The organism is Streptomyces sp. SP18CS02 (assembly GCF_036322365.1).
In the GTDB taxonomy this organism is placed as follows: Bacteria; Actinomycetota; Actinomycetes; order Streptomycetales; family Streptomycetaceae; genus Streptomyces.
Map to the genome: position 1 here is coordinate 169,154 of NZ_JAQYXC010000295.1, position 55,220 is coordinate 224,373.

The following is a 55,220-nucleotide window of genomic DNA, read 5'->3' on the forward strand; positions in this document are numbered from 1 at the left end:
CGACGAACCGGCCACCTCCCGCGGCTGAACCGGCCCGGTACCGGCCCCCGGTACCGGCCGCCGCCGCTCCCGGCGGACACCGCGCCGCTCACCGGGCGTCCGCGGCCGCAGGGCCGTCACGACGGCCGCGCGCCGGTCTCTGCCCCGCCGCCTCGTCCCGCGCCCCGTCGCGGCGTCCTCGCTCCGTCCCGTCATCGCGGCAGGCGGCGCATCAGCGGGCGCGGTGCGTGCCTCAGCGCCGACATGACCACCCGCAGGGCTCCCGGCACCCAGACCGTCTCCGAGCGGCGTCGCAGCCCCCGTTCGATCGCCTCGGCCACCGCCTCCGCGGTCGTGGCCAGCGGCGCCGGTTCCAGGCCCGCCGTCATCCTGGTGCGGACGAAACCGGGCCTGACGACCATCACATGGACGCCCGTGCCGTGCAGGGCGTCACCCAGCCCCTGGGCGAAGGCGTCGAGGCCGGCCTTGCTGGAGCCGTAGATGAAGTTCGCCCGGCGGACGCGCTCACCGGCGACCGACGACAGCACGACCAGTGAGCCGTGGCCCTGTGACCTGAGGGCGTTCGCGCAGGTCAGGCCCGATGAGACAGCGCCGGTGTAGTTGGTCTGGGCGACCTGGACGGCGGCGAGCGGGGTGGCCTCGTCATGCGCCTGGTCGCCCAGCACGCCGAACGCGAGCAGCACCATGTCGATGTCGCCCTCGGCGAAGAGCTTGGTCAGCGTCTCCTCGTGCGAGGCGGTGTCCAGCGCGTCGAACGGGACGGTGCGCACGTCCGCGCCGAGCTCGCGCAGGGACGCGGCGGCGTCCTCCAGGGCGGGCGAGGGCCGGCCGGCCAGCCACACGTCGCGGGTGCGGCGCGCGATCAGCCGCCGGGCGGTGGCCAGGCCGATCGCGGACGTGCCGCCGAGGACGAGCAGGGACTGCGGGGTGCCGAAGGCGTCCTTCATGGCGTCGTACCACTCCTTACGGGGTCACAGGCCCAGCCGGCGGGCGAGGTCCGAGGTGAAGACCGAGCGGGGGTCCAGCTCGGCGCGCAGGGCCAGGAAGTCGGGCAGCCGGGGGTACATCGCGCGCAGCGCCTCCGGACGCAGCCGCGCGTCCTTGGCGAGGTAGACCCGGCCGCCCGCCGCCGCGACCTCGGCGTCGAGCTCGTCGAGGAAGGCGCCGAGCCCCGGCAGCCCGGCCGGGACGTCCAGCGCCAGGGTCCAGCCGGGCATCGGGAACGACAGCCAGCCCGGGTCGCCCTCGCCGAACCGTTTGAGCACGGCCAGGAACGAGGGGCAGCCCCGGCGCGAGATGCGGCGCACCACCCGGCGCAGCACGTCCTCCTGGCCGTACCCGACGACGAACTGGTACTGGACGAAGCCGCCGCGGCCGTAGACCCGGTTCCAGCGCGGGACACCGTCCAGGGGGTGGAAGAAGGCCGGGATCCGCTGGAGCTGCCCGGTGCGCCGGCGTGGCGCCCTCCGGTACCAGAACTCGTTGAAGAGCCCGACCGATGCACGGCCGAGCAGGCCCTCGGGCAGGTGCCGGGGGGCCCCGGGCAGCCTTCCGCCCGGGCGGAGGACGAGGGGCGCGCGGCGGGCCCGCGCCGGGAGGGCGTCGAGGGGGGCGTGATCGCCGCGGGTGAGGACGGCGCGGCCGGTGGCGGCGCCGCGCGCGAGCAGGTCGATCCAGGCGACGGAGTAGCGGTAGTGGTGGTCGGTCGCGGTCAGGCGGCCCATCAGGTCGTCGAGGTCGCGGGCGCGTTCGGTGTCCACGGCCATCAGGGACGTCTCGACGGGCAGCAGCGCGAGCTCGGCGGAGAGGATCACCCCGGTGAGGCCCATCCCGCCGGTGGTGGCGTCGAAGAGCTCCGTGCCGGGCAGGACGGTGCGGACGGTGCCGTCGGCGGTCAGCAGGTCGAAGGCGCGCACATGGCGGCCGAAGGAGCCCGAGACGTGGTGGTTCTTGCCGTGGATGTCGGCGCCCACGGCTCCGCCGACGGTGACGTACCGGGTCCCGGGGGTGACCGGTACGAACCAGCCGAGCGGGAGGAGCACCTCCATCAGGCGGTGGAGGCTGACACCGGCGTCGCAGACCACCGTGCCGGTCTCGGCGTCCACCGAGCGGATCCGGTCGAGGCCGGTCATGTCGAGCACCGTGCCGCCCGCGTTCTGCGCCGCGTCGCCGTAGGCCCGGCCGAGACCGCGCGCGATGCCGCCACGGGCACCGCAGTCCCGGACGGCGGCGGCGGCCTCCCCGGGACTGCGGGGGCGCAGGACACGGGCGGCGGTGGGAGCGGTCCGGCCCCAGCCGGTGAGGGTGACGGCGGCGGCGCTTCCCGCCGCGGCCCCGGAAGCGGCCGCGGCGGCGGTCTCGGCAGACATGGACGTGACGGTATAGGCGGATTCATGGCATTCGATGGCTATGGCAAGGGACTCGCCGAAATGGGTGATTGAACGAGTGTCATGAAAGATTGCCGCGCCGCCCGCCGCGCGGCGGGCGAGAGTCGCCCCTGGTGCACAGGGTCCGGTGCACGGAGAACCCCTGGTGCACGGAGGAAAGGGGCTGGCGGATGCGGTACGTCGACCGCGCGGGCGCCGACCACCGGCTGCTGGCCGCCCTGCGCGGCTGCGGTCACCGGCCGGGAGTGGCCGCGGCCGCCCGGGCACTGTCGTTCAGCGGCGAACACGCCGCCCTGTGGATCGCGGCGGGCCTCCTGGGCGCGGCGGCGGACCGGGAGCGGCGCGGGGAGTGGCTGCGGGGCACGGCACTGACCGGTGCCGCCCATCTGGCGAGCATGGGCGTGAAGCGGGTGGTGCGGCGGCCACGGCCGGCCGGCCCGCCCGAGCCGCTGGTCCGCACCGCCGGACGGCACTCCTTCCCGAGCTCCCACGCCACCTCGGCCGCCGCCGCCGCGGTGGCCTACGGGGCGCTGTACCCGGCCGTCCGGCGGCTGGCCGCCCCGACGGCCGCCGCGATGTGCCTCTCCCGCCTGGTGGCGGGCGTCCACCATCCGACGGACGTCGTGGCCGGAGCGCTGCTGGGCGCCCTGACGGCGGGGGCGGGCGCCCGGTGGCAGCGCAGGGGCGGTGCCCGCCCATGACAGACACCCCGCACCGCCCCTACGACCCCGCCCGCCCCGGCGAGCGCGGGGCCGTGCTGGTCGACCGGCCCGCCCACGACGCGCCGGGCGGAGCCACCGCCGCGCCGGCGGCCGGGACCGGGGCCGTACCCGCGAACGAGCCCGGGAGCGAGGCGGGACCCGCGGCCGAGCGCGTCACCGCGACCGGGCCCGGGAACAGGACCGGGACGGCCGCCGCCCCGGGAGCCGGGACCCGGGCCGAGACCGGGACCGGGACGGCCACCGGCCCGCGGGCCGGGCTGGGCGCGGGGCTGCTGCGGACGGCGCGCCCCCGGCAGTGGGTCAAGAACCTGCTGGTCGTCGCCGCGCCCGCCGCCGCGGGGGAGCTCGCGGCCCGGCGTACCGTGCTCCAGCTGGCCGTCGTCTTCGTGCTGTTCACCGTGGCCGCCTCGGCCGTCTACCTGGTCAACGACGCCCGGGACGCCGACGCCGACCGCGCCCACCCCGCCAAGTGCCGCCGCCCGGTGGCCGCCGGGGACGTACCGGTGCCGGTGGCCTACGGTCTCGGCGGCGTCCTCGCGATGGCCTCCGTCGCCGGCGCGACCGTGCTGTGCAACGTCATGACCGCCGGGCTGCTCGGCGCGTACCTCGTCATACAGCTCGCCTACTGCCTGCGCCTCAAGCACGTCCTCGTCGTCGACCTCGCCGTCGTCACGACCGGCTTCCTGATGCGCGCCATGATCGGCGGGGTCGCCCTCGGCATCCCGCTCTCCCGCTGGTTCCTCATCACGACCGGCTTCGGCGCGCTGTTCATGGTCTCCGCCAAGCGCTACTCGGAGGCCGTCCAGATGGCCGGCAGCGAGGGCGCCACCCGTGCCCTGCTCACCGAGTACAGCACCGGATACCTGCGTTTCGTCTGGCAACTCGCCGCCGGGGTCGCCGTGCTCGGCTACTGCCTGTGGGCCCTGGAGAGCGGCGGCACCGCCAACGGCTCCCTGCTGCCCTGGCGCCAGCTCTCCGTGATCGCCTTCATCCTCGCCGTCCTGCGCTACGCCGTCTTCGCCGACCGCGGCACCGCCGGGGCCCCCGAGGACGTGGTCCTGCGCGACCGCCCCCTGGCCGTCATCGGGATCGTCTGGACGGCGATGTACGCGATGGCGGTGGCGGACCTGTGAACGGAACCACGCGGGACGTCCCGGGAGCCACCGGGACCGCGACGGTCACGACCGCCGCGCCCGCGGCGCCGGCCGACGCGCGGCGGCGGACCCGGGCCGTCCCCGAGGGCACCGGCACCGCCCGCGCGCCCGCGCCGGTCCCGGTCAGGGCGGAGGTCCTGGGCTTCCTCACGGCCGGGGCCGCCGCCTACGTCACCGATCTCGTCCTCTTCCTCTGGCTGCGCGGCCCCCTCGGCCAGGGACCGCTCACCGCCAAGGCCCTCGCCTTCCTCGCCGCCTGCACCGTCGCCTACCTCGGCAACGCCCTGGGCACCTACCGGCGCGGCGGGGTCGGCGTGCGGGAGTACGGCGTCTTCTTCCTGGTCAACGTCGCCGGAGCGGCCGTGCAGATGGCCTGCCTGGGGATCTCGCACTACGGCCTGGGGCTGACCTCCACCCGCGCGGACACCGTCGCGGGGCTGGGCGTCGGCATGGTCCTGGCGACCTGTCTGCGCTTCTGGGGGACACGCACGCTGGTCTTCGCCGGACGGGGTAGGGGCACGGCATGGACTGGCTGACCAAGATCCCTGTGATCGGCCCGTGGGCGACCCGCCTCATGCGGACGCACGCATGGCGCTCGTACGAGACCCTCGATCGCGTCCACTGGACCCGGCTGGCCGCCGCGATCACCTTCATCAGTTTCCTCGCGCTGTTCCCGCTGATCACGGTCGCCGCCGCCGTCGGCGCGGCCCTGCTCAGCGACGAACAGCTCCGCGAGATCGAGACCCGGCTGACCGATCAGGTCCCCGGCATCTCGGACCAGCTCGACATCGGCGCCCTCGTCGCCAACGCCGGCACGGTCGGTCTCGTGGCGGGCGCGTTGCTCCTGTTCACCGGCATCGGCTGGATCGGCTCGATGCGCGAATGCCTGCGCGCGGTGTGGGAGCTCGACGACACCGACGAGGGCAACCCGGTCGTCCGCAAGGGCAAGGACGCGGTCGTCCTGCTGGGCCTCGGAGCCGTCGGGCTCGCCTCGCTCGCGGCCTCCACCTTCGGCTCCACCGCCGTCGGCTGGAGCGCCGAGCGGCTCGGCGTCCCGGACGGCGGCGTCGGGGGCGTCCTGCTCCAGGCGGGGGCGGTCCTGGTCGCCGTCGCCGCCGACTTCCTGATCCTGCTGTACGTCCTGACCCTGCTGCCCGCCGTGCATCCGCCGCGCCGCCGTCTGATCGTCGCGGCCCTGATCGGGGCGGTCGGCTTCGAACTGCTGAAGCTGCTGCTCGGCGGCTACATGCGGGACGTGGCGGCGAAGTCCATGTACGGCGCCTTCGGGGTGCCCGTCGCACTGCTGCTCTGGATCAACTTCACGGCGAAGCTGATGCTGTTCTGCTCGGCCTGGACGGCGACCGGCCATGAACGGCGGCAGCCCGGGGCCGACGACGCGCAGACCGCGCAGGACCCGCGGCACCCGGAGACCGCGCAGACCGCGTGCCACGGGCGGAAGGCCGACGGGTCCGGGGCCGCCCGCCCCGAGGCGTACTGACCCGCGCGGGCCGGCCACCCGTCGGCCGGCGTGCACGACCCCGCGGGCGGACGCGACCTAGGGCCGGGGCTGACGGCGGCGGCGCACCAGCTCCGGCAGCGGCCAGCGCCGGTTGACCAGGAACACGGCGGCCGCCAGAGCCACCAGCGACCCGCCGACCACGGCCAGCGCGGTCCCGATGCCGGTCGAACCGTGCCCGGTGACCGCCGCTTTCGCGGCCCCGGTCCCCGTCCCGGTGCCGGTGCCGTCGTCGTTCACCGCCTCGGTGTCACCGTCCGTCCCGGTCCGCGCGGACTTCGGCGGAACCAGCTCGCCCACCGGCCTGACCTTGCCGACGGCCGCGAAGCCCCAGTCGAGCAGCCGCGCCGTCTCCTTGTAGACGGCGTGGCTCTCCTTCGCCGACGGGTTCATCACGGTGACCAGGAGCACCTTGCCGTTGCGCTCGGCGACCCCGGTGAAGGTGGACCCGGCGTGTGTGGTGTTGCCGTTCTTGACCCCCGCCATGCCCTTGTAGGGGGGGATGCCGTAATCCCCGGTCAGCAGCCGGTTGGTGTTCTGGATCTCGAACATCTCGCGCTTCTTGCCGGCCTTCTGCTCCCCGGGGAACTTCGCGCGCGCGGTCGCGCAGTACTCCCTGAAGTCCTTGTTCTGCATTCCGCTGCGGGCGATGAGCGTGAGGTCGTACGCGGAGGAGACCTGGCCCTCGGCGTCGTAGCCGTCCGGTGAGACGACGTGCGTGTCGAGCGCCTGGAGCTCGTCGGCGCGCGCGTTCATGTCGCCGACGGTCTTGGCGATCCCGCCGTTCATCGCGGACAGGACGTGCACCGCGTCGTTCCCGGAGCGCAGGAACACGCCCAGCCACAGGTCGTGAACGGTGTAGCTCTGCTTCTCCTTTATGCCGACGAGGCTGGAACCCTGGCCGACGCCGGCGAGTTCGGCCTGGGTGACCAGGTGCGACCGGGTCTTGGGCAACCTGGGCAGCAACGTGTCCGCGAAGAGCATCTTCAGCGTGGAAGCGGGAGGCAGCCGCCAGTGGGCGTTGTGGGAGGCCAGCACATGGCCGGTCTCGGCGTCCGCGACGATCCAGGAACGCCCGGTCACCTCCTTGGGGAGGACCGGCACCCCCTTGCCGAGGTTCACCTGGGTGCCCGGCTTGCCGAGCCGCGATCCACCGACCGTGGACATGACCGCGGGCGGCTTCGGCTGGGTGTCCTCCTCCTTCTCCTTCTTGTCTGCCTGCGGGAGAGGGCTCGCCGACGCCGGGGCAGTGGTGAGAACGGGCAGCAACGCAGCAGCAGCGACCAGCAATGCGGTCTTTTTCAGAGCAGACACGGTCGAGAACGTACAGGGCAGGTCGCCGTATGCCGACACCACACCCCGACCCCGCCTGAGACGCGCCGCTATGGGCGGTGATACTGAGTCCATGAAGCTCAGCCGTTCCGCCTCCTGGTTCCTGCTCGCTTTCGGGGTGTGGAGCTGGTTCATCTGGATCACTTTCGTCAAGAACCTGTGGAACGACGGGAGCGGTCTCGCTTTTGACGACGCGGGTGACCCGACTGCGTACTTCTGGGTCCATCTGCTGCTCGCCATCACGTCCTTTCTCCTGGGGACGGCGGTGGGCGTGATCGGGTTGCGTGGCGTGCGCGCATTGCGCCGCGAGCGCGAATAGCTGACCGCGTAAGCGGATCGACCGCGAAAGCGGATTGGGGAGTACGGGCTCGTGCTGGTCGTCCTGCTGGTGTTCGTCGTGATGGTCGCCCTGCTCGCCGGGGTGCACTGGTATGTCTGGCTGCGTCTGGTGCGGGATGTGACGGTCCCCGGCGGGACGGCACGGCGGGCGGGGACGGTGGCCGCCGTCGTCCTGCCGCTGCTGTCGGTCGGCGCGCTGACGTCCGGGCGGGCCGGGGCGCCGTTCGGGGTGCAGCAGGTGCTGGCCTGGCCGGGGTTCCTCTGGCTGGCGCTGCTGTTGTACGTGGTGCTGGCCCTGGTGGCCGGCGAGGCGGTGCGCCCGCTGCTGCGGCGCCGGCTGGAGCGCCGGGCGGGCGCGCAGGCCGCCCCGGCCGTCGTGTCCTCCGCCGCCACCACGACGGCGGCCGCCGCTCCGGCCCCCGCCGTGCTCGCCGGTGCGCCCTCGGACGCCCCGGGCCCGGACGTGCCTGCTCCGCCCGCCACGCCCGCGACGGCGCCCGCCGCGCTCGCGGACGCGGACGCGCGTGCCGAGGCGGACGCGTCCGCCGCCTCCGCACCCTCCGCCCCGCCCGTCACCCCCGACGGCCCGGCCGCGCCGTCCCCCGCTGTCTCCCGCCGGCTGTTCGTGTCACGGGTCGTCGGCGGCGCCGCCGCGGCCGCCGCCGTGGGGACCGTCGGCTACGGCACGTACGGCGTCCTGCGCGGGCCCCGGATCAAGCGGGTCACCGTGCCGCTGGCCAAGCTGGCGCGCGGCGGGCACGGGTTCCGGATCGCGGTCGTGAGCGACGTCCACCTCGGGCCCATCCTCGGACGGGCCCACACCCAGCGGATCGTGGACGCCGTCAACTCCACCCAGCCCGACCTGGTCGCCGTCGTCGGTGACCTGGTCGACGGCAGCGTCGCCGACCTCGGACCGGCGGCGGAGCCGCTGGCCGAGCTCCGCGCCCGGCACGGTTCGTTCTTCGTGACGGGCAACCACGAGTACTTCTCCGGTGCCGACGCATGGGTCGACCACGTCCGCGAGCTGGGCCTCCGTCCTCTGCGCAACGAGCGGGTCGAGATCGCCGGCTTCGACCTGGCGGGCGTCGACGACATCGCGGGCGAGAGCGAGGGCGCGGGTGCCGACTTCACGAGAGCCCTCGGCGACCGGGACCGGGCCCGTGCCGCCGTGCTCCTGGCCCACCAGCCGATCGTCGTCCACGACGCCGTACGGCACGGCGTCGACCTCCAGCTCTCCGGGCACACCCACGGCGGCCAGCTGTGGCCCGGCAACCTCGTCGCCGAACTCGCCAACCCGACCGTGGCGGGCCTCGAACAGTACGGGGACACCCAGCTGTACGTCTCCCGGGGCGCGGGCGCCTGGGGCCCGCCGGTGCGCGTGGGCGCGCCGTCGGACATCACCGTCGTCGAACTGGCCTCACGCGACGCGTGACACGGGAGCGCCGCGATCCGGCCGTACGGCTCAGCCGGATCCGGTGCTCCTGGCCCCGGCCGCCCCGGCGAGCGCGCCGGGCATGAACTCTTCCAGCACCTCGTGCACCTGACGCACCATCGGCCTCAGCACCCGGAACCGGGAGAGCGCGATCGCCCGGGCGGCGATCGGCGCGGTGCGCTCCACCAGCCGGCGGCTGCGTTCGGCGCCTTCGCTCCGGTCGTACACCCAGAAGAGCACGAGCCCCATCTGCATCAGCCACATCAGGTGCGGAAGCCGTTCGGTGAGCTCGGGCGCGGTCCTGGTGTCGGAGCCGAAGAGCACCCGCCGGTGGATGGAGATGGCCGCCTCGCGCGCCGCGACGGAGTCGGACGAGAAGGGGCTGAGCGGGCTCTGCGGGTCCGCCGCGTTCTTGAAGAGCTGGGAGGCGAAGCGGTGGTACGGCTCCGCCACGTCCAGCCAGGTCAGCAGGGTGTCCCGGATGCGTACCGCCAGGTCGGTGTCGCCCTCCAGGACGGACTGGACCGCCGCCGCGTGCTCGGCGGCGATCCGGTCGTAGAAACCCTGGACCAGGTGCTCCTTGGAGGCGAAGTAGTAGTAGGCGTTGCCGACCGAGACACCCGCCTCCTGAGCGATGGCCCGCATCGTCGTCTTGTCGTAACCGCGCTCCTGGAAGAGCCGGAGCGCGGTTTCGAGGATGAGGGCGCGGGTCTGTTCGCTCTTGGGGGCCTTGGCGGGTCCCTCCGCCTTTACGTCCTTCACGGTGTCCGAGCCTAGCCGGGACGGCCGGGCGCTTCGCACCGGCCGTCCTCGCAGACCGGGCCGCCGCCGGAGATCGCCTCCCGCCACTTCGCGGCGGCGAGCACGGTGGCGCGGGCGAAGGGCATTCCGGCCGGGGTGGCCAGCCGGTGGGCCGTGGGCCGGTACTCGGCCAGCGCCCACAGGCAGACGATCCAGGCCGCGGTCGAGCGGTAGACCTGCCCCGCGTCCCCGATGACGGTGATCTCGCGGAGGGTGCCGTCGTGGTCGAGCCCGGGGAACCGGCGCCTGGCCTCCGGGGAGGCGGCGGGCACCGCGTCGAGCGGTACGAGCTGCCGCTGCCTCGTGAGCCAGTTCCGCAGGTGGACGCAGATCGGGCACCCGGCGTCGTACAGGACGGTCAGCCGCCTCACGGGGGCCCGGGCCGCGAGGGGCTCCGAAGGCCGGGCCGCCGGGCCCGCGGGGATGGTCACGGCCGTCTCACGCGCCGGACGCGGGCGCGGTCCAGGGGCCGTTGCCGGGCCCGCCCGTCCAGCCCTGCGGTGGGACCGGAGGCACCTGCTCGCGGTCCATCGCACCGCGCCGGCGGATTCTGTTCAGTACGTAGACGTTGCCCAGGTGCATCACGCCGAGGACGAGCAGGACGACCCCGAGCTTGACCGAGAGCGCCTCGAAGAGCTGCCTGGCGTCGACGACCGCCTCGTCCTGGCTCAGATAGAGCGCCACGAAACCGAAGTTGACGAGGTAGAAGCCGACGACGAGAAGGTGGTTCACCGCTTCGGCGAGCTTCTCGTTCCCCTTCAGCACGTCGGCGAGGAAGATCCGTCCGTTCCGGCTGAGCGTGCGGGCCACCCAGATGGTGAGCGCCACGCTGATCAGCAGGTAGACGACATACGCGATGACAGTGAGGTCCATCCCCCACCCTCCCTTGAACGCGTTCAAAAGCTGGTGGACCTGACTGTAGACCTGTCTTTGAACATGTTCAAGAAGCTCGGGCCCCGTGGCGGCCTCACCCGGTGCGGGCGGTGGCCGCGCCGGGGGACCGCCGGGCGTCGCCGGTGCCCTCGGGTCCGGCAGCGGGGGGCACCGGCCGGGCGGTGAGCCGCCGCACCCCCGGCACCAGGGCCGTCCCCAGGCAGAGCGCGCCCACCACCGCCCCGGCCGCCGCGAGCGGCACCTCGGGGCCCCAGAGGGCGGCGGCGGAAGGTGCGAGCGCGTAGCCGAGCGGCATGGCGGCGAGCGAGACCAGCCAGTCGTAGGAGGTGACGCGGGCGAGCACATGGGCGGGTATCGCCTGCTGGACCGTGGTGCTCCAGACCGGGGAGAGGAATCCCAGGCCCGCCTGCGCCAGTCCGTACGCGGCGACGGTCAGCGGCATCGGCGCGCAGGCGGCGAGCAGCCCGAGCGGCAGGGCGTACGTCGCGAGCCCCAGGTTCGCCGTCAGGACCGGGCGGGAGGGGCGGGCCCGCCCGGCAAGCAGGGAGCCCAGGAGCAGGCCCACCGCGCCGGCCTGGAGGAAGAGCAGCCAGTGGGCCTCCCCGCCCGTGCGGGCCAGGACGACCGCCGGGGCCAGGGTCATCAGGACGGCGGCAGCGCCGTTCCACGCGGCGTGGGCGATCAGGCTGGTCCAGTACCAGTCCCGGCCGCGCACCTCCCGCCACCCCTCCGCCAGGTCGGCGCGGAGCGAACGGCGGGGGAGCGGCACCCGCCGCACCCGTACGGCCGCGAGCAGCGCGGCGCTCGCGAGGAAGGTGGCGCCGTCCAGGACGAACACCCAGCCCGGACCCACCGTCAGGATCAGGGCGCCCGCCAGGAGCGGGCCGCCCAGCCGGGTGGCGCTCGTCGCGACGCCCGTCACCGCGTTGGCGCGGGCCCGGCCGTCCGCCGCCACGGTCCCCGCGATCAGCGGCGAGAGCGTCGGCATGGCGAACGCCCCGGCCGCGCCGCCGACCGCCGAGGCGACCGCGATCACCCGCAGCGAGGGGGTGCCCCCGAGCAGCTGGACGCCGACGGCGAGCTGTGCGGCCGCGCGGACGAGGTCGGTGGTGAGGGCGACGGTGCGGGCGTCGAACCGGTCGCCCAGGACGCCGCCCAGCGGCAGCAGGAGCAGCTTGGGCACCATCGCGCAGGCGAGGACCAGTGCCAGGGCGGAGGTGGAGCCGGTGGCCGCCAGGACGGCGAGCGTGAGCGCGGCCGGGACGACGGCGTCACCGAGCAGCGACAGAAGGCGCCCGGCGAAGAACAGGCGGAAGGAGCGCGTGCGCAGCGGGTGCGGTGCGGAGGGCATGGTGATGAATGTATTTCGGTAGCGAATAATTCGTCAACGAAATACTTGTCGGTCCCGAAGGGCCGTCCCGCGCCCCGCGTACGATCGGGCGCATGGAGCCGACCGACCGCGACTGGACCGACGAGCACGTGGCGCGCTGGCAGCCCGTGCTGCCGGGCCTCGACCCCGAGATCGAGGGCGCGGTCACCCGGATGAAGAAGTTCTCCGTCCATCTGCGGCGCGTCCGGGAACAGTCGCTCGTCGACTTCGACCTGGAACGCCACGAGTTCGACACCCTGCACAAGATCGCGGGGCGGGGCGGCAGCGCGGCGCCCTCGGACCTCGCCGCCGACCTGGATCTCGCCCCCGCCTCCGTCACGGGGCGCCTCGACGCCCTGGAACGCCGGGGTCTCGTGCGCCGTACGCCCTCCACCAGCGACCGGCGCAGGGTCGTCGTCGAGCTCACGGACGAGGGCCGCACCATCTGGCTGGGCGCGATGGACGTGGTCGGGCACGAGGAGTACCGGCTGCTGGGAGTGCTCAGCGGGGAGGAGCGCACGCACCTCAACGACATGCTGCGACGCGTCATGCTGGTCGCGGAGGGCCAGGGCGCCGAGGAGCCCTGGCGCAACTGACCGGCACGCGGCACGCCGGCCCGACGCCCCCGACCGGACCTCCCACCGCTCACCGGGGCCCGCGCGGCCTCGCCGCCGGCCCGGGACGCGACCGGCACCGACCGCGGCCGGCCGCGCCGGACCGCGACACCGGCCGCGACCGACCGGGACACCGGCCGTGACCGGGCGGGCCGGCCGGCGCCCGCCGAGGCGGGCTCCACGGCCCGGCCCGAGCTGGTCCGGCCCCGCTGCTCCGAACGAGGGGCCCCGCCTCAGGGCGGGTGCGGACAGCGGCGTCCGGCCGGGGGGCGGGCCGGGCGGGGCCCCGCGGACACGGCCTACTCCTCCGTGACCGAGATGGCCTGCACCGGGCAGGCCCGGCCCGCCTCGCGGACCAGCGGACTGCCGCCGCCGTCCTCACGGCCGGGGAGCAGTTCGCTGAAACCGTCGTCGTCCTGCGTGAACACGTCCGGTGCCGTCAGCGCGCACTGCCCAGCGCCGATGCAGACGTCCTTCTTGATCGAAACGCGCATGTTCCACCTCACCAGGCCACGGGGAGTTCCAGCATGCCCTGGATCGTGTCCCCCGGCTTGAAGGGGATGTCCTCGGCGGGCGCCGCCAGCCGGAGGTCAGGCAGCCGCCCGAACAGCGTCCCCAGGGCGATCTCCATCTCCGCCCGGGCCAGGTTCTGCCCCAGGCACTGGTGGATGCCGTAGCCGAACGCCAGATGGTGGCGGACCGGGCGGCTCCAGTCGAGCGTGTCCGGATCCGGGTAGACGTCGCCGTCCCGGTTGATGACCGAGGTCGAGAAGATGACCCCGTCACCGGCCCGGATCGTCGTCCCCGCCACGTCGATGTCCTCGGTGGCCACCCGGAGCATCCCGTCGGCGATCGACAGGAACCGCAGCAACTCCTCGATGGCCGCGGGCAGCAGTGCCGGGTCGGCCCGCAGCTCGGCCAGCTTCTCCGGATGCCGCAGCAGGGTGAAGGTGCCCAGCGAGATCATGTTGGCGGTGGTCTCGTGGCCGGCGATCAGCAGGATGGTGGCCAGCGCGACCACCTCCTCCTTGTCGTAACGGCCCTTCGCCGACTGCCGGGCGATGAGCTCGTCGAGCAGTCCCTCGCCGGGGTCCGCGTGCTTGCGGTCGACGAGGTCCCCGATGTACCGGTCCAGCTCCTCCCGGGCCTCCAGCGCGTCCTGGGGCCGGGGGCCGCGCAGTATCCGCCGTGAACGGTCCTCGAAGAACTCGTGGTCGGCGTAGGGGACGCCGAGCAGTTCGCAGATCACGATGGACGGCACCGGCAGCGCGAACGCGGTGACCAGCTCGCCGGGCGGCCCCTGCTCGATCATCGCGTCCAGCAGACCGTCCACCGTCCGCTGGATCCGCGGGCGCAGGTTCGCGATGTGCTTGACGCTGAAGCTGGGGATCACCATCCGCCGCTGGACGTTGTGCTCCGGATCGTCGACACCGAGCAGGGCGGACCGGCGGTTGGCGCGCAGGGCGATGAAGCGTTCCGACGGAACGGGGAAGGACTTGTGGGTGCTGTCGGTGGACAGCCGCTGGTCGGAGAGGAGATCGCGGGCCACGGCGTGCCCGGTGACGAACCACACCGGGCGTCCGTCGTACAGCGTGACCCGGGCGAGCGGCCGCTTCCCGCGCAGCGGATCGTAGGCGGGGGCCGGATGGTAGGGACAGGTCCGGTCCTGGGGAAAGGCAACGGTTTCCGTCATGTGGGGGCCTCGCTAGCGGTGAACGACGATACCGATCTCCACTACATGCCCCAGGCACCCACCTGGTCTACGCGCAGTTCGGCCAAACCGCCCCAACGGTCGACGCGGGCGGCGCCCCGCCGCCCCGCCACCGGGCGCCTGGTCCCGGGGTCCTTCGTCCGGATCCTGCCGGGCTCACCTGCCCCGGTCCCGCGCCTCGCCGCGTCGTCGTCGGTCGCCAGGGGCCCGTGGCCCTCCGGGCGCGGGAGGTGCCCCCAGTGCCGTGACTCGCTTCTCCGCCGTGCGATCGCACGCACCGGACGGCGTCCCCGCCCTCCGGGCGGACCGACGCTCTCCGGACGCTGTTCAGATGCTCAGCGAACGCGCGTAGTTGATCTGCCCCATCACCATGTGGAAGGACTCGGGGCCGGTGGCCGGAATCATCGTCGAGTGGTGCCGGCCGCCACTGGTGACGGTCACCTGGATGAAGCCGGTCGTCGTCTTCTCCTTCATCAGGAGGAACAGCAGACCCAGGAAGCAGAGGACGAAGAAGACGACGGCCAGCACGATGGCGTGGGTCGGGATCTTCTCCTCCGTACGCGACATGTCGGTGGCGTTCCACACCGCGCCCTTGAGCGGCATCGGACCGGCCGGGGTGATGATCGAGTCCTGCAGCACGGTGATGTCACCGATCGACACCAGCGGGGCGCCCGTGTGCCCCATGGGCGCCGGATAGGCGCCCGGCAGGGTCGGCTGCTGCGGATAGCCGTATCCGTCGGCCGGCGGCGGGTACCCGTATCCCGGTGCCCCGGGAGGCTGGGTGGGCCCCCACTTGTACTCCCCGTCCGCGTACGGATTCGGCTCGCTCATCTCTCCCCGTTTCTCTCCGGCAGGGCGAAGGCCCGTCCCTGTACGGGTGAGCGTACAGAAACGGGCCTTCGGACGATGCGTCAGGCGCCGACGCGTCAGGAGCCCACCGGGGGGCGCCCGCCGGCGCGGAGCGTCAGAACCGGCGCGTGATCAGCGCCCGCTTGACCTCCTGGATCGCCTTGGTGACCTCGATGCCGCGCGGGCAGGCGTCCGTGCAGTTGAACGTGGTGCGGCAACGCCACACGCCGTCCTTGTCGTTGAGGATCTCCAGGCGCTGCTCCCCGGCCTCGTCGCGCGAGTCGAAGATGAAGCGGTGGGCGTTGACGATCGCGGCCGGGCCGAAGTACTGCCCGTCGTTCCAGAACACCGGGCAGGACGACGTGCACGCCGCGCACAGGATGCACTTGGTGGTGTCGTCGAACCGCTCGCGGTCCTCGGCGGACTGCAGACGCTCTCGCGTCGGCTCGTTGCCCTTGGTGATGAGGAAGGGCATCACGTCGCGGTACGCCTGGAAGAACGGCTCCATGTCCACGACCAGGTCCTTGAGGACCGTCAGGCCCTTGATGGCCTCGACCGTGATCGGCTTGTCCGGGTTGATGTCCTTGATCAGCGTCTTGCAGGCGAGCCTGTTCTTGCCGTTGATCCGCATCGCGTCGGAGCCGCAGATGCCGTGCGCGCAGGAGCGCCGGAAGGTGAGCGAGCCGTCGACGTCCCACTTGATCTTGTGGAGGGCGTCGAGCACGCGCTCCTTGGGGTCGATCTCGATCTGGAAGTCCTCCCAGACCGCCGCGTCCGAGAGCTCGGGGTTGAAGCGGCGGATCCGGAGGGTGACCGTGATGTACGGGGAGGCGGGGGACGAAGGGGAGGGGGACTCGGCCTTGTCCAGTACGGGGGTAGCCATCAGTACTTACGCTCCATCGGCTGGTAGCGGGTCTGGACGACCGGCTTGTAGTCGAGACGGATCGACTCGGCGCCGTCGTCGCCCACCTCGCGGTACGCCATGGTGTGGCGCATGAAGTTGACGTCGTCGCGGTTCGGGAAGTCCTCGCGGTAGTGACCGCCGCGGGACTCCTTGCGGGCCAGCGCCGAAACGGCCATGACCTCGGCCAGGTCGAGCAGGTTGCCCAGCTCGATGGCCTCCAGCAGGTCCGTGTTGAACCGCTTGCCCTTGTCCTGGATGGACACGTTGAGGTACCGCTCGCGCAGCTCCGCGATCTTCTCGACCGCGGTCTTGATCGTCTGCTCGGTGCGGAACACCATCACGTTGGCGTCCATCGTCTCCTGGAGCTCCTTGCGGAGCACCGCGACCCGCTCCGAGCCGGTGGAGTTGCGCAGGCGCTCGACCTGCTCCTGGACGAACAGCGCCGGGTTCTCCGGCAGCTCGACGTAGTCGGCCTTCGCCGAGTACTCGGCGGCGGCGATGCCCGCGCGCTTGCCGAACACGTTGATGTCCAGCAGCGAGTTGGTGCCCAGCCGGTTGGCGCCGTGCACCGACACACAGGCGACCTCACCGGCGGCGTACAGGCCCGGGACGACCGTCGTGTTGTCGCTGAGGACCTCACCCTCGACGTTCGTCGGGATGCCGCCCATGGCGTAGTGCGCGGTCGGCTGGATCGGGATCGGGTCCGTGTAGGGCTCGATGCCGAGGTACGTACGCGCGAACTCGGTGATGTCCGGGAGCTTGGCGTCCAGCTGCTCCGGCGGGAGGTGCGTCAGGTCCAGGTAGACGTGGTCGCCCTCGGGGCCGCAGCCGCGGCCCTCGCGGATCTCCGTGTAGATGGACCGCGAGACGACGTCACGGGAGGCGAGGTCCTTCATGACCGGCGCGTACTTCTCCATGAAGCGCTCGCCGTCCTTGTTGCGGAGGATGCCGCCCTCACCGCGGGCGCCCTCCGTCAGCAGGATGCCCATGCGCCAGATGCCCGTCGGGTGGAACTGGAAGAACTCCATGTCCTCCAGCGGCAGGCCCCGGCGGTAGCAGGCGGCCTGGCCGTCACCGGTCAGGGTGTGCGCGTTGGAGGTCACCTTGAAGAACTTGCCGGTGCCGCCGGACGCGTAGATCACGGCCTTGGCCTGGAAGACGTGGATCTCGCCGGTGGCCAGCTCGTAGGCGACCACACCGGCCGACTTCTTGACGCCGTCGACCTCGGTGATCAGCTGGTCCAGGACGTAGAACTCGTTGAAGAACTCCACGCCCTCCTTGACGCAGTTCTGGTACAGCGTCTGGAGGATCATGTGACCGGTGCGGTCCGCGGCGTAGCAGGACCGGCGGACCGGGGCCTCGCCGTGGTTGCGGGAGTGGCCGCCGAAGCGGCGCTGGTCGATGGTGCCGTCCGGGGTCCGGTTGAACGGCAGGCCCATCTTCTCCAGGTCGAGGACGGCGTCGATGGCCTCCTTCGCCAGGATCTCGGCGGCGTCCTGGTCGACCAGGTAGTCACCGCCCTTGACCGTGTCGAAGGTGTGCCACTCCCAGTTGTCCTCCTCCACGTTGGCCAGCGCCGCGGCCATGCCGCCCTGCGCGGCGCCCGTGTGGGAGCGGGTCGGGTAGAGCTTCGTCAGCACGGCGGTACGGCTGCGCTTGGTCGACTCGATGGCCGCGCGCATACCGGCGCCACCGGCGCCGACGATGACGGTGTCGTACTTGTGGATCTTCATTGGTCTCGTCAGCCCCGGCTTTAGCGGATGTTCGGGTCGAAGGTGAAGATCACCAGCGTGCCCAGGAGGATGGTGAACACCGTGGCGGTGTACAGCAGGCCCTTGAGCCACAGACGCGTGTTCGGGCGCTCCGCGTAGTCGTTGATGACCGTACGGAGACCGTTCGCGCCGTGCAGCATGGCCAGCCACAGCATCAGCAGGTCCCAGACCTGCCAGAACGGGGACGCCCAGCGGCCCGCCACGAAGGCGAAGCCGATCTTGGAGACGCCGCCGTCCAGCACGAGCTGGATCAGCAGGTGGCCGATGACGAGGACGACCAGGACGACGCCGGACAGCCGCATGAAGAGCCACGCGGCCATCTCGAAGTTGCCGCGGGTCGACTTGGGGGTCTTCTTGGTGCGCTTGCGAGGCGCCTCGATGTACGGGGCCGGGTTGTCGACGTCGTAGAGGCCCGTGGGCTCTCCCTCGACGGGGCCGACGGCGGCGGAAGTGGTGTCAGCGGACATGTCTGGCGTCAGCTCCCGAACAGTTCACGTACGGCGTGGCCGAGGACGGGGTAGAGCGCCCCCACCATCAGCACGAACCAGATGGCCATGACGGTCCACAGCATCTGCTTCTGGTAGCGCGGGCCCTTGGACCAGAAGTCCACGGCGATCACGCGAAGGCCGTTGAGCGCGTGGAAGAGGATTGCGGCGACGAGGCCGTACTCCAGCAGCGCGACGAGTGGCGTCTTGTACGTGGCGACGACATCGTCATAGGCCTCGGGGGAGACACGGACGAGAGCGGTGTCCAGCACGTGTACGAACAGGAAGAAGAAGATGAGGACGCCGGTGACTCGATGAGCCACCCACGACCACATGCCTTCCCGGCCGCGGTACAGCGTTCCAGCCGGCACGGAAAAACCCTCCGGGAGCGGGGTTGGGGGTCGGCCGGCTTCTCTGTCGGTCTGACCCGGCCGGGTACGGTCCACCGGCCCCGGTCATCGTAGCGACGAGATGTCGGTTCGCTCGCGCGGGGTCAGCCAGTGTGATCAAACAGGCAATCAAACGAGCACGGACGGGCTATCCGGATGGCCCGATTCCGCCACGAGCCGGGACAGCCGGGCCCGGGCGAGTCGGCGCAGCTCATCGGCGGCGACGGCGCGTTCCTCGTCCCGTTCGTTGCCCAGCCTGGAGCGGATGCCGGCCAGCACGTGGTCGAGGTGTTCCTCGGGCCGGAATCCGTCCAGGCTGATGACGAACGCATGGCCGAAGCTGCTCTCGTACGCGGCGTGGGCGGCCCGCAGGGCGGTGAGGGCGGCGGCCGGCGCGCCGGGGTGGGGCCCGGCGGGGATCTCGTCGGCGAGTGCCTCGTCGAGGTCGGCCCGCGACAGGTCGTAGCTGGCCTCGTCGGCGGCGGCGAGCAGCGCCTCCAGGGTCGGGTACGGGCGGTGCGCCGCGATCCGGTGGGCCCAGCGGCGGCTGCCGCAGCAGGCGAGCAGGGCCGCTTCCGCCGTACCCCCGCCGACGGTGTTGAACCGGTGCAGACCCCGGTCCTCCAGGGCGTGGGCGCCGGGAGGCCGACCGGATATGGCTCCCGCGGGGGCCGGGAGCGCCGGCGTTCGCTTCGGGGCGCCGGCGGTGGATTCGCTGGACAGCGTGGGCCTCCTCGAACGGGACAGGGGAGGAAAACGAGACGGTGGAGCAGTGGAGCAGTGGAGTGACGACGGTGACGGAACGGGGCGGCGGAGCAGCGGGGGACGTGGGAAAGGTGTGAGAGAAGGGACACAATGTTACCGAGGGTGAGCACGAGCTGTCCGAGAGATGCGCGAACTTCACCCGGAAGGGAGAGTTTCAGTACAGGCGATGGACGAATCCGGCTCACGGAGGAGGCACGCGCGTGAAGCGGTATGCGAAGAAGGGGCCCCTGTCCGGCCCGCGGTCCCGGGCCTGCCGCCGGCCCCGGCACGAACCGTACGAACCTCTGCACAGGCTCATGCGCCGGCCGGCGGCCGCGGCGGTGGTGCTCTCGGTGGCCCTCTCCGTCGCGGTCCCCGGCTGTGCGCACGGCGACCCCGGCGGCAAGGACCCCGGCGACGCGAAGGCGTCCACAGGCGCGACCGCCGCCCGGATCTCGCCGACACCGACACCGACGCGCAGCTATCCCCTCTCCGGCGAGCCCCGCACCATCCCCTCCGTGCGGGAGCACCAACCCGCCCGGGGGCCCGGCTGGCGCCCGGTCAGCGGCAGGGCGGTGGTCATCGCCAAGGGCAGCGCCGCGCTCGCCGACGAGGCCCGGCTGCTCGCCGGTGAGCTGAAGGCCGCCTACCGGGGCGAGAACGCCCCCCGCGCGGGCGACGTCGAGCTGGCGCTGGACACCGCGCAGAAGGGCGGCGCCGAGGCGTACACCCTCACCACGCGTGACGGGCGGGTGCGCATCAGCGGATCGGGCGAGGCCGGGGTCTTTTACGGCACGCGCACCCTGAAGCAGGCGCTCGCCTCGGGCGGGATCGTGCCGGAGGGCGTCGTGCGGGACGCGCCCGCCAAGCCGCAGCGCGGGCTGATGGTCGACATCGCCCGCAAGCACTTCAGCGCGGAGTGGATCGAGGACCGGCTGCGCGACATGGCCGACATCAAGATGAACCAGCTCGGCCTGCACTTCTCCGACGACCAGGCCTTCCGCATCGAGTCCGACAGCCACCCCGAGGTGGTCTCGCCCCAGCACCTGACCAAGGCCGAGGTGCGGCGGATCGTCGCCCTGGCGTCGAGCCTGCACATCCAGGTGGTCCCCGAGATCGACTCGCCCGGACACCTCGGCGCGGTGATCGCCGCCCACCCCGGCCTCCAGCTCAGGAACGTCCAGGGCACGGCGACACGCGGCGCGGTCGACATCGCGAACCCCGAGTCCGCGAAGATCGTCGACGAGCTGCTGCGCGAGTACGCCGGGCTCTTCCCGGGGGCCTACTGGCACCTGGGCGCCGACGAGTACCAGGCGCTGGTGGTGCGGGACCCGGAGGCGTCCTTCCCGCAGCTCGCGGCCGAGGCCCGGCGCAAGTACGGCGCGAACGCGACCGTCCAGGACCTGGCGACCGGCTGGCTCAACGACCGGGCGGCCGTGGTGCGGCCGACCGGCAAGGAGCTGAGGGCGTGGAACGACGGGTTCTTCCGGGGCGGCTCGGTCGCCGCCGACAAGGACCTCCAGGTGGCGTACTGGACAGGCAAGGAGATCGGGGCCCGGCCGCCGCTGGAGTACCTGCAGGAGGGCCGCAAGGTGCTCAACTACAACGACGAGTACCTCTATTACGTCCTCGGTGAGCCGAACGAGTTCGTCTACCCGACCGGCCGCCGCATCTACGAGGAGTGGACCCCGCTGGTCCTGCGCGGCTCGACCCCCGTCCCGGCGCGCTACGACGGCCAGATCCTCGGCGGCAGTTTCGCCGTCTGGTGCGACCTGGCCGGCCGGCAGACCCAGGCGGAGGTGGCGAGCGGTATCCACATGCCGTTGCGGGCGACCTCCGAGAAGCTCTGGGTCGCGGGAGAACCGACCGCGAGCTGGGACGACTTCAGCGCGCTCGCCCGGAAACTGGACGACGGCTCGTAGATTTCCCGCCACCGGTAGTGACGAAATCCCGCCACACGGCGCAGTATGGCAACGTACCGCGTCCGTGACGGGAGACGTCCATGAGCCTGAGCCTGGTGGAACTGATCACGCAGGCCGACGAGCGGGGGCTGGCCGCGTCGGCGGTCGCCTGCCTCGACCGCTGCCTGCCCCTGCTCGACCCGGCGCCCGCCGAGACGCTGCGGCCGCTGTGGGGCGCCGTCGCGGAGGGCGGCGCCCACTGGGCGGGCAGGCTGGCGGAGGCCGGCGCCTCGCTCGACGGCGCCGCCCCGACGGCCGGGCGAACGCCGGAGGGGGGAGCGCCGGCAGGGGCGGCCGGGACGGGACCGGCGCAGGGCACGGGGGCGGACGCCGCACCGGGTGCGGACGCCCCGTCGGCCGGGGAGGCCGGCCTGGTGCGCGAGGCCCTGGGCGCCGCGCCCGCCGACTGGGCCGAGGGGCCGCTGCGGGAATGGGCGGACGCCTGCTCACGGATGGCCCTCGAACTCCACCACCGCCTGGAGGCCGCACCCTCGGGTTCGCCCGCGGCCTGCCGGACCGGCGGGACCGAGACCCTCGGCCCCCTCGTCAGTGGCGAGCTGCGGCGCCAGACCCTGGCCCTGGAGATCCTCGCCGAGGGGTCGCCGGACGCCGTGCGGCGCGTTCTCGACCTGTCGGCCGAGGGCCAGCGGGTCCTGCGCGCGGTCGTCTCGCGGCGGACCCGGGGCGGCGAGACACCCTCCGGAGCCGCGCTGACGGCCCCCTGAACGATCGGTGCGCCGGGCAGGCGCTGTGCGAGACTGCGGCCGACGCGGGCCCCTCTCCCAGGGCCCCGGACACGTCACCCGCGACTGCGAGGAGCGCCATGAGCACCGACGGACCGGCCCGCCGCGGAAGCGCTCACGCCGACGACGGGAGCCCCGTGACGGCCGACGACGTCCGGCACGCCGTGCGCCTCGCGGTGGCGACGCTGCGCGGGGCGGCCGGCGGCGACTGGGACGCCAGGGCGGGATCCCTGGAGTGGAGCTGCTGGGAGACGGTCGAGCACCTCGCCGACGATCTCTTCGCCTACGCGGCCCAGCTGGGCCCGGAGGCCCCGCCGCTCGACCGGGAGGTCCCGTTCTCATGGCGGGCGCGGCGCCCGGGCGGGCCCGCCAACGTCACCTTCGCCGACCGCGAGTCCGGAGCGGCCGGGCTGCTGCAGGTCCTGGAGGCGTGCGGCGCGATGCTCACCGCCATGGTCCGCGCCACCCCGCCCGAGGTGCGCGCCCATCACGTCTTCGGCCCCTCCGACGCGGAGGGCTTCGCCGCCATGGGCGTCGTCGAGACCCTCGTCCACACGCACGACGTCGCCGAGGGGCTCGGCGTCCCGTGGACCCCGCCCGCCGGGCTCTGCCGCCGCGTTCTCGTCCGGCTGTTCCCCGACGCCCCGCGGGAGACCGACCCCTGGGCGACCCTCCTGTGGGCCACCGGCCGGGGCGGGCTCCCCGGTCGCGAGCGGCTCACCACCTGGCGGTGGCACGGGGCGGTGCCGGCCGGCGTCTGAGCCGGCCGGCCTGACGCCGAGCGCCGTGCCGTACGAAGCCGGGTGCGGCACCCGCCCCGGCACCCGCGTGACGATCACGCGCCCGTCGTCGCTTGATCAGGCATGGATGGGGACCGCACCAGCACACTGCCCGGCGCACACGGCGTCCGTTCCTATGTGGCGGGCTTCGTGGCGCGCCTGACGGAGCGCCACCGGTTACCGCTCGACTACACCGCGGCCAGCCTGCGGCTCGTCGACCTGGTGGTCGACGGGCTGCGGCGCGACCAGCCGGAGCGGACGCGGATCGAACCGGTCCTGTGGGGCCTCGGCGCGTACACCGGCGAGGTGATGGTGCGGCGGGTCGGCGGCCGGTGGATCGACTTCGACGCCGGACAGCGGGCCCTGTTCGGGCAGCCCGTCGGCATCCGGATGCCGGACGGGCGGTACTGGAATCCGGTCGGCAAGGTCATCAACCGGTTCGAGGACGGCTCCGAGGAGTCCGTCCAGCGCTTCTACCTCACCCTGCACGGCCGGGTGGGCCGAAGGGCGCTGCTGTGAGCGCCGCCGTGCGCGCGGCGTGGGAGCCGCTGTGACATTTCCGCGCGCCGGTACGCAGAGCTAGGCGGGGGGAAACCGGAGAACCGGCACGAAGAGGCGGACGTGGGGGCGTACGACGCGGAGCTCGGCGCTGCCGTCGAGCGTGCCCAGCAGGGCGACGAGGAGGCGTTCGCACGCGCCTACCGGCTGGTCCATCCCCGGCTGCTCGGATACGTTCGGGGGCTGGTCGGCGACGACGCCGAGGACGTGGCGGCCGAGGCCTGGCTGGAGATCGCGCGTGATCTGGGACGGTTCCGCGGCGATGGGGCCGGGTTCCGGGGCTGGACGGCGACGATCGCGCGCCACCGGGCGCTCGACCATCTGCGCAAGCAGCGGCGCAGCCCGCGCACCTCGCTGATCGAGCAGGATGTACTGGACATGCCGGGCGGCCAGGACACGGCCGCCGCGGCGATGGAGACCCTGTCGACCGAGCAGGCGCTCGCCCTGATCCGCGGGCTGCCGCGCGAGCAGGCCGAAGCGGTGCTGCTGCGGGTGGTCGTCGGGCTCGACGGGCCCGCGACGGCGCGGGTGCTGGGCAAGCAGCCGGGAGCGGTGCGCACGGCCGCGTACCGGGGGCTGAAGAAGCTGGCCGGGCGACTGGGGCAGGGCGGAGCGAGGGGATGAGAAGCGAACCGGAGGAGCGGCCGCGCGAGACGGCGGCCCGGCTGGCGGCGGCCGTGCGGGTCGACGTCGTCGATCCGGCGGGCGAGGAGCGGGCGCTCGCGGCGTTCCGGGCGGCGCGCGACGCCGGCGCGCACGCGCGCGGCGGGACGCGGCGCCGGGACGACTGGCGGCCGGCCCGGGGCGGGCGGCGCTCCCTGAAGGCCGCGGCCCTGGGTCTGGCGGCGACCGTCCTGCTGGGCGGTGTCGCGGTGGCGGCGGGCACCGGGGTGATCGGCACACCGTTCGGAAGCGGCGGGACGGCTCCCGGACCCACGGCCACGGCGCCCCCGCCGACGCGCGGACCGTCCGCCGAGCGCGACCCGCGGCGCACGGTCCTGCCGGCCGGCTCCGCGCGAGCACCGGAAACGGGTGCCGAGAGCCCCGGCGGGGAGGCGGGGGCCGGAAGCGGCAGGTCGAGCCGGCCCGAGGAGGTCAAGGGGCCCGACAAGCCCGAGAAGCCCGAGAAGCCCGAGAAGACGGACAAGCCAGAGAAGACGGATAAGACGGACAAGTCCGCGGAGCGCGAGAGGGCCGACAAGCCGGTGAACCCGGAGAACCTGGACAAGCCGGAGAAGCCGGAGAAGCCGGAGAAGCCGGAGAAGCCTTCACGCAAGGCGGAGGGGGCCGTCGAGCCCGGAAAGGCCCGTCCGGACAAGGTTCGGGGTGGTGGCGCCGAGAGCGGTGGCGACGGCGCTGGGGGCTGCGGCGGCAGTGACGGCAAGGGTGCCGAGCGCAAGCGGAGTTGACGGCGTCACAGGTGAATACCGGCCAATTACTGGAAGGCGACCGGGGCCGCCACCCCCCACAGGAGAGGCCCCGGTCGCCGTCCGCGGGTCCGCGTACGGCCCCGTACTCCTAACAGCGCCATGCATGCGTTTTCTGTCACACCGCACACCGTCGGCATGATGTTGCAGGTTGTACTAGACATGGACTCAACGCCGCGCGAGGACGTAGCGTGCTGCTGCGCGCTGTCCGGCGCGGCGGTGGTGACCAGCCGCGATGACGAACGGGTAGTGGGAGTGCTGGGGGACGACGCGGAGCTGACCGCCGCGGTGCTCGCGGCACAGGACGGGGACGAAGACGCGTTCCGTGCTGTGTACCGCGCCGTGCACCCGCGGCTCCTCGGCTACATACGCACGCTGGTCGGCGAGGCGGACGCGGAGGACGTCGCGTCCGAGTCGTGGCTCCAGATCGCCCGCGACCTCGACCGGTTCGGCGGGGACGCCGACCGGTTCCGCGGCTGGGCCGCCCGGATCGCCCGGAACCGCGCTCTCGATCATCTGCGCATGCGGGGCAGGCGCCCCTCCATCGGCGGTGACGAGACCGAGCTCACCGACAAGCCGGCCGAGTCCGACACCGCGGACGAGGCCATGGAAGCCCTGGCCACCGGCCGCACCATGAACCTCATCGCCCAGCTTCCCCAGGACCAGGCCGAGGCCGTCATCCTGCGGGTCGTCGTCGGCCTGGACGCCAAGAGCGCCGCCAAGACGCTCGGCAAGCGGCCCGGTGCCGTACGCACGGCGGCGCACCGCGGGCTCAAGCGGCTGGCCGAGCTGCTGGGCACGGACGGTCCGGGCGCCGCGCTCGGCGCCGTACCGCCCCAGCCGGGGCCCCGAGTGGCCTCCGGGGCCCGTACCGGTGTGACGCATTGGCGCTCCCGGACGCAGAAGGACATGTGATGGCCGACGAGCGCGAGGAATGGCTCGACCAGGACGCGGCGGAGCGGCTGCTGCGCGGCGAGCCGGTCGACGGGGCCGACGACCATTCCGGCACGCGGGCACGGGCGCGGCGTCTCGCCGATGCCCTGGACTCCCTGCGGGCGGTGCCCCCGGCCCGGTCGGAACTGCCCGGTGAGGAGGCGGCGCTGCTCGCCTTCCGCGCGGCGCGTGCCGCGAAGGCCGCGGGGACGCGGCCCGCTCCGGCGGCCCCGCCCGCGGAACTGGGCGCGGTCCGTCTCACGCCCGAGCCGCGCCGCCCGGCACGCTGGGCGAGACCCGTCCGCTGGGGGCTGGCCGCCTCGGTCGCCGGGCTCGCGGCCGGCGGCGTGGCCGTGGCGGCGGGCACGGGCGTGCTGACCGCCTTCGGCGGTGACGACCGGCCGCTGCCCGGCACGTCCGTGTCGGCCGAGGCGACGCCGGGCCCGTCCGCCTCCGACGGGCCGACGGGCGGGCCGGACTCCGCGCCGCCCGTGACGCCGGTCGACCCCGGCGGCTCCCCGTCCAACCGCCCCCTGCCCGCCACCTCCGGCGCGGGTGAGGAGAAGCCCGGCCCGGACCGCCCCGAGCCGGGACGTACCGGCCCCGTGGACGACGGCTCGGGCGCCACGGGCGACCCCGGTGACACGAGCGGCGAGCAGAAGCCGGTCCCGGGCCGCGGTGGCACCTGGTACACCAGGACCGTCCAGGCGTGCCGCGACTACGAGGAAGGCCGCATCGACGGCGAGCGCAGGCGCCATCTGGAGCTGGCGGCCAAGGGCGGGGACAACGTCCGCAAGTTCTGCGACAGACTGCTCGCGGGCGACGGCGGCGACGGTGGCGACGGTGGCGACGGTGGCGACGGTGGCGACGGCTCCGGCGCCGGGGAGACCGACGGTGGCACCGGCAGCGGCGGCGGCAGGGGCGACGGACAGGACGAGGCGGGCGGCACCCGCCCGTCGATCTCCTGGCGGCCCTTTCCCCCGGTCACGTCCGTACCGCTCACCGAGTGGGCGTTCTGACCCTCTGACCTGCGGTTTCAAAAAACTTCTCACCGAGGTGTGACGTTTTTGCAGGCGGCGGCGCAGTACTGAGTGAGCCGACTGGTCATCGGCAGCGCTGACGAGCCGGGGTTCCCCCCGTACCTACGGCTCAGCGCATCTGGCGCGGGCGGGACACGTTCCCCCGGTCCCGCCCGCGCCAATCCCTTCTCTTCTCTCCCGTCCCCTCCGGGTCCGCCCGCGAGGCGGCTGCCGCGCGCCTACCAGCGGACGACGGCCGCGCCTACCAGTGGACGACGACCTTGTCGCCGGCCTTCACCTGGTCGAAGAGGGCCGCGATCCTGCCCTTGTCCCGGACGTTGACGCAGCCGTGCGAAGCGCCGTTGTAGCCGCGGGCGGCGAAGTCCGCCGAGTAGTGCACGGCCTGGCCGCCGCTGAAGAACATCGCGTACGGCATCGGCGTGTGGTAGATCGTCGACTCCCACGTCCGTTCCTTGCGGTCCACCTTGAAGGTCCCCTCGCGGGTCGGGGTGTTCTCCGAGCCGAAACGGACGTCCATGGCCGAGACCACCTTGCCGTCGACCATCCAGGCGAGCGTGCGGCTCTCCTTGCTGATGCACAGCACCCGGCCGGTCATGCAGCGGGCGTCGGGCTTGTCGAGCTCGTTGCTCGTCGGCGGCTTCAGCTCCCCGTCCGTGGGCTTGCGCGTCATCGCGGTCAGCTGCCCCCAGGTCGTCTCGTCGACCTTGCCGGTGGCGGGCAGCTCGCGCTTCTTCTGGAAGGACGAGACCGCGCCGGCGGTCATCGAGCCGTAGAAGGCCGTGGGGCTGCGGTGGAAGTGGCCGATCTGGCGCAGCCGCGCCTGCAGTTCGCGGACCTGCTCCGTCTCCGTGCCCTCCGCCATCAGGACCCTGCCCCGCGCCGACGGCGACGACTCCGCCGTGGCGGTCGGGGAGGGGCTCTCCGAGGACGGCTCCGAGGGCGGCTTGCCGTCGGTGGCGCCGTCCGGGGTCGCGGAAGTCCCGGCCTGGGATGCGGAGGGGGACGAGGGGCCGGCGGCGGCCGTGGGGGAGGAGGGGCCCCCGGCGCCGACGGCCTGGGCCGTGCATCCTGTGGCCAGGGCGACGGCGGCAGCGGCGAGCAGGGCTCTGTTCAACATGGACGTGCGATGCATGGGACCCCCCGAGTCGGTGTGTGTACCTGGTGGATGCTTCCCAGGGGTGCTTGGTTGCCTACCACGGAGCATGCTGTGAGGAAGGTCCCAGCGCGCGGCTCTCCACCTGCCGCGCGCCCTTTCACTACAGTCCGTCGCGAGAGTTGTTACCAGCGAGTAGGGTCTACCGGAAGGCATGGCATATGGCGCGCGAGTCGGAGTCGGGACTCCCCATCGAGCCGGTGTACGGGCCGGACGCCCTGAGCGGGTGGGATGCCGACGAGAAGCTGGGTGAGCCCGGCTCGTATCCCTTCACGCGCGGTGTCTACCCGAGCATGTACACGGGCCGCCCCTGGACGATGCGGCAGTACGCAGGCTTCGGCACGGCCGCCGAGTCGAACGCCCGCTACAAGCAGCTGATCGCCAACGGCACCATGGGCCTGTCGGTCGCCTTCGACCTGCCCACCCAGATGGGCCACGACAGCGACGCGCCGATCGCGCACGGCGAGGTCGGCAAGGTCGGCGTCGCGATCGACTCGATCGACGACATGCGGGTCCTGTTCGACGGGATCCCGCTGGACCAGGTGTCCACATCGATGACGATCAACGCCCCGGCCGCGCTGCTGCTCCTGCTCTACCAGCTGGTCGCCGAGGAGCAGGGCGTTCCGGCGGACAGGCTCACCGGCACCATCCAGAACGACGTGCTCAAGGAGTACATCGCCCGGGGCACCTACATCTTCCCGCCCAAGCCGTCGCTGCGGCTGATCGCGGACATCTTCAAGTACTGCCGGGCCGAGGTCCCGAAGTGGAACACCATTTCGATCTCCGGCTACCACATGGCGGAGGCCGGTGCCTCGCCCGCGCAGGAGATCGCTTTCACCCTGGCGGACGGTATCGAGTACGTCCGAACGGCCGTGGCGGCCGGGATGGACGTCGACGACTTCGCACCCCGTCTGTCGTTCTTCTTCGTGGCCCGTACGACCATCCTGGAGGAGGTCGCCAAGTTCCGGGCCGCCCGCCGGATCTGGGCGCGGGTCATGCGTGACGAGTTCGGCGCCAAGGACCCGAAGTCCCTGATGCTGCGCTTCCACACCCAGACGGCCGGCGTCCAGCTCACGGCCCAGCAGCCCGAGGTGAACCTGGTCCGCGTCGCCGTCCAGGGCCTCGCGGCCGTCCTCGGCGGCACCCAGTCGCTGCACACCAACTCCTTCGACGAGGCCATCGCGCTGCCCACCGACAAGTCGGCCCGGCTCGCCCTGCGCACCCAGCAGGTCCTGGCGTACGAGACCGATGTCACCGCCACGGTGGACCCCTTCGCCGGGTCGTACGTCGTGGAGAGGATGACCGACGACGTGGAGGCCGCCGCCCTGGGGCTCATGGCGAGGGTCGAGGACCTCGGCGGTGCGGTCGACGCCATCGAGCACGGCTTCCAGAAGAGCGAGATCGAGCGCTCCGCGTACCGCATCGCCCAGGAGACGGACTCCGGTGAGCGCGTCGTGGTCGGCGTCAACCGCTACACGCTCGACGCCGAGGAGCCGTACGAGCCCCTGCGCGTCGACCCGGCCATCGAGGCCCAGCAGGCCGAACGCCTCGCCAAGCTGCGTGCCGGGCGCGACCAGGCAGCGGTCGACACGGCACTGGCGGAGCTCAGGAAGGCGGCAGGGGGCACGGACAACGTCCTGTACCCGATGAAGGACGCGCTCAAGGCGCGGGCCACGGTCGGCGAGGTCTGCGACGCGCTGCGGGAGGTGTGGGGGACGTACGTCCCGGCCGACGCGTTCTGAGCCGTACGGGCCCGGCGACCGGCGCCGGTGTCGCGAGCCGTGCCGGCCGGCCGGGCGACCGGCGCCGACGCGTCGCGAGCCGTGCCGGCCGGGCCCGGCGCCTTCCCCGCCGTACCGATCGGGTGATGCCGCCGGTACCGCCGGGGTGCCGGTACCGGCGGCGCGTTCCGGTCCCGGGCGGCGGGGTCCCGGCTGGTGAAACCCGGCGGCGGAGTGTCGTACCGCTGTGCGACACTCCGCCCATGCTGGGTGTCACCGATCTGCCGACGTATCTCGCGGGCCTCGCCCTGATCATTCTCCTGCCGGGGCCGAACTCGCTGTACGTGCTGTCCGTCGCGGCCCGCCGGGGCATCCGCACCGGCTATGCCGCCGCGTCGGGCGTCTGGTGCGGCGACACCGTGCTGATGACCCTGTCCGCGGCCGGCGTCGCCTCGCTGCTCCAGGCCAACGCGCTGCTCTTCGGGATCGTGAAGTACGCGGGCGCCGGCTATCTGACCTGGCTCGCGATCGGGATGCTCCGGGCCGCCTGGTCGATGTGGCGGACCCGGCACGAACGGGCGGCCGAGCAGGCGCCCGGGGCGGACGCGGCCCCCGCGGCGGAGCGGCCGTTCCGCCGGGCCTTCGTGATCAGCCTGCTCAACCCGAAGGCGATCCTCTTCTTCATCGCCTTCTTCGTGCAGTTCGTGGACCCGGCGTACCAGTACCCGGCGCTCTCGTTCGTGGTGCTCGGCACCCTCGCCCAGGCGGCGAGCGTCCTCTACCTCAGTCTCCTGATCTTCACGGGGACGCACCTCGCGGCCGCGTTCCGCCGCCGCAAGCGGCTGTCGGCCACCGCCACCTCGATGGCGGGCGCGCTCTTCCTCGGCTTCGCCGTGAAGCTCTCCCTCGCCGGCGCTTGACCCTGACACCGTGTGAGGCGGTGCCGTAGGAGTCGTCATGTTCACCATCGGAGACTTCGCCAGGTACGGCCGGGTGTCGGTCCGCATGCTGCGTCACTACGACGCCGTCGGACTGCTGCGCCCCGCCCACGTCGATCCGCACAGCGGCTACCGCTTCTACCGGGCGGGACAGCTCGCCCGCCTCAACCGTGTCATCGCCCTCAAGGACCTCGGCTTCCCCCTCGGCCAGGTGCGGTCGATCCTCGACGAGGAGCTGGGGGCCGAGGAACTGCGCGGCATGCTGAGGCTGCGCGAGGCCGAGCTGGAATCGGCGATGGCCGAGGCGGCCGCACGGCTCGCGGGCGTCACGGCGAGGCTCCGGGCCATCGAGAGCGAGGGACAGATGTCCGCGCAGGATGTCGTACTGAAGAGCGTTCCGGCCGTCCGGCTGGCACAGTTGACCGGCACCGCCAGGAGCCTCGACCCGGCCGGGATCGGCCCGGTCGTCGGCCCCCTCTACGAGGAGCTGTGCGCACGCCTCACGGCCGCCGGGATCACCTCGTTCGGCCCGGGCGTCGCCCACTACGAGGACGCCCCGGAGGGGGACGGGTCGATCACGGTCCACGCGGGGATGACGGTCCCGGAGGGCGTCACCGTGCCGGGGGTGGAGATCGTCGTCCTGCCGGGGATCGAACACGCGGCGACCGTGGTCCACCGGGGGTCGATGGACCACCTGCTCCCCACCCTCCAGACGCTGGCCACCTGGATCGACGCGAGCGGCCACCGTTCCGCCGGGTACGCCCGCGAGCTCTACCTGGAGTGCCCGGAGGACCGCGCGACGTGGGTGACCGAGCTCCAGGAGCCGGTCACCCCCGCCGCCGGGGAGTGAGTGCCGCGCGCTTGATGCGGCGGGCATGGCGGACCGCGCGCCGGACGACGGCGTTGCGCGGCACCGGCACCCCGCCCGGGAGCCCCAGCGCCGTCAGACGGCGCAGCTTGAAGTAGCGCCTGGTGAGCCGGGCCGGGCGGCCGGCCAGGTACCGCTCGGCCACCGGGCGCAGATCGGGGCGGATCCGGGGCTGCATCGCGAAGCCCACCGCCCCGATCAGCCCGGCCGGGTCCTCACCCGCCGGTTCCTCGCCCGCCGGGTCCGTTCCCGCGTGTTCCGGAATCGCCTCCGGACCTGGAACCGCCCCCGGGGGCGACTCCAGGTCCGGGAGAAGCGCGTCGGCGAGCGTCACCGGTACGCGGTTGCTGTTCTGGTACGGGGTGAGGCGGTCGAGCAGGGGCCCGGTACCGATCCGGGCGGCCGGGATGCCGTAGAAGGTGCTCGCGGTGAACAGGGCCGTGGAGAAGCAGCCGGCGACCAGGCCGGGACGCAGCCGTCCGAACAGCACCTCCGCCAGTACCGGCCGCTCCAGCACGGTCAGCTCGGCGCCCAGGCCCTCCGCCTCCCGCTCCAGGGTCCGCTGCCAGGACGCGGGCGCGACCGGATGCGGCTTGAAGAGGAGTCTGCGGTGCCCACGTGCCACGGCGCCGCGCACCATCCGGACGTGCAGCGCCTCCTCCTCGGCGGGGGAGAGGATGCCGAGGGCGGACAGATACTGCCCGAGGAGCAGTGCGGCGCCCGGCGGCCCGGCGGCCTGCGGCTCCTCCTCCGCCGATGCCAGCTCGTCGACGACCTTGGTGAACGCCTCCGTCGGTACGACGACCGGCACGGTGCCGAACTCACCCAGCAGCAGGGGGCGCAGCCCGGGCACCAGGTCCAGGTGGAGCAGTCGCCGCACCCGTTCGCCGATCAGCGGGTCGAGCCTGTTGCGGGTCGGGCCGTAGCTCATCAGCCCGTCCGCGTACACGTCGATCGGCGCGTCCTGGAAGAGCTGGACGATCGAGAGGGCGGGTGCGACCTGGAGGGACTCGACGACCAGCTCGACCCGGTCGTCCCCCAGCTCCCACAGCAGACGCAGGTACCTCTCCCACAGCGGTACGTCGTCGGGCCGGGGCGACCAGCCGCCCGGGTGGAAGGGCGCGATGGCGTCGTTCCAGGACAGCACCGCGTCGAAGCGGCCGCGCAGCCGCTCGAAGCCCGGCATGCGGTCGAGCGGGACGGCGGTCTCGGGGGTGGCGGCGTTGTTGGCGACCAGCAGCAGCCGGCGGCCGGCGGGCGCGAAGCATCCGCTGTCGAGGGCGGCGGCGAGGGTAGCGGCGCCGTACAGGGTGGAGGCGCAGAAGATCTGGGTCGTCGCGGGGGACGTGGCCGACCGGTCCACGACCGGGTGCGACCGGGGGAGCCGGGTCATGCGGTGGCCTCCACCGGGACGGGACGGCGGCGCAGCCTGCGCAGCAGGGAGGCGCGGTCGGCGTCCATCGTGTCCAGGGCTTCCTTCAGGATGTCCTGCGGCATGCGCCTCAGCGCGGCCGCACTCATGGAGCGCAATGTACGGGCGACGGGACGTTCGAATCGTTCCATCGAACCAAGATGGTGCGCGATGATCGCACAGTATGTCCGTACGGCTTTTGGGAGAAGTCGATCGGAATCCGGATCCTCCGCCGTTTCTTCGAGTATCTGATCGAATGCGCGGATGAAATCGAGCTGCCGAATGTCGCCGATCTGCGTGAGTGACGAGGAGACACCACGCCGATAGAAGATCCCGAGCGAACCGACCGCCGCGAACGATTCGGCCTCCCGGTGCAGCCGCCAGATCCACGGCCGGTCCTCGGCGGTCCGCAGCCCGTCGGTGAAGCGCAGCAGCCCGCGTTCGGCCAGCCGCCGGTGGTACATGCCGGCCCAGGCGTACGGGTAGTCCACCGAGGTCGACCGGTCGGCCGGGAGGATCGCGTCGCGCGGCCGCAGCACCTCACCGCGCCGGCCGACCGGGACGCGGTGCAGGGTGCGTGCCCTGCCGGTGCACCGCACATGGTCGGTGCGAATGAAGTCGCAACCCAACTCCTCGATGCGGAAAAGGAGTTGGGAAAGGTGGCCGGGGGCCAGCCAGTCGTCGCCGTCGAGGAAGGCCAGATACTCGCCCCGGGCCGCGTCGATACCGGTGTTGCGCGCGGTGGCCAGTCCGCCGTTGCGCTCGTGTCTCAGCAGCACCGCCCCCGGGAGCTCGCGCGCCGCGCGCCGGAGGATCCCGGCCGTCCCGTCCGTCGAGCAGTCGTCGACCAGCAGGAATTCGAAGTCGTCACGTGCGTTGGCACGGAGGCTGTCGAGGGCGTCGGGGGCATATGTCTGCACGTTGAAGAACGGCACGACGACGGAGAGCTTGACCACCCGCGAGACGTTAGGCGGTGCCCCGGCATTCATCCTGTCCGGGGGAGGGATGCGCGGTGAACAGTGCGGGGCGTGCTTATTAACCGGATTCCCCCGCGGCCTGTTTCAGAACGCGTCATGACGCTGTTCACCCTTTGTTGCGGTCGCGTTGGGCCGGGAAACGGAATGCCTTTCTAGCGTCCTCGGCGTGCCCTCACGTACCAGTGCAGCGGTGCGGGTCGCGGTACTCGCCGACTCCGACACCCGATGGAAATGGGGCGCGCTCACGGCGCGCCGCATCACCCCGCCCGACACGGCCACGACCGGATTCCTGCTGCGTGGCCGGGCGACCCCGACCGCGCGCCAGCTCGCCGAGGTCGGCGCGGGCCCGGACGTGCCACGCGAGGTGACGGCCGCGCGGTTCCTCCGGGCGGTGCGTGAGGAGGCGTACGACGTCGTCGTCCTGGCACTCGTCGGCGGCACCGTACGCGCCATGCTGCACGGACTGTCCGCCATGGACCTGCCGCGCCGCCCCGTGATCGTCACCGGCTACGTCGGCGTCGTCTACGAGAAGCTCGCCGACGGGCTGCTGCTGCGGCACGGGGCGGACGTGGTCCTCGCCAACTCGCGGCACGACGCCGCCCGGTTCCGGGCCGTCTACGAAGGGGTGGGCGCCGACGCCTCGGCGGTGGTCGAGGCGGCGCTGCCGTTCCTCGGCGGGGCGCGCTACGCGCCGCGGCCGGGCCGCGACACCGTCGTCTTCGCGGCCCAGCCGTCCGTCCCGGCGTCCCGGGCCGAGCGCGCGTACCTGCTGCGGCGGCTGGTGGACCACGCACGGCTGCACCCGGACCGCGAGGTCCTGCTCAAGCTCCGTTCCCGGCCGGGCGAGCACACCACGCACATCGAGGAACTCCCGTACCAGAAGCTGGTCCGCTCCCTGGCCCCGCCCTCCCCGCCGCCCAACTTCCGGCTCGTGTACGGGCACATGGGAGAGGTCCTCGACCGCACCGACCTGCTGGTCACCGTCTCGTCGACGGCCGCCCTGGAGGCCCTGCACCGGCGCGTACCGACGGCCGTCCTGACCGATCTCGGCGTACGCGAGGCACTCGGCAACCACCACTTCATCGGCTCGGGGCTGCTCACCTCCTGGGACCGGCTGGACGCGGGGCACCGCCCGGTGCCCCGCGAGGAGTGGACGGCCGACCAGGGCGTGGCGTCGGACGGCACCTACGACTCCGCCTTCGACGAGGCCCGCGAACGGGTCGCCCTCCTGCTCGCGGGCCCCGCCCTGCCGCCGGCCGCCCCGTACTACACCGCGACGACCGCCCCCGGCTACCTGCCCGGCGTGCTGGCCCGCCACCGCCTGGACGGCGGCCCGGAGGGGACCGGACCGACGGGCGTACGGCGCGTGCTGCGCGACGCGGTCCGCGGCCTGGCGCGCGGCGCCTACCGCCACGGCGTCCAGCGCGTGGCGCCGCTGATCCGCCGTCTGGGCGAGCTGTGACCCGAGGACCCGAGGGACCCCCGGGACCCGAAGCCCTCGGCGTGTCCCGAACGCCCGAAGGGACCGAAACACCCGAGGGAACCGAAACACCCGAAGGGAGCGAAGGGCCGGCGATGTCCTCGACCACACCGACCGTCCTCGCCGTGATCCCCGCCAGGGGCGGCTCGAAGGGCGTGCCCGCGAAGAACCTCGCCCCCGTGGGGGGCGTGCCCCTGGTCGCCCGCGCCGTCCGCGCCTGCCTGGGCGCCCGCCTGGTCACGGACGTGATCGTCTCGACGGACGACGACGCCATCGCCGCGACCGCCCGCGCGGCCGGCGCCGGGGCGCTCCCGCGCCCGGCGGAGCTCTCGGGCGACACGGCGACCAGCGAGTCGGCACTGCTGCACGCCCTGGGCGCCTTCGAGGCGACGCACGGCCGCCGGGTGGACGTGGTCCTGCTGATCCAGTGCACGAGCCCCTTTCTGACCTCGTCCGACGTGGACGGGGTGGCGTCCGAGGTGGTGCACGGCGCCGCCGACACGGCCCTGACGGTGGCCCCCTCGCACGGCTTCCTCTGGCGCGACGGCCGCGACCGCCGTGACGGCCGCGACCGCGACCGCGACCACGCCGGCGCCGGCGCCGACAGCGACGGCGGCGCCCGCCGGACGTACGGCGTCAACCACGACAAGGCGCACCGGCCCCGGCGGCAGGACCGGCCGCAGGACTTCCTGGAGACCGGCGCCGCCTACGCCATGACCGCGGAGGGACTGCGCACTCACGGCCACCGGTTCTTCGGGCGCACCGCGCTCGTCGTCACCGACCCCGCGCGTGTCCTGGAGATCGACGACCCGCACGACCTCGCCCGCGCCCGCGCCCTCGCGCCCCTGCTGGACGAGAAGGTCACCCCGGACCTCGCCGCCGTCGACGCGGTCGTCCTGGACTTCGACGGCACCCAGACCGACGACCGGGTGCTGATCGACTCCGACGGGCGCGAGCTGGTCGCGGTGCACCGGGGCGACGGCCTCGGCGTCGCCGCGCTGCGCCGCTGCGGCGTGCGCCTCCTGATCCTCTCCAGCGAGCGCAACCCCGTGGTCGCCGCCCGCGCCCGCAAGCTCGCCGTCCCGGTCCTGCACGGCGTCGAGCGCAAGGACCTCGCCCTCAAGCAGTGGTGCGACGAGCACGCCATCGACCCCCGGCGCGTGCTCTACGCGGGCAACGACGTCAACGACCTGCCCTGCTTCGGGCTCGTCGGCTGGCCCGTGGCCGTCGCGGACGCCCATGACGCCGTCCGGGCCGCCGCCCGCGCCGTCACCGCCGCACCCGGGGGCGCCGGGGCGATCCGCGAGATCGCCGCCTGGCTCCTCGGCCCGACCCTCAGCACCCCCGCCCCGTAAGGAAGAAGCCCATGAGCTCCCGTCTCCGCACCCTCGGCCGCAAGACCGTGGGCCCCGACCGGCCCGTGTACATCACCGGTGAGATCGGCATCAACCACAACGGCGACCTGGCGAAGGCGTTCGCCCTCATCGACGCCGCCGCCGACGCCGGCTGCGACGCCGTGAAGTTCCAGAAGCGCACCCCGGAGATCTGCACCCCGCGCGACCAGTGGGACATCGAGCGCGACACGCCCTGGGGCCGGATGACGTACATCGACTACCGCCACCGCGTCGAGTTCGGCGAGAGCGAGTACCGGGCCATCGACGATCACTGCCGGGACCGGGGCATCGACTGGTTCGCCTCCCCGTGGGACACCGAGGCCGTCTCGTTCCTGGAGAAGTTCGACCTGCCCGCCCACAAGGTCGCCTCCGCGTCCCTCACGGACGACGAGCTGCTGCGCACCCTGCGTGCCACCGGCCGTACCGTCATCCTCTCCACCGGCATGTCGACGCCCCAGCAGATCCGGCACGCCGTCGAGGTGCTCGGCAGCGAGAACATCGTGATGTGCCACGCCACCTCGACGTACCCGGCCGCGGCCGAGGAGCTCAACCTCCGGGTGATCAAGGCGCTCCAGCAGGACTACCCGAACATCCCCATCGGCTACAGCGGCCACGAGACCGGCCTCCAGACCACCCTCGCCGCCGTCGCCCTCGGCGCGGTCTTCGTCGAGCGCCACATCACCCTGGACCGGGCGATGTGGGGCTCCGACCAGGCCGCGTCCGTCGAGCCCCAGGGCCTCACCCGCCTGGTGCGCGACATCCGCACCATCGAGACCGCGCTCGGCGACGGCATCAAGAAGGTGTACGAGTCGGAGCTCGGCCCGATGAAGAAGCTCCGCCGCGTCCCGGCCGCCGTATGACCGCCGCGCCCGCCCCCGAGCCCGTGCCGCCCGAGCCCTGCCGGCTGCCGTCCGGCCCCCCGCCGTCCGCCACGGCTTCCACGGCGAACCCCGTTTCCGGTACCGGGTCCGGTGCCGTGCCGAGTTCCCCGGCGCCCGCCTCCGGGCGCGCGTCCGCGTCCACCGCTCCGACCCCCACCGCTTTCCTCGCCTTCGTCGAGAGTCCCGTACAGCTCCTGAACGTCCTGGAGTGGGCCCACACCCCTGAGCACCCCGCCCCCTCCACCGGCCCCGCCCCCTCCAGCGAGGCCGCCCCCTCCAGCGAGGCCGCCCCGTCCACAGAGCCCTCCCCGTCCCCTGAGCACCCGCCGACCCGGCAACCTCCACCGTCACCCGGCCGCGTGGCCGCCGCCCGCGACCTCACCCTGGTCGTCCTGTCGCCCACCGACCCGATGTCCCGGGGCCAGCTGCGCCGCATGGCCCAGCTGGCCCGGGACGAGGGCGTCACGGTCCGCTGGCAGGAGGCCCGTGGCGGCCGTGGCGCCCTGCTGCGCACCCTGCGCGAGCTCACACCCCTGCTGCGCCACGCCCAACGCGTGATCATCGGCGACCCGTTCTCCCGGTACGTGCAGCTCCTGCTGACGCTGTACGCGCCGGAGAACGTCACCGTCGTCGACGACGGAACCGCCACCATGGAGTTCGCCGCCCAGCTCACCCGCGGCGAGCGGCTCGTCCGCTGGCACCGGCGCGCCGGACTGAGCCCGCGCGAGCTGGCCCTCGCCCCGGTCACCTCCCTGGCGCGCCGCCGGCTGGCCCCGGGGCGGCGGCGGACGCTGGAGATCTTCACCGCGCTGCCGGTCGAGGCGCCGCCCGGCACCACCGTCACGCCCCACCGCTTCCACTGGACCCGGGCCCGCTTCGGCCCTCCCCGGCTGACCCGGGGCGCGGACCTGGTGGGCACCTCGCTGGTGGAGACGGGAGTGGTCGACCCGGACAGGTACGCCGAGGCCGTGGGCGCCCTCGCGGCGGCCCACGGTGCCACCCGCTACTTCGCGCACCGCCGTGAGGGCGTGGAGAAGCTGCACCGCATCGCGGTCGAGACGGGACTGGAGATCGTCCGCCCCGACCTGCCGCTGGAGCTGATCGCCCGGCGGGGCCCCATCGGCCGCACCGTCCTGAGCTTCCCGTCCACGGTCGTGCACACGCTCCCGCAGGCCCTGGCGGGCACGGGCATCACGATCACGGTCTGCGCGATAGCCCCGGAGTGGCTCCGCGAGGACGTCCCGCCCCGCGCGCGGGGCTTTCTGGCGGGCGTGGCCGAGTCGGCACGGAGGGCGCACGGACTGTCACTCACCGGAGTGTGATCATCTGTGAACAGGGGATGTCCACGCGTCGCAAATGCGTGAGCTTACCCACTTCGCCCCGTCTCCAAGCCGCTCGGCGCGGGTTTCCTTCCCCTATCGGGCTGAAGATTTGTAGATCACAGGTTAGTCGGGGCCCAATCGCGCCTACCCTTTCAGGGGTGAACAAGTTGATGTCCCGCGACCTCGAAACCGACGTTCCCGGCGAAACGCCTCTTCTCGGTGCGCTGCCCGAGCCACTTGGCGCGGAGCTGATCGCTTTCCGCCGGGATTTGCACATGCACCCAGAGCTCGGCAACCAGGAGTTCCGCACCACCGCCGCGCTCAAGACCCGCCTGGAAGAGGCCGGGCTGTCGCCCCGGGTCCTCCCGGGCGGCACGGGGCTGATGTGTGACGTCGGCACATGGGACGGCGTACGTCCCATGCTGGCCATCCGCGCGGACATCGACGCGCTGCCCATCCCCGACACCAAGACGGACGTGCCGTACCGCTCGACCGTCCCGGACCGGGCCCACGCCTGCGGCCATGACGTGCACACCACCGTCGCCCTCGGGGCCGGGCTGGTGCTCGCCGAGCTCGACCGGCAGGGCAAGCTGCCCCACGCCGTGCGCCTGATCTTCCAGCCCGCCGAGGAAGTGCTGCCCGGCGGAGCGGTCGACGCCATCGAGGCCGGCGTGCTGGACGGTGTCGGCAAGATCATCGCCGTGCACTGCGACCCCCGGGTCGACGCCGGCCGCATCGGCCTGCGCACCGGCCCGATCACCTCGGCGTGCGACCGGCTGGAGGTCTCCCTCGACGGGCCCGGCGGACACACCGCCCGCCCGCACCTGACCACCGACCTCGTCACCGCCGTGGCCCGGGTGGCCGCAGACGTCCCCGCCCTGCTGGCGCGCCGGGTGGACGCCCGCTCCGGGCTCGTGCTCACCTGGGGCCGGATCGAGGCGGGCCACGCCCCCAACGTCATCCCCCAGCACGCCGAACTCGGCGGTACCGTCCGCTGCCTCGACATCCAGGCCTGGCGCGAGGCGCCGGACCAGGTGTACGCGGCGATCGACGAGGTGGCGACCCTGCACCGGGCCAAGTCCCAGATCACCTACATCCGGGGCGTCCCCCCGGTCGTCAACGACGCGGGCGTCGCCGGGCTGCTGCACGAGGCGATGGCCGTGCGCCGCGGCGAGTACGCCATCGAGGACACCGAGCAGAGCCTGGGCGGCGAGGACTTCTCCTGGTACCTGGAGCACGTGCCCGGGGCCATGGCCCGGCTCGGTGTGCGGCGTCCCGGCGACCCGTCCCGGCACGACCTCCACCGTGGCGATTTCGATGTGGACGAGCGCGCCATCCGGGTGGGCGTCGAACTCTTCACGGCCGCTGCGTTGATGGACGGCAACCAAGGGTGAACACGGCGTGATCGGCCGCGACACCTTCTGTTCGCGGCCTGTTCGCGACGATCCGATAACGGCTTCCGTAGGGGGCTTTATCTGACATCTACGCGCGTTACGATCCACGCGAAACCAGCGCCGGAAGTGGCGCTTCGGTCAGGTTGAAGGAGCCCTCCCATGCGCCGGATCACCAGGATCGCCACCGTGGGTGTCGCGTCCGCGGCCCTCGCGCTCACCGCCACCGCGTGTGGCGGAAAGACGTCGTCGGAAGCGGGGTCCGACAAGAAGAACAGCGCCGCCATCGCGTACGACATCGGCGGCCGGGGCGACCAGTCGTTCAACGACGCCGCCTACGCCGGTCTGTCGCAGGCCGAGAAGGAACTCGGCATCAAGGGCGTCGAGGCCGAGCCCTCGGAGGGTGAGGGTGACGCCGACAAGGTGCAGCGTCTCACCGAGCTGGCCCGCGCCGGCAACAACCCCGTGATCGGCGTCGGTTTCGCCTACGCCCCGGCCATCGAGAAGGTCTCGAAGAAGTACCCGAACACCACGTTCGGCATCATCGACGACACCTCGAAGACCGGCAAGAACATCGCCAACCTGGTGTTCAACGAGGAGCAGGGCTCCTACCTGGCCGGCGTCGCCGCCGCCAAGGCCACCAAGACCAACACCGTCGGCTTCATCGGCGGCGTCGAGGTGCCGCTGATCAAGAAGTTCGAGGCGGGCTTCGCCCAGGGCGTCAAGGACACCAACCCCAAGGTGAAGGTGCTCACCCAGTACCTGACCCAGCCGCCGAACTTCGACGGCTTCTCCAAGCCCGACCTCGGCAAGGCCGCCGCGCAGGGGCAGCTCGACGCGAAGGCCGACGTGATCTACCAGGCCGCCGGTCTGGCCGGTGCCGGTGCCATCGAGGCCACCGCCAAGGCGGGCAAGTGGGCCATCGGCGTCGACTCGGACCAGTACAAGCAGGCGGGTCTGGCGCAGTACAAGGAGCGCATCCTGACCTCGGTCACCAAGGACGTCTCCGACTCGGTGTTCAACCTGATCAAGTCGGTCAAGGACGGCAAGCCGCAGTCCGGTGAGATCCGTTACGGCCTCGACAAGGACGGCGTCGGCCTCTCCGACTCCAACCCCGAGTACAAGAAGATGACGGACCTGGTCGCCGCCGTGGAGAAGGCGAAGGCCGACATCGTCGCGAAGAAGATCACGGTCAAGACCGCCCCGTAGGGACGGATCACGACCTCATGGACCGCGGGCCCGGAGCGGGCGGCAGCCGCCGCTCCCCCGGGCCCCGGGCCCATGTGAAGCTTTGTCCGCGGTCTGCGGCGGAAGCCGCAGCCGCATTTCACGATTCGGCAGCGCTACGCGTGTAGACGTACCTTCGGCACGATAACTTCGCCCCGCCCTGCCCCGCTCCCACTCCTTTCCGGTCAAGGAGAGTGCGTCATCAACGCGTCCAGCAGTCCCCCTGCCAGCCCTCCCGCCGTCGAACTGCACGGCATCACCAAGCGTTTCCCCGGCGTCGTCGCCAACCACGACATCGACATCACCATCCGCAAGGGCACGGTGCACGCGCTCGTCGGTGAGAACGGTGCGGGCAAGTCGACCCTGATGAAGATCCTCTACGGCATGCAGAAGCCGGACGAGGGCACCATCGCCGTCGACGGCGAGCTCGTCAGCTTCCACACCCCCGGTGACGCCATCGCGCGCGGCATCGGCATGGTGCACCAGCACTTCATGCTCGCCGACAACCTCACGGTGCTGGAGAACGTCGTTCTCGGCAGCGAGAAGCTGTACGGAATCGGCGGCAAGGCCCGCAAGAAGATCAAGGAGATCTCCGACGCGTACGGCCTCGGCGTACGGCCCGACGTCCTCGTCGAGGAGCTCGGTGTCGCCGACCGCCAGCGGGTGGAGATCCTCAAGGTCCTCTACCGCGGCGCCCGCACGCTGATCCTCGACGAGCCGACCGCCGTGCTCGTGCCGCAGGAGGTCGACGCGCTCTTCGACAACCTGCGCGAGCTCAAGGCCGAGGGCCTCACCGTCATCTTCATCTCCCACAAGCTGGGCGAGGTGCTGTCGGTCGCCGACGACATCACGGTCATCCGCCGGGGTACGACGGTGGGCACCGCCGACCCGAGGAACACCACGACCAAGCAGCTCGCCGAGCTGATGGTCGGCACCGAACTCCCCTCGCCCGAGACCCGCGAGTCGACGGTCACCGATGTGCCGATGCTCCGGATCCAGGACCTGAAGCTGACCGCCGTCGATTCCGACGGCGTCGTGCGCGATGTGCTCGACGGCATCGGCTTCACCATCCACAAGGGCGAAGTCCTCGGCATCGCCGGTGTCGAGGGCAACGGCCAGACCGAGCTGATCGACGCGCTGATGGGTCTGCGCGACCCGGACGGCGGCGTCATCACCCTCGACGGCACCGACATCTCGCACCTCTCGACGCGCAAGCGCCGCGAGGACGGCATCGGTTACATCCCCGAGGACCGGCACCGGCAGGGCCTGCTCCTGGAGGCCCCGCTCTGGGAGAACCGCATCCTCGGCCACGTCACCGAGAAGCCCAACTCCCGCCGCGGCCTCCTCGACCCGAAGGCCGCGCGCAAGGACACCGAGCGCATCGTGCGCGAGTACGACGTCCGGACCCCCGGGATCGACGTCACCGCGGCCTCGCTCTCCGGCGGAAACCAGCAGAAGCTGATCTTCGGCCGCGAGATGAGCCACGACCCCAAGCTGCTGATCGCCGCCCACCCCACCCGTGGAGTGGACGTCGGCGCGCAGGCGCAGATCTGGGACCGGATCCGTGAGGCGCGCCACGAGGGCCTGGCGGTGCTGCTGATCTCCGCCGACCTGGACGAGCTGATCGGCCTGTCCGACACCCTGCGGGTGATGTACCGCGGCCGGCTGGTCGCGGACGCCGACCCCGCCACGATCACCCCCGAGGAGCTCGGCTCGGCCATGACCGGCGCCGCGTCGGGGCACCTCGAGCATGACGAGAACGGTGAGAGCCGATGAAGAAGTTCGACAAGGACCGGCTGATCCTGGCCTTCGCGGGCCCGGCCCTGGCGCTGGTCGTCGCCATCGTCCTCACCACGCTGGTGCTGCTCGTCTCGGGGACGAACCCCGTCGAGCCGTACCGGCTGATGTTCGAGTCCGCGTCGTACGTCGACGTGCAGGTGCTGATCATCAACCAGGCGGGCATCTACTACCTGGCGGCCCTGGCGGTGGCCGTCGGGTTCCGGATGAACCTGTTCAACATCGGTGTCGACGGCCAGTACCGGCTCGCGGCGATGGTCGCGGCGCTCGTCGGTGCCTCCGTCGAGCTGCCCGGCCCGCTGCACATCGTGCTGATCGTGCTCGTCGCGATGCTGGTCGGTGCCTTCTGGGCGGGTATCGCGGGCGTCCTGAAGACCACCCGCGGCGTGAGCGAGGTCGTCTCCACGATCATGCTCAACGCCATCGCCACCTCCCTCGTCGCCTGGCTGATCCTGCCGAAGAACTTCGGTGAGCAGCCCGAGGGCTCCAACAACCTGACCACCGGTGAGATCGCCGAGTCGGGCTGGTTCCCGGGCCTGCCCATGGGCGAGGGCGCGGGCGAGATCTACGGCTTCACCTTCGTCGCCGTCGGACTCGGCGTCGTCTACTGGTTCGTCCTCAACCGCACCCGCTTCGGCTTCGACCTGCGCGCCACCGGCGCCAGCGAGTCGGCGGCCCAGGCCAGCGGCGTGGACGCCAAGAAGATGATCCTCACCTCGATGCTCATCTCGGGCGCGGTGGCCGGCCTGGCCGGCATGCCGACGCTGCTCGGCGAGACCCACACGTACAGCCTGGACTTCCCGGCCGGCGTGGGCTTCACCGGCATCACCATCGCGCTGCTGGGCCGCAACAGCCCGGTCGGCATCGCGTTCAGCGCCCTGCTGATCGCCTTCCTGGACAAGTCGTCCGCCTCCCTCGACCAGTACGGATACGAGAAGGAGATCGCCACGATCATGCAGGGACTGATCGTGATCTCGGTCGTCGTGTCGTACGAGCTCGTCCGCCGGTACGGGCTCAGCCGCCAGCAGCAGAAGGTCGGCGAGGAGCTGGCCGCGGGCGGCGCCCTCAAGACCGACAAGGAGGCCGTCCAGTGAGCGACGCGCGCACGGCCTCCGGGCCGCAGACGACAACGATGGCCGTACCGCCGCGCCGCGCGGGCGAAGTAGCGAACGTAAGGAGGGGCGCATGAGTACGAGCACCGTCTCCGCGACGAATGCCGCGCCCAAGGAAGGCGGCGGGCGCCGCAAGCTCACCCTGCCCTGGATCCTGCTGATCATCGCGGCCGGACTGGTGCTGATCTCGCTGGTCCGCACGATCAGCGGTGCGTCGGACCTCACCTCAGTCGGCCAGATCTCCGGCGCGCTGGAGCTGGCCGTCCCGATCGGCCTCGCCGGTCTCGGCGGTCTGTGGGCCGAGCGCGCGGGCGTGGTCAACATCGGCCTCGAAGGCATGATGGTCCTCGGCACCTGGTTCGGTGCCTGGGCGGGCTTCCAGTGGGGCCCGTGGACGGGTGTCGCCTTCGGCATCATCGGCGGTGCGCTGGGAGGTCTGCTCCACGCGATCGTCACCGTCACCTTCGGCGTGAACCACATCGTCTCCGGTGTGGCCATCAACATCCTCGCCATCGGCGTCACCCGCTACCTGTCCAACTTCACCTTCGCCGAGGCCGAGGGCGGCTCCTCCAAGCAGTCCCCGCGGATCGACTCGATCACCGAGATCACCGTCCCGGGCCTCGCCGACTGGCTCGCCGATCTCCAGGCGAAGCACTGGTTCCTGGTCTCGGACATCGCCGGTGTCCTCGGCGGTCTGGTCACCGGCCTGTCGCTGCTGACCGTGGTCGCGCTGCTGCTCGTCCCGGGCACCTGGTGGGTGCTGTGGCGTACGGCCTTCGGCCTGCGGCTGCGCTCCTGCGGTGAGAACCCCGTCGCCGCCGAGTCGCTGGGCGTCAACGTCTACAAGTACAAGTACATCGCCGTCGTCGTCTCCGGCGGCCTGGCGGGTCTGGCCGGCGCGTTCCTCGCCATCGTCGCGACGGGCATCTACCAGGAGGGCCAGACCGGCGGCCGCGGATACATCGGTCTCGCCGCGATGATCTTCGGTAACTGGATGCCGGGCGGAATGGCGCTGGGCGCGGGCCTGTTCGGCTTCACGGACAGCCTGAAGCTGCGCGGCGGCGCGGAGAACGTGCACGCCATGCTGCTCCTGATCGCCATCCTGCTGACGCTGGCCGTGATCTGGCAGCTGTACAAGAAGAAGTACGTCAGCGCCGTCGTGTCCGCCGTCGTCGCGGGCGGGCTGTACGCCTGGTACGCGCTGACGGACCAGGTGCCGAGCCAGTTCGTGGACGCGGCCCCGTACGTCACGACGCTGCTGGTGCTCGCCCTGTCGGCGCAGCGGCTGCGGATGCCCAAGGCCGACGGCATGCCCTACCGGAAGGGTCAGGGCAAGTGACGTCCACGGAGAGCGGGTTCGACTGGGAGGCGCTGCGCACGATCGCCCGGGACGCCATGTCCCGTGCGTACGCCCCGTATTCGCGATATCCGGTGGGCGCGGCGGCCGTTGTCGACGACGGGCGCGTCGTGACCGGCTGCAACGTGGAGAACGCCTCGTACGGCATCGGGCTGTGCGCCGAGTGCGGGCTGGTCTCCCAGCTGCAGGCGACGGGCGGCGGGCGGCTCACGCACTTCGCGTGCGTGGACGGGCGGGGCGCCGTGCTGGTGCCCTGCGGACGCTGCCGCCAGCTGCTCTTCGAGTTCGGCGGCGGTGAGCTGCTGCTGGACACCCCGGACGGGGTGCTCACGCTCGACGCGATGCTGCCGCAGGCGTTCGGCCCGCAGCACCTCGCATGACACGGAGGTGACCCTTCCGCGCTGCCCGCGGAAGGGTTGCCTCCCCCCTCTTTCTCTATGCGCGTAGAGTCGCGCTGGTACCACTGTCCGACCCCGCTGGAAGGAACACCTAGGCCATGGACGCGATTTCCGTCATCCGCACCAAGCGGGACCGGGGCGAGCTGAGCCCGGAGCAGATCGACTGGATCATCGACGCGTACACGCGCGGCGAGGTCGCCGACGAGCAGATGTCGTCGCTGGCGATGGCGATCCTGCTGAACGGCATGAACCGTACGGAGATCGCCCGCTGGACCGCCGCGATGATCGCCTCCGGCGAGCGGATGGACTTCTCCTCGCTCTCCCGTCCCACCGCGGACAAGCACTCCACCGGCGGCGTCGGCGACAAGATCACGCTGCCGCTCGCCCCGCTGGTCGCCGCCTGCGGCGCGGCCGTGCCCCAGCTGAGCGGCCGGGGCCTCGGCCACACCGGCGGCACGCTCGACAAGCTGGAGTCCGTCCCCGGCTGGCGGGCGCTGCTCTCCAACGAGGAGATGCTGCACGTCCTGGACTCCACCGGCGCGGTGATCTGCGCGGCGGGCGACGGCCTCGCCCCGGCCGACAAGAAGCTGTACGCCCTGCGCGATGTGACCGGCACGGTCGAGGCGATCCCGCTGATCGCCTCCTCGATCATGTCGAAGAAGATCGCCGAGGGCACCGGCTCACTGGTCCTGGACGTGAAGGTCGGCTCCGGCGCCTTCATGAAGACCATCGAGGACGCCCGGGAACTGGCCTCCACCATGGTGGGCCTGGGCACCGACCACGGCGTGCGGACGGTGGCCCTGCTCACCGACATGTCCACCCCGCTCGGCCTCACCGCGGGCAACGCCCTGGAGGTCCGCGAGTCGGTCGAGGTCCTGGCCGGCGGCGGCCCCGCCGACGTGGTGGAGCTCACCGTCGCTCTGGCCCGCGAGATGCTCGACGCGGCCGGCGTCAAGGACGCCGACCCGGCGAAGGCCCTCGCGGACGGCTCGGCGATGGACGTCTGGCGCCGCATGATCGCGGCCCAGGGCGGCGACCCGGACGCGTCCCTCCCGGTCGCCCGCGAGCAGCACGTCGTCACCGCTCCGGCCTCCGGCGTCCTGACCCGCCTCGACGCCTACGGCGTCGGTGTCGCGGCCTGGCGCCTGGGCGCCGGCCGGGCCCGCAAGGAGGACCCCGTACAGGCGGGCGCGGGCGTCGAGCTGCACGCCAAGCCGGGCGAGACGGTCACCGAGGGCCAGCCGCTGCTGACCCTCCACACGGACACCCCGGAGAAGTTCGCGTACGCCCTGAAGTCCCTGGAAGGGGCGTACGACGTCTCCCCGGCGGGCACGGACTTCACCCCGAACCCGATCGTGCTGGACCGCATCGCCTGACCCTCGCACGGGTGAACGGGACCGGTGGCACCCCACCGGTCCCGTTCGCGTTTCCCCCGCCGGCGGACGGCCCGGCCCGCGGGGCACCGATGAGTTCCGGGGCCGGGGCCGGTCTGCCGGGGTGTGGAGGACAGGGAAGAGCCGTTCGTCGTACACCTCGCCGGAGTCGTGGAACCGGACGATGTCCCAGGGCTGTGCGCGGGGTTGGGCGCGGCCCTCGACGGGGCCGGGGACCGCGAGGTGGTCTGTGACGTGGGCGGGGTGGTGCGGCCGGGCCTCGCGGTGGTCGACGCCCTGGCCCGGCTGATGCTCACCGCCCGGCGGGCCGGGTGCCGTTTCCGGGTCCGGGGCGCCGGGCCCGAACTGCGCGTGCTGATCGGGCTCGTCGGGCTGGCCGGGCGCTTCGATCCGCCCGTCCCGCCCGACGCCCTCACGCCTCCAGGCGGTCCGGAAGAGCGAACAGCGGGAACCAGCGCTTCGTGTCCAGGAAGAAGTCCATCCCGCCGACCTTGCCGTCCGAGATCTCCAGGACGATGAGCGCCCACGGCGTGTAGCCGTCGCCGTCCTCGGCGGGGTGGTAGTGGGCGAAGGCCGGGGAGCCGTTCGCCACCGTAGGGACCAGCCTGGAGCCGCGGCAGACGTCCCCGACGCCCAGCATCCAGCCCACGATGTCGTCGTGTCCCCGCAGCCACAGGTCGTAGGGCGGCATGGACATCGTCGCGTCCTCGTGCAGCAGCGCCGTCAGCGCCGCCATGTCGTACCCCTCGAAGGCCGCGACATAGCGCTTCAGCAGCTCCTGCTGGTCCTTGTCGAGCGGGTCGGCCGCGTCGGACCTCGCGGGCTGCGACTGCGCGAGCGTCGCCCGGGCCCGCTGGAGCGCGCTGTTGACCGAAGCGACCGAGGTGGACAGCAGCTCCGCCACCTCGCTCGCCTTCCACGCCAGGACCTCGCGCAGGATCAGCACCGCCCGCTGCTTGGGCGGCAGGTGCTGCAGGGCCGCCACGAACGCCAGCCGGACGGTCTCGCGCGACACCGCGGTCTCCGCCGGGTCCGCGACCGAGGGCAGCACCCGCCCGTCCGGCACCGGCTCCAGCCAGGTGATCTCCGGACGGGCGTGGAGCTGCGCCTGGGCCACCGGCGTGGCGGCCGTCAGATCCATCGGACGGGCCCGCCGGTTGCCCGCGTTCAGCGCGTCCAGGCACACGTTCGTCGCGATGCGGTACAGCCAGGAGCGCAGCGACGACCGTCCCTCGAACGTGCCGAAGCTGCGCCAGGCCCGCACCATCGTGTCCTGGACCGCGTCCTCCGCCTCGAAGGCGGAGCCCAGCATGCGGTAGCAGTAACCGGTCAGCTCGGTCCGGTACTTCTCCAGCTGGGAATCGAGATCCTGTGGTACCGCCACGTCGCTCATCCGGGCCACCCCTGTCGCGTCCGACTTCTCACCGGAAGCTACAGGAGGGCACTGACAGAACGGGTCAGGTCCCGGGCTTGCGCCCGTACACGAACACGTCGTCACCGTTCTTCAGCAGGTTCCAGTACGCCTTCGCGTCCGCCTCGCGCATGTTGACGCAGCCACCCGAACCGGGCGGGTTGTACATGGACTTGGTGACGGAGTGGAACGCCTGCCCGCCGTCGAAGAACTGCGAGTACGGCATCCACACCTTGTAGATGCTCGACCAGTGCTTGACGTTGCGGTGGTACACGCGCTTCGAGCCCGTACGGGTCTCCGCGCCGTCCCGGCCGGTGCGCACCGGGACCGGGCCGTACTTCAGCTTGGCCCCGTCCTGGATCCAGCTGAGCTGCCGGGTCAGGTCGACACAGGCGATGCGGCCCTTGTTCGTCGGGCACTTGCCCGCCTTGTTGGGCGTCTTGCCGGCCGCGCGCTGGGCCAGGATCGTGTTCATGGTCTGCCAGGTCAGCGGCCCGGCGTACCCGATGGTCGGCGTTATGCCGTGGCTCTTCTGGAACGCCTGGGTCGCCTTGCAGTCGGCGGACGACTGCTTGCCGTCCACCGGCCGGCCCAGGAACTTCTCCACCTGCTTCTGGTACGGACCGGTCGATGCCGTGCACGACGCGGCCTGCGCCGGCGCGGCGCCGAGCGCCACCGTCAGCGGCACCACGAGCCCGGCGATGCCGAGTGCGGCGCCGGTCCGTCTGCGTGTCCCACCCATGAGAAACCAACTCCCCCTGGAGTCCGGTGCGGTTGTTATGCCCGTAGGACGTCCGGGAGAACGACGGGGTTGTACGGATACGGTCACGGGTCAGTTCCGAACGGCGGCGGGGACGAACCGCCGCTCGCGCACCCGCGCGCTGTGCGTCCCGTACAGCGTGATCGACACGACCCCGAGGACGGCGACCAGCCCCAGCAGGACCGTGCCCGTCCAGCCGCCGGAGTGGAAGGCGACCGCGCCGAGCGTGCCGCCCGCGCTGCTGCCCAGGTAGTACGCCGACTGGTAGAGCGCCGACGCCTGGGCGCGGCCCGTGGTGGCGGTGCGGCTCACCGACGAGGAGGCGACCGCGTGACCGGCGAAGAAGCCGGCCGTGATCAGGACGAGTCCGAGCAGGACGCCGGCCAGCGCGTCGCTCAGCGAGACCAGCAGCCCCGCGGCGGTCGTGCCCACCGCGAGGTACAGCGCCCCGCGCCGGCCCATCCGGCCGACCAGCCTGCCGGCCGCGGCCGACGAGACCGTACCCACCAGGTAGACCAGGAAGATCGAGCCGACGACCCCTTGCGGAAGCGAGAACGGCGCCTCGACCAGCCGGTAGCCGATGACCGTGTAGACCGCGCCGAAGACCGTCATGAACAGGGCGCCGATGGCGTAGAGGCGCATCAGCAGCGGGTCGGCGAGGTGTGTACGCACGGTCCTGGCCAGCGCGCGGGGGTCGAGCGAGCCGGGGGCGAAGTGCCGGGCCCGGGGGAGCATCAGCCGGAACACCACCGCGCACACCAGGGCCAGCAGCCCGACCGCCGCCAGCGCCGCCCGCCAGCCCCACAGCTGGGCCACCCAGCCGGTGACGATGCGTCCGCTCATCCCGCCGATGCTGTTGCCCGCCACGAACAGGCCGATCGCCGCGACCAGCGCCCGCGGCCGCACCTCCTCCGCCAGGTACGCCATCGCCGACGCGGGCAGCCCGGCGAGGGCCGCGCCCTGCACGGCGCGCAGCGCCACCAGCCACTCCAGGTTCGGCGCGAACGGGACGAGCAGTCCCACGACGACCGCGACCACGAGGGAGCCGGTCATCACACCGCGGCGTCCGAACCGCTCGGACAGGGCGCTCATCGGCAGGACGCACAGGGCGAGCGCGCCGGTCGCGGCGGAGACGGTCCAGCTGGCCCCCGAGGCGCTCACGCCGAAGCCGGCGGAGACGGCCGGGAGCAGGGCCTGCGTCGAGTAGAGGAGGGCGAAGGTGGCCACTCCGGCGGCGAAGAGGGCGAAGCTCATCCGGCGGTAGCCGGGTCGGCCGGGGGAGAGGCGTGTGTCGGCGTCCACGGGTGTGGTGGACGCCTTGGTACTGGCAGGAGGCATACGACGACCGTAGGCACCGCCAGTTCATGCGTCCAATGCATGGAACGGCTTTAATCGTTCCCATGGTGCATGAGTACAGGTCACAGCGGTGGCTGTCACCGAACAGTAACGAAGAAGACATGGGACCGCTGCTCGCGCCGCGTCTGGCGTACTTCGCCGCGGTCGCCCGCCACGAGCACGTCACCCGGGCCGCGCAGGAGATGGGGGTGCCGCAGTCGACGCTGTCACGGGCCGTGGTCCGCCTCGAACAGGACCTCGGGGTCGCGCTCTTCGCCCGCAAGGGCCGCACGGTCTCGCTGACCCCGGCGGGCCGTACCTTCCTCGCCTCCGCCGAGCGCGCGCTCGCCGAGGTCGAGCGGGCCGCCGACTCCGTGCGCGCGGACGCCGACCCGTCGGCCGGCCGGGTCGCCTTCGGTTTCCTGCACACCATGGGCTCCGAGACCGTGCCCGGGCTCATCCGCGCCTTCCGGGCCGATCACCCGAAGGTCCGCTTCACCCTGGTGCAGAACTACGGCGAGGCGATGATCGAGCGGCTGCGGGCCGGCGAGCTGGACCTGTGCCTGACCTCTCCCGTGCCGGACGCCCCCGACCTGGTCGCCCGCCGCCTGGACGAGCAGCGCCTGCGGCTGGTGGTCCCCGACGACCACCGGCTGGCCGGCCGCAAGCGGGTGCGCCTCGCGGAGGCCGCCGACGAAACGTTCGTCACCCTCGAACCGGGCTACGGCCTGCGCCGCATCACCGACGACCTCTGCACGGAGGCGGGCTTCACGCCGCGCGTGGCCTTCGAGGGCGAGGAGGCCGAGACCCTGCGCGGGCTGGTCGCGGCGGGCCTGGGCGTCGCGCTGCTGCCCCCGCCGGCCGTGCCCCGCCCGGGTGTCGTGGAACTGACGGTGACGGCGCCCCGCGCGGCCCGCGAGATCGGGGTCGCCTGGCTGGACGGCCACCCGGACACCCCGCCGGTGGCCGCGTTCAAGAAGTTCCTGCTCTCCCGCCGGGGCAAGCTGCTGCCCGAGCCCGAGTGACCCCGGCCTACCGCAGCGCCCGGCGGAAGCCGGCCGCCAGGGGCATGCGCAGCCCCAGCGGCGGGGGCGCCGCCAGCGCGTCGGCGACCGGCCGGGAGAACGGGCGGCCGAACAGCGCGCCCAGCACGAAATCGGCCGCCAGGGCGAGGACCTCGCCGTGGTGCTGGCGCAGCGCGTGCCCGTCCGTGTGGACCTCGAAGCGGCAGGTGTCGCGGTTGGCCTTCTTGGCGCGCTCCGCGAGACGGTACGACAGCTCGGGGTCCGTACGGGCGTCGTTGGTGCCGTGCACGATCAGCACCCGCCGCCCCACCAGCTGCTTCACCGGCTCGGGTCGGGCCGCCACGTCGTCCTCCGGCAGCCAGGGCGCCAGCGCCAGTACCGAGTCGACCGCCGTGTGCCCGGCCGCGCGCAGGGCCGCCCGGGCCCCCATGCCGTGCCCGGCCAGACAGACCGGGACGTCGCCGTACCGGCGCACCACCTCCGAGGCCGCCCACCCCGCGTCCTGGGCGAGCCGCGCGTCGGCGCCGTTCCAGCCCCGGCTGCGGTAGTGCACGACATGGGCCACCAGACCCTCGCTCCGGCCGGCCCGGACGAGGCTCCTGGCCAGCGGCAGGGCCGCCACACGGGCCAGCGGCGAGGGTCCGCGCGCCGACTCGGGCGCGCCGTCCGGCAGGACCAGCACCACCCCGCCCACGGCCGGCGCGGCTCCCGAAGTCCCGACGCTCCTGCCCAACCGGGGCGCCCGCGCGCCGCCCGTCCCTACGAGTGCGTGGTGTGCCATGGCAGAACAGTCTCAGAAGGGCAGGTGTACGCCACCCGTCCGCGCGGTCACTGTTACGTATCGACAGGTGCGACGAGCCGGCTCTTTCTACGCGCGTAGGGACTAGAGTGCGAAAATGACGAGCCAGACCTCCAACGTCCCCACTCCGGACCAGATCCGCCGCGCCCCGAAGGTGCTGCTCCACGATCACCTCGACGGCGGACTGCGCCCCGGCACGATCATCGACCTCGCCCGCGACGCGGGCTACCACGCGCTTCCCGAGACCGAGCCCGACAAACTGGGCGTCTGGTTCCGCGAAGCCGCCGACTCCGGCTCGCTGGAGCGCTACCTGGAGACCTTCGCGCACACTTGCGCCGTCATGCAGACCCGCGAGGCGCTCGTCCGCGTCGCCGCCGAGTGCGCCGAGGACCTGGCCGAGGACGGTGTCGTGTACGCCGAGGTCCGCTACGCCCCGGAGCAGCACCTGGAGGCGGGCCTCACCCTGGAAGAAGTGGTCGAGGCCGTGAACGAGGGCTTCCGCCTGGGTGAGCGGCGCGCCCGTGAGGACGGCCGCCGCATCCGCGTCGGCGCCCTGCTCACCGCCATGCGGCACGCCGCCCGCGCCCTGGAGATCGCCGAACTGGCCAACCGCTACCGCGACCTCGGCGTGGTCGGCTTCGACATCGCGGGCGCCGAGGCGGGCTTCCCGCCCACCCGCCACCTCGACGCCTTCGAGTACCTCAAGCGCGAGAACAACCACTTCACGATCCACGCGGGCGAGGCGTTCGGCCTCCCGTCCATCTGGCAGGCCCTCCAGTGGTGCGGCGCCGACCGGCTCGGCCACGGCGTGCGCATCATCGACGACATCGAGGTGGCCGAGGACGGCAGCGTCACGCTCGGCCGCCTCGCCTCCTACGTACGCGACAAGCGCATCCCGCTGGAGCTCTGCCCGACCTCCAACCTCCAGACCGGGGCGGCCGCCTCGTACGCGGAGCACCCCATCGGCCTGCTGCGGAACCTGCACTTCAGGGCCACCGTCAACACCGACAACCGGCTCATGTCGGGCACCAGCATGAGCCGCGAATTCGAGCTGCTGACCGACGTGTTCGGTTACACGCTCGACGACATGCAGTGGTTCACCGTCAATGCGATGAAATCAGCATTCATTCCTTTCGACGAACGACTGGCGATGATCAATGACGTCATCAAGCCGGGGTATGCCGAGCTGAAGTCCGAATGGCTGTTCAGGCAGACCGCTGTGACCAGCGAATCCGCGCACCAGACGGACTGATCGCGCGCCACGGGGGCGAAACGCGGGCGGCCGGGAATCCGGTGACCCGGCCGCACCGGGTGTTTGCGGAGCTCGCCGGGGCCTGACTAGCTTGCAGAGCCGCTCCCCTTTCCCGAATTCCCCCAAGGACGAATTTCGATGAAGCAGTCTGCCGCCAAGACCCTCGGTGTCGCCGCGCTCGGTGCCGCTTTCGCCGCGACCGGCGCCGGCAGCGCCGCCGCGGTCGGCTCCCTGCCCGCCGGTACGGCGCTGGAGACCGTCAGCACGGCCCTGCCGGTCGCCCAGACCGCCGCCGCGCAGCTCCCCGGCGGTGCCTCCGAGGTCGTCACCACCGCCCAGCGCGCCCTCGGCGCGGCCACCGAGGGCGCTTCGCTCTCCGGCCTCCCGCTCGCCACCGCCACCGGCCTCCTCGGCGGCCTCCCCGTCGGCGGCAGCGTGCCGTCCGCGGGCCTCGGCGCCTGATCGCCGTACCTCCCGGGCACGAGCGGCGGGGCGCACACCCTCAGGGGTGTGCGCCCCGCCGTCATGGACGGGCGGACGATCCGGCGCGATCTACCAGGCCGGGCTCGCCGACTTCTCCGACGGCAGCAGCACCCACAGCGCCAGGTACAGCAGGAACTGCGGGCCGGGCAGCAGACACGAGACCAGGAAGATCACGCGCATGGTCGTCGCGGAGGTGCCGAAGCGCCGGGCCAGCGCCGCGCACACTCCACCGATCATGCGTCCGTCACGGGGGCGGGCAAGTGCGGCCATGGTGGGCTCCTTCGCGAGGATCGCGGGAAGCCGTTCGGTACGGCTTCCTCTGTCTCCATGCTCACCCGGCGAAGGGGTGCAAAACGTCGGACTACGGGGCGACCCCGACCCTGGGAATCGTCGGGGTCGCACCCTGAGACCCCTCGTCCCGCAGGAGGGCGGCGCCCCGCCCCGGCACCCTGCTCCCGGCCACCGGCCGCGACGACTCC

General features: G+C 72.5%; 58 protein-coding genes (2 of these 58 running past the window's edge). 34 read left to right on the top strand and 24 right to left on the bottom strand.

The window, feature by feature from the left end; all coding sequences use genetic code 11:
• Positions 1 to 28, top strand: the end of a protein-coding gene (locus tag PUR26_RS27470; protein ID WP_329876219.1) for a 2'-5' RNA ligase family protein. Its footprint begins 572 nt before the window's first position; only the last 28 of its 600 coding nucleotides appear in the window; its start codon lies beyond the left edge, outside the window; its stop codon occupies positions 26 to 28.
• A gap of 163 nt (positions 29 to 191) precedes the next feature.
• Here PUR26_RS27470 and PUR26_RS27475 read toward each other — a convergent pair whose 3' ends face one another.
• Together PUR26_RS27475 and PUR26_RS27480 are read right to left on the bottom strand one after the other, a co-directional pair.
• Complete coding sequence (locus PUR26_RS27475) at positions 192 to 947, bottom strand: decaprenylphospho-beta-D-erythro-pentofuranosid-2-ulose 2-reductase (protein WP_329876220.1); 756 nt, start codon at positions 945 to 947, stop codon at positions 192 to 194.
• Between the two features lie 24 nt (positions 948 to 971).
• Entirely contained in the window at positions 972 to 2,369 is a 1,398-nt protein-coding gene (locus PUR26_RS27480; RefSeq protein ID WP_329876222.1) for an FAD-binding oxidoreductase, read from the bottom strand.
• Between the two features lie 188 nt (positions 2,370 to 2,557).
• Here PUR26_RS27480 and PUR26_RS27485 point away from each other — a divergent pair, with 188 nt between their 5' ends.
• The 4 genes from PUR26_RS27485 to PUR26_RS27500 are packed head-to-tail and all read left to right on the top strand — an operon-like array spanning position 2,558 to position 5,761.
• Positions 2,558 to 3,088 (top strand): phosphatase PAP2 family protein, encoded by a 531-nt coding sequence (locus PUR26_RS27485; protein WP_329876224.1) that lies wholly within the window; start codon positions 2,558 to 2,560, stop codon positions 3,086 to 3,088.
• Complete coding sequence (locus PUR26_RS27490) at positions 3,085 to 4,242, top strand: decaprenyl-phosphate phosphoribosyltransferase (RefSeq protein WP_329876226.1); 1,158 nt, start codon at positions 3,085 to 3,087, stop codon at positions 4,240 to 4,242. Before PUR26_RS27485 ends, PUR26_RS27490 begins: the two co-directional genes overlap by 4 nt.
• Entirely contained in the window at positions 4,239 to 4,799 is a 561-nt protein-coding gene (locus tag PUR26_RS27495) for a GtrA family protein (RefSeq protein ID WP_443077185.1), read from the top strand. Before PUR26_RS27490 ends, PUR26_RS27495 begins: the two co-directional genes overlap by 4 nt.
• Positions 4,787 to 5,761 carry a YihY/virulence factor BrkB family protein gene (locus PUR26_RS27500; protein WP_329876228.1) on the top strand — a complete coding sequence of 325 codons (975 nt, stop codon included), beginning with the start codon at positions 4,787 to 4,789 and terminating at the stop codon, positions 5,759 to 5,761. The genes PUR26_RS27495 and PUR26_RS27500 overlap by 13 nt, the downstream gene beginning before the upstream one ends.
• A gap of 57 nt (positions 5,762 to 5,818) precedes the next feature.
• Here PUR26_RS27500 and PUR26_RS27505 read toward each other — a convergent pair whose 3' ends face one another.
• A complete protein-coding gene (locus PUR26_RS27505) occupies positions 5,819 to 7,093 on the bottom strand; it encodes a D-alanyl-D-alanine carboxypeptidase family protein (protein WP_329876230.1) in 1,275 nt (424 codons plus the stop codon).
• A 91-nt stretch (positions 7,094 to 7,184) separates the two neighbouring features.
• On the opposite strand from PUR26_RS27505, the gene PUR26_RS27510 reads away from it, so the two are divergent.
• Positions 7,185 to 7,430, top strand: a complete 246-nt coding sequence (locus tag PUR26_RS27510) for an SCO4848 family membrane protein (protein WP_329876232.1) — start codon at positions 7,185 to 7,187, stop codon at positions 7,428 to 7,430.
• An 81-nt stretch (positions 7,431 to 7,511) separates the two neighbouring features.
• Positions 7,512 to 8,882: a metallophosphoesterase gene (locus tag PUR26_RS27515; RefSeq protein WP_443077201.1), complete on the top strand. Its 1,371-nt coding sequence runs from the start codon at positions 7,512 to 7,514 to the stop codon at positions 8,880 to 8,882.
• Between the two features lie 30 nt (positions 8,883 to 8,912).
• Here the strand turns inward: PUR26_RS27515 and PUR26_RS27520 are convergent, their stop codons facing one another.
• The 4 genes from PUR26_RS27520 to PUR26_RS27535 form a co-directional block, all read right to left on the bottom strand.
• Complete coding sequence (locus PUR26_RS27520; protein WP_329876234.1) at positions 8,913 to 9,644, bottom strand: TetR/AcrR family transcriptional regulator; 732 nt, start codon at positions 9,642 to 9,644, stop codon at positions 8,913 to 8,915.
• Positions 9,645 to 9,655: 11 nt separating this feature from the next.
• Positions 9,656 to 10,114, bottom strand: coding sequence for a thiol-disulfide oxidoreductase DCC family protein (locus PUR26_RS27525; protein WP_443077186.1), 459 nt, complete (start codon positions 10,112 to 10,114; stop codon positions 9,656 to 9,658).
• Between the two features lie 7 nt (positions 10,115 to 10,121).
• On the bottom strand, positions 10,122 to 10,556 hold the full coding sequence (locus PUR26_RS27530) for a hypothetical protein (protein ID WP_329876236.1): 435 nt from the start codon (positions 10,554 to 10,556) through the stop codon (positions 10,122 to 10,124).
• A 94-nt stretch (positions 10,557 to 10,650) separates the two neighbouring features.
• Positions 10,651 to 11,928, bottom strand: coding sequence for an MFS transporter (locus PUR26_RS27535; RefSeq protein WP_329876238.1), 1,278 nt, complete (start codon positions 11,926 to 11,928; stop codon positions 10,651 to 10,653).
• Positions 11,929 to 12,020: 92 nt separating this feature from the next.
• On the opposite strand from PUR26_RS27535, the gene PUR26_RS27540 reads away from it, so the two are divergent.
• Positions 12,021 to 12,542: a MarR family winged helix-turn-helix transcriptional regulator gene (locus tag PUR26_RS27540; protein WP_329876240.1), complete on the top strand. Its 522-nt coding sequence runs from the start codon at positions 12,021 to 12,023 to the stop codon at positions 12,540 to 12,542.
• A gap of 317 nt (positions 12,543 to 12,859) precedes the next feature.
• On the opposite strand, the gene PUR26_RS27545 is transcribed toward PUR26_RS27540, so the two are convergent.
• From PUR26_RS27545 to PUR26_RS27580, 8 genes are all read right to left on the bottom strand, one after another.
• Positions 12,860 to 13,054: a ferredoxin gene (locus PUR26_RS27545; protein ID WP_329876242.1), complete on the bottom strand. Its 195-nt coding sequence runs from the start codon at positions 13,052 to 13,054 to the stop codon at positions 12,860 to 12,862.
• Positions 13,055 to 13,062: 8 nt separating this feature from the next.
• The gene (locus PUR26_RS27550) at positions 13,063 to 14,253 is read right to left on the bottom strand and encodes a cytochrome P450 (RefSeq protein ID WP_329876244.1); all 1,191 of its coding nucleotides are present in this window, start codon (positions 14,251 to 14,253) and stop codon (positions 13,063 to 13,065) included.
• 345 nt (positions 14,254 to 14,598) lie between these two features.
• Positions 14,599 to 15,102 (bottom strand): hypothetical protein, encoded by a 504-nt coding sequence (locus PUR26_RS27555; RefSeq protein ID WP_329876246.1) that lies wholly within the window; start codon positions 15,100 to 15,102, stop codon positions 14,599 to 14,601.
• Positions 15,103 to 15,235: 133 nt separating this feature from the next.
• Positions 15,236 to 16,003, bottom strand: coding sequence for a succinate dehydrogenase iron-sulfur subunit (locus PUR26_RS27560; protein ID WP_329876248.1), 768 nt, complete (start codon positions 16,001 to 16,003; stop codon positions 15,236 to 15,238).
• Positions 16,003 to 17,757, bottom strand: coding sequence for a succinate dehydrogenase flavoprotein subunit (gene sdhA / locus PUR26_RS27565; protein WP_329876250.1), 1,755 nt, complete (start codon positions 17,755 to 17,757; stop codon positions 16,003 to 16,005). Before sdhA ends, PUR26_RS27560 begins: the two co-directional genes overlap by 1 nt.
• A gap of 20 nt (positions 17,758 to 17,777) precedes the next feature.
• On the bottom strand, positions 17,778 to 18,263 hold the full coding sequence (locus tag PUR26_RS27570) for a succinate dehydrogenase hydrophobic membrane anchor subunit (RefSeq protein ID WP_329876252.1): 486 nt from the start codon (positions 18,261 to 18,263) through the stop codon (positions 17,778 to 17,780).
• An 8-nt stretch (positions 18,264 to 18,271) separates the two neighbouring features.
• The gene (sdhC, locus tag PUR26_RS27575; RefSeq protein WP_329876254.1) at positions 18,272 to 18,652 is read right to left on the bottom strand and encodes a succinate dehydrogenase, cytochrome b556 subunit; all 381 of its coding nucleotides are present in this window, start codon (positions 18,650 to 18,652) and stop codon (positions 18,272 to 18,274) included.
• A 147-nt stretch (positions 18,653 to 18,799) separates the two neighbouring features.
• Entirely contained in the window at positions 18,800 to 19,393 is a 594-nt protein-coding gene (locus tag PUR26_RS27580) for a 2-oxo-4-hydroxy-4-carboxy-5-ureidoimidazoline decarboxylase (protein ID WP_443077202.1), read from the bottom strand.
• A gap of 338 nt (positions 19,394 to 19,731) precedes the next feature.
• Between PUR26_RS27580 and PUR26_RS27585 the strand changes: the two genes are divergently transcribed.
• The 8 genes from PUR26_RS27585 to PUR26_RS27620 all read left to right on the top strand — a co-directional run bounded on the left by PUR26_RS27585 (position 19,732) and on the right by PUR26_RS27620 (position 26,834).
• On the top strand, positions 19,732 to 21,336 hold the full coding sequence (locus tag PUR26_RS27585) for a beta-N-acetylhexosaminidase (RefSeq protein ID WP_329876726.1): 1,605 nt from the start codon (positions 19,732 to 19,734) through the stop codon (positions 21,334 to 21,336).
• Between the two features lie 86 nt (positions 21,337 to 21,422).
• Entirely contained in the window at positions 21,423 to 22,100 is a 678-nt protein-coding gene (locus PUR26_RS27590; protein WP_329876727.1) for a hypothetical protein, read from the top strand.
• A 98-nt stretch (positions 22,101 to 22,198) separates the two neighbouring features.
• Entirely contained in the window at positions 22,199 to 22,879 is a 681-nt protein-coding gene (locus PUR26_RS27595; protein WP_329876256.1) for a DinB family protein, read from the top strand.
• 102 nt (positions 22,880 to 22,981) lie between these two features.
• Complete coding sequence (locus PUR26_RS27600) at positions 22,982 to 23,416, top strand: hypothetical protein (RefSeq protein WP_329876258.1); 435 nt, start codon at positions 22,982 to 22,984, stop codon at positions 23,414 to 23,416.
• 102 nt (positions 23,417 to 23,518) lie between these two features.
• Positions 23,519 to 24,079 (top strand): RNA polymerase sigma factor, encoded by a 561-nt coding sequence (locus PUR26_RS27605; RefSeq protein ID WP_329876260.1) that lies wholly within the window; start codon positions 23,519 to 23,521, stop codon positions 24,077 to 24,079.
• A complete protein-coding gene (locus PUR26_RS27610) occupies positions 24,076 to 24,864 on the top strand; it encodes a hypothetical protein (protein WP_329876262.1) in 789 nt (262 codons plus the stop codon). Before PUR26_RS27605 ends, PUR26_RS27610 begins: the two co-directional genes overlap by 4 nt.
• Before the next feature lie 273 nt (positions 24,865 to 25,137).
• Entirely contained in the window at positions 25,138 to 25,797 is a 660-nt protein-coding gene (locus PUR26_RS27615) for an RNA polymerase sigma factor (protein WP_329876729.1), read from the top strand.
• The gene (locus tag PUR26_RS27620; protein WP_329876264.1) at positions 25,797 to 26,834 is read left to right on the top strand and encodes a hypothetical protein; all 1,038 of its coding nucleotides are present in this window, start codon (positions 25,797 to 25,799) and stop codon (positions 26,832 to 26,834) included. Before PUR26_RS27615 ends, PUR26_RS27620 begins: the two co-directional genes overlap by 1 nt.
• 262 nt (positions 26,835 to 27,096) lie before the next feature.
• Here the strand turns inward: PUR26_RS27620 and PUR26_RS27625 are convergent, their stop codons facing one another.
• The gene (locus PUR26_RS27625; protein ID WP_329876266.1) at positions 27,097 to 27,972 is read right to left on the bottom strand and encodes a L,D-transpeptidase family protein; all 876 of its coding nucleotides are present in this window, start codon (positions 27,970 to 27,972) and stop codon (positions 27,097 to 27,099) included.
• A gap of 197 nt (positions 27,973 to 28,169) precedes the next feature.
• Here PUR26_RS27625 and PUR26_RS27630 point away from each other — a divergent pair, with 197 nt between their 5' ends.
• The 3 genes from PUR26_RS27630 to PUR26_RS27640 all read left to right on the top strand — a co-directional run bounded on the left by PUR26_RS27630 (position 28,170) and on the right by PUR26_RS27640 (position 31,517).
• Positions 28,170 to 29,750: an acyl-CoA mutase large subunit family protein gene (locus PUR26_RS27630; protein WP_329876268.1), complete on the top strand. Its 1,581-nt coding sequence runs from the start codon at positions 28,170 to 28,172 to the stop codon at positions 29,748 to 29,750.
• A 242-nt stretch (positions 29,751 to 29,992) separates the two neighbouring features.
• Entirely contained in the window at positions 29,993 to 30,649 is a 657-nt protein-coding gene (leuE, locus tag PUR26_RS27635; RefSeq protein WP_329876270.1) for a leucine efflux protein LeuE, read from the top strand.
• A 37-nt stretch (positions 30,650 to 30,686) separates the two neighbouring features.
• Positions 30,687 to 31,517: a MerR family transcriptional regulator gene (locus tag PUR26_RS27640; protein ID WP_329876272.1), complete on the top strand. Its 831-nt coding sequence runs from the start codon at positions 30,687 to 30,689 to the stop codon at positions 31,515 to 31,517.
• Here PUR26_RS27640 and PUR26_RS27645 read toward each other — a convergent pair.
• Entirely contained in the window at positions 31,495 to 32,928 is a 1,434-nt protein-coding gene (locus tag PUR26_RS27645) for a polysialyltransferase family glycosyltransferase (protein WP_329876274.1), read from the bottom strand. The genes PUR26_RS27640 and PUR26_RS27645 overlap by 23 nt on opposite strands.
• Positions 32,925 to 33,902 (bottom strand): glycosyltransferase family 2 protein, encoded by a 978-nt coding sequence (locus PUR26_RS27650; RefSeq protein ID WP_329876276.1) that lies wholly within the window; start codon positions 33,900 to 33,902, stop codon positions 32,925 to 32,927. The genes PUR26_RS27645 and PUR26_RS27650 overlap by 4 nt, the downstream gene beginning before the upstream one ends.
• 187 nt (positions 33,903 to 34,089) lie before the next feature.
• On the opposite strand from PUR26_RS27650, the gene PUR26_RS27655 reads away from it, so the two are divergent.
• From PUR26_RS27655 to PUR26_RS27710, 12 genes are all read left to right on the top strand, one after another.
• A complete protein-coding gene (locus tag PUR26_RS27655; protein ID WP_329876278.1) occupies positions 34,090 to 35,385 on the top strand; it encodes a DUF6716 putative glycosyltransferase in 1,296 nt (431 codons plus the stop codon).
• A 113-nt stretch (positions 35,386 to 35,498) separates the two neighbouring features.
• Positions 35,499 to 36,758 carry an acylneuraminate cytidylyltransferase gene (locus PUR26_RS27660; RefSeq protein WP_329876280.1) on the top strand — a complete coding sequence of 420 codons (1,260 nt, stop codon included), beginning with the start codon at positions 35,499 to 35,501 and terminating at the stop codon, positions 36,756 to 36,758.
• Positions 36,759 to 36,769: 11 nt separating this feature from the next.
• Positions 36,770 to 37,657, top strand: a complete 888-nt coding sequence (locus PUR26_RS27665; RefSeq protein ID WP_329876282.1) for an N-acetylneuraminate synthase family protein — start codon at positions 36,770 to 36,772, stop codon at positions 37,655 to 37,657.
• Between the two features lie 215 nt (positions 37,658 to 37,872).
• Entirely contained in the window at positions 37,873 to 39,000 is a 1,128-nt protein-coding gene (locus PUR26_RS27670) for a hypothetical protein (RefSeq protein WP_443077203.1), read from the top strand.
• A gap of 170 nt (positions 39,001 to 39,170) precedes the next feature.
• Positions 39,171 to 40,394 (top strand): amidohydrolase, encoded by a 1,224-nt coding sequence (locus tag PUR26_RS27675; protein WP_329876731.1) that lies wholly within the window; start codon positions 39,171 to 39,173, stop codon positions 40,392 to 40,394.
• Positions 40,395 to 40,553: 159 nt separating this feature from the next.
• On the top strand, positions 40,554 to 41,600 hold the full coding sequence (locus PUR26_RS27680; RefSeq protein WP_329876286.1) for a BMP family lipoprotein: 1,047 nt from the start codon (positions 40,554 to 40,556) through the stop codon (positions 41,598 to 41,600).
• Between the two features lie 219 nt (positions 41,601 to 41,819).
• A complete protein-coding gene (locus tag PUR26_RS27685) occupies positions 41,820 to 43,394 on the top strand; it encodes an ABC transporter ATP-binding protein (protein WP_329876733.1) in 1,575 nt (524 codons plus the stop codon).
• Complete coding sequence (locus PUR26_RS27690; RefSeq protein ID WP_329876287.1) at positions 43,391 to 44,509, top strand: ABC transporter permease; 1,119 nt, start codon at positions 43,391 to 43,393, stop codon at positions 44,507 to 44,509. The genes PUR26_RS27685 and PUR26_RS27690 overlap by 4 nt, the downstream gene beginning before the upstream one ends.
• A gap of 91 nt (positions 44,510 to 44,600) precedes the next feature.
• A complete protein-coding gene (locus PUR26_RS27695; RefSeq protein WP_329876289.1) occupies positions 44,601 to 45,866 on the top strand; it encodes an ABC transporter permease in 1,266 nt (421 codons plus the stop codon).
• A complete protein-coding gene (locus PUR26_RS27700; protein WP_329876291.1) occupies positions 45,863 to 46,264 on the top strand; it encodes a cytidine deaminase in 402 nt (133 codons plus the stop codon). Before PUR26_RS27695 ends, PUR26_RS27700 begins: the two co-directional genes overlap by 4 nt.
• 116 nt (positions 46,265 to 46,380) lie before the next feature.
• On the top strand, positions 46,381 to 47,658 hold the full coding sequence (locus PUR26_RS27705) for a thymidine phosphorylase (protein ID WP_329876293.1): 1,278 nt from the start codon (positions 46,381 to 46,383) through the stop codon (positions 47,656 to 47,658).
• Positions 47,659 to 47,826: 168 nt separating this feature from the next.
• Entirely contained in the window at positions 47,827 to 48,195 is a 369-nt protein-coding gene (locus PUR26_RS27710; protein WP_329876295.1) for an STAS domain-containing protein, read from the top strand.
• Here the strand turns inward: PUR26_RS27710 and PUR26_RS27715 are convergent.
• The 3 genes from PUR26_RS27715 to PUR26_RS27725 all read right to left on the bottom strand — a co-directional run bounded on the left by PUR26_RS27715 (position 48,089) and on the right by PUR26_RS27725 (position 51,185).
• Positions 48,089 to 49,069: a sigma-70 family RNA polymerase sigma factor gene (locus PUR26_RS27715; protein WP_329876297.1), complete on the bottom strand. Its 981-nt coding sequence runs from the start codon at positions 49,067 to 49,069 to the stop codon at positions 48,089 to 48,091. The genes PUR26_RS27710 and PUR26_RS27715 overlap by 107 nt on opposite strands.
• Positions 49,070 to 49,133: 64 nt before the next feature.
• Positions 49,134 to 49,829 carry a L,D-transpeptidase family protein gene (locus PUR26_RS27720; protein ID WP_329876299.1) on the bottom strand — a complete coding sequence of 232 codons (696 nt, stop codon included), beginning with the start codon at positions 49,827 to 49,829 and terminating at the stop codon, positions 49,134 to 49,136.
• Positions 49,830 to 49,919: 90 nt separating this feature from the next.
• Positions 49,920 to 51,185, bottom strand: a complete 1,266-nt coding sequence (locus PUR26_RS27725; protein ID WP_329876301.1) for an MFS transporter — start codon at positions 51,183 to 51,185, stop codon at positions 49,920 to 49,922.
• Between the two features lie 62 nt (positions 51,186 to 51,247).
• On the opposite strand from PUR26_RS27725, the gene PUR26_RS27730 reads away from it, so the two are divergent.
• On the top strand, positions 51,248 to 52,207 hold the full coding sequence (locus tag PUR26_RS27730) for a LysR family transcriptional regulator (RefSeq protein WP_329876303.1): 960 nt from the start codon (positions 51,248 to 51,250) through the stop codon (positions 52,205 to 52,207).
• 7 nt (positions 52,208 to 52,214) lie between these two features.
• Here PUR26_RS27730 and PUR26_RS27735 read toward each other — a convergent pair whose 3' ends face one another.
• Positions 52,215 to 52,988: an alpha/beta hydrolase gene (locus PUR26_RS27735; protein ID WP_329876305.1), complete on the bottom strand. Its 774-nt coding sequence runs from the start codon at positions 52,986 to 52,988 to the stop codon at positions 52,215 to 52,217.
• A 115-nt stretch (positions 52,989 to 53,103) separates the two neighbouring features.
• Here PUR26_RS27735 and PUR26_RS27740 point away from each other — a divergent pair, with 115 nt between their 5' ends.
• Both PUR26_RS27740 and PUR26_RS27745 read left to right on the top strand, forming a co-directional pair.
• Entirely contained in the window at positions 53,104 to 54,258 is a 1,155-nt protein-coding gene (locus PUR26_RS27740; RefSeq protein ID WP_329876307.1) for an adenosine deaminase, read from the top strand.
• 138 nt (positions 54,259 to 54,396) lie between these two features.
• Positions 54,397 to 54,720, top strand: a complete 324-nt coding sequence (locus PUR26_RS27745) for an ATP-binding protein (RefSeq protein ID WP_329876310.1) — start codon at positions 54,397 to 54,399, stop codon at positions 54,718 to 54,720.
• Positions 54,721 to 54,810: 90 nt separating this feature from the next.
• On the opposite strand, the gene PUR26_RS27750 is transcribed toward PUR26_RS27745, so the two are convergent.
• Both PUR26_RS27750 and PUR26_RS27755 read right to left on the bottom strand, forming a co-directional pair.
• A complete protein-coding gene (locus tag PUR26_RS27750; protein ID WP_329876312.1) occupies positions 54,811 to 55,011 on the bottom strand; it encodes a PspC domain-containing protein in 201 nt (66 codons plus the stop codon).
• A gap of 91 nt (positions 55,012 to 55,102) precedes the next feature.
• A protein-coding gene (locus PUR26_RS27755) for a VanZ family protein (protein ID WP_329876314.1) crosses the window boundary here: on the bottom strand, positions 55,103 to 55,220 show its final stretch. 464 nt of this gene lie beyond the right edge of the window; 118 of the gene's 582 nt are visible here — the last part of the coding sequence; its start codon lies off the right edge, out of view; the stop codon is at positions 55,103 to 55,105.

Coding starts and splice junctions, on each gene's coding strand:
- PUR26_RS27490 (WP_329876226.1), top strand. CDS start 3,085: ATGACAGACACCCCGCACCGCCCCTACGACCCCGCCCGCCCCGGCGAG.
- PUR26_RS27540 (WP_329876240.1), top strand. CDS start 12,021: ATGGAGCCGACCGACCGCGACTGGACCGACGAGCACGTGGCGCGCTGG.
- PUR26_RS27730 (WP_329876303.1), top strand. CDS start 51,248: ATGGTGCATGAGTACAGGTCACAGCGGTGGCTGTCACCGAACAGTAAC.
- PUR26_RS27500 (WP_329876228.1), top strand. CDS start 4,787: ATGGACTGGCTGACCAAGATCCCTGTGATCGGCCCGTGGGCGACCCGC.
- PUR26_RS27745 (WP_329876310.1), top strand. CDS start 54,397: ATGAAGCAGTCTGCCGCCAAGACCCTCGGTGTCGCCGCGCTCGGTGCC.
- PUR26_RS27690 (WP_329876287.1), top strand. CDS start 43,391: ATGAAGAAGTTCGACAAGGACCGGCTGATCCTGGCCTTCGCGGGCCCG.
- PUR26_RS27560 (WP_329876248.1), bottom strand. CDS start 16,003: ATGGCTACCCCCGTACTGGACAAGGCCGAGTCCCCCTCCCCTTCGTCC.
- PUR26_RS27515 (WP_443077201.1), top strand. CDS start 7,512: ATGGTCGCCCTGCTCGCCGGGGTGCACTGGTATGTCTGGCTGCGTCTG.
- PUR26_RS27595 (WP_329876256.1), top strand. CDS start 22,199: ATGAGCACCGACGGACCGGCCCGCCGCGGAAGCGCTCACGCCGACGAC.
- PUR26_RS27675 (WP_329876731.1), top strand. CDS start 39,171: ATGTCCCGCGACCTCGAAACCGACGTTCCCGGCGAAACGCCTCTTCTC.
- PUR26_RS27485 (WP_329876224.1), top strand. CDS start 2,558: ATGCGGTACGTCGACCGCGCGGGCGCCGACCACCGGCTGCTGGCCGCC.
- PUR26_RS27550 (WP_329876244.1), bottom strand. CDS start 14,253: ATGACGGAAACCGTTGCCTTTCCCCAGGACCGGACCTGTCCCTACCAT.
- PUR26_RS27705 (WP_329876293.1), top strand. CDS start 46,381: ATGGACGCGATTTCCGTCATCCGCACCAAGCGGGACCGGGGCGAGCTG.
- PUR26_RS27535 (WP_329876238.1), bottom strand. CDS start 11,928: ATGCCCTCCGCACCGCACCCGCTGCGCACGCGCTCCTTCCGCCTGTTC.
- PUR26_RS27510 (WP_329876232.1), top strand. CDS start 7,185: ATGAAGCTCAGCCGTTCCGCCTCCTGGTTCCTGCTCGCTTTCGGGGTG.
- PUR26_RS27530 (WP_329876236.1), bottom strand. CDS start 10,556: ATGGACCTCACTGTCATCGCGTATGTCGTCTACCTGCTGATCAGCGTG.
- PUR26_RS27555 (WP_329876246.1), bottom strand. CDS start 15,102: ATGAGCGAGCCGAATCCGTACGCGGACGGGGAGTACAAGTGGGGGCCC.
- PUR26_RS27630 (WP_329876268.1), top strand. CDS start 28,170: ATGGCGCGCGAGTCGGAGTCGGGACTCCCCATCGAGCCGGTGTACGGG.
- PUR26_RS27665 (WP_329876282.1), top strand. CDS start 36,770: ATGAGCTCCCGTCTCCGCACCCTCGGCCGCAAGACCGTGGGCCCCGAC.
- PUR26_RS27625 (WP_329876266.1), bottom strand. CDS start 27,972: ATGTTGAACAGAGCCCTGCTCGCCGCTGCCGCCGTCGCCCTGGCCACA.
- PUR26_RS27660 (WP_329876280.1), top strand. CDS start 35,499: ATGTCCTCGACCACACCGACCGTCCTCGCCGTGATCCCCGCCAGGGGC.
- PUR26_RS27480 (WP_329876222.1), bottom strand. CDS start 2,369: ATGTCTGCCGAGACCGCCGCCGCGGCCGCTTCCGGGGCCGCGGCGGGA.
- PUR26_RS27475 (WP_329876220.1), bottom strand. CDS start 947: ATGAAGGACGCCTTCGGCACCCCGCAGTCCCTGCTCGTCCTCGGCGGC.
- leuE (WP_329876270.1), top strand. CDS start 29,993: ATGCTGGGTGTCACCGATCTGCCGACGTATCTCGCGGGCCTCGCCCTG.
- PUR26_RS27695 (WP_329876289.1), top strand. CDS start 44,601: ATGAGTACGAGCACCGTCTCCGCGACGAATGCCGCGCCCAAGGAAGGC.
- PUR26_RS27720 (WP_329876299.1), bottom strand. CDS start 49,829: ATGGGTGGGACACGCAGACGGACCGGCGCCGCACTCGGCATCGCCGGG.
- PUR26_RS27680 (WP_329876286.1), top strand. CDS start 40,554: ATGCGCCGGATCACCAGGATCGCCACCGTGGGTGTCGCGTCCGCGGCC.
- PUR26_RS27640 (WP_329876272.1), top strand. CDS start 30,687: ATGTTCACCATCGGAGACTTCGCCAGGTACGGCCGGGTGTCGGTCCGC.
- PUR26_RS27585 (WP_329876726.1), top strand. CDS start 19,732: ATGCGCCGGCCGGCGGCCGCGGCGGTGGTGCTCTCGGTGGCCCTCTCC.
- PUR26_RS27610 (WP_329876262.1), top strand. CDS start 24,076: ATGAGAAGCGAACCGGAGGAGCGGCCGCGCGAGACGGCGGCCCGGCTG.
- PUR26_RS27620 (WP_329876264.1), top strand. CDS start 25,797: ATGGCCGACGAGCGCGAGGAATGGCTCGACCAGGACGCGGCGGAGCGG.
- PUR26_RS27715 (WP_329876297.1), bottom strand. CDS start 49,069: ATGAGCGACGTGGCGGTACCACAGGATCTCGATTCCCAGCTGGAGAAG.
- sdhA (WP_329876250.1), bottom strand. CDS start 17,757: ATGAAGATCCACAAGTACGACACCGTCATCGTCGGCGCCGGTGGCGCC.
- PUR26_RS27735 (WP_329876305.1), bottom strand. CDS start 52,988: ATGGCACACCACGCACTCGTAGGGACGGGCGGCGCGCGGGCGCCCCGG.
- PUR26_RS27545 (WP_329876242.1), bottom strand. CDS start 13,054: ATGCGCGTTTCGATCAAGAAGGACGTCTGCATCGGCGCTGGGCAGTGC.
- PUR26_RS27645 (WP_329876274.1), bottom strand. CDS start 32,928: ATGACCCGGCTCCCCCGGTCGCACCCGGTCGTGGACCGGTCGGCCACG.
- PUR26_RS27725 (WP_329876301.1), bottom strand. CDS start 51,185: ATGCCTCCTGCCAGTACCAAGGCGTCCACCACACCCGTGGACGCCGAC.
- PUR26_RS27570 (WP_329876252.1), bottom strand. CDS start 18,263: ATGTCCGCTGACACCACTTCCGCCGCCGTCGGCCCCGTCGAGGGAGAG.
- PUR26_RS27750 (WP_329876312.1), bottom strand. CDS start 55,011: ATGGCCGCACTTGCCCGCCCCCGTGACGGACGCATGATCGGTGGAGTG.
- PUR26_RS27740 (WP_329876307.1), top strand. CDS start 53,104: ATGACGAGCCAGACCTCCAACGTCCCCACTCCGGACCAGATCCGCCGC.
- PUR26_RS27600 (WP_329876258.1), top strand. CDS start 22,982: ATGGATGGGGACCGCACCAGCACACTGCCCGGCGCACACGGCGTCCGT.